Here is a 57671-nt window from a genome sequence, read left to right as displayed (position 1 = left end):
ACCGTCTTTCGGAGACCGGAAAACTTATCAAATGGATTATCATAATCTGCGGGAAGCCGTCCGGGAATCAGAACTTGATGTACTGGAAGGGGCGGACATTTTGATGGTCAAACCGGCTCTGGCTTACCTGGATGTGATTGCCAAGCTCAAAGAGACATTTGACCTTCCCCTGGCTGCTTACAGTGTCAGCGGAGAGTACAGCATGATCAAGGCTGCAGCCAAGGCCGGAATGATTGATGAAGCCGCGATGATCTGTGAAACGACCGTGGGTTTTTTCCGGGCAGGAACCGATATGCTGATCACATATTTTGCACCGGAGATTGCGGCGTATATCAGTGAAGGAAGAATCGGTTAAGATTTAACAGTTAAAAGGCAGGTACAAGCTATGAAATCGGAAATTTTATATGAAAAGGCTAAACAGCTGATGCCCGGCGGAGTCAACAGTCCTGTGCGTAATTTTCAGTCTGTCGGCGATACGCCGCGCTTTATCAGCCGTGCCAAAGGGGCAAGACTCTATGATGTAGACGGTAACGAGTATATCGACTATATCGGCTCTTGGGGGCCGATGATCCTCGGACATGCCAACCCGGAAGTGCTTAAGGCAGTGACGGCAGCGGCTGAAAATGGCTTGAGTTTTGGCGCTGCTACAGAAGCAGAGGTCATGATGGCCCAATTGATCTTTGACCTGGTTCCGTCGATTGAAATGATTCGGATGGTCAATTCCGGAACAGAAGCAACGATGAGCGCAGTACGTGCAGCCCGCGGCTTTACCGGTAGAAATAAAATCATAAAATTTGAAGGCTGTTACCATGGGCATAGCGACGCAATGTTGGTCAAGGCAGGATCGGGAGTTATGTCTTCCGGTGTACCGAGCAGCCTCGGTGTTCCTCCGGGATGCGCCGTTGATACCCTGACAGCGGTATTTAATGATATTGGCAGTGTGCAGGCCTTATTTGAAAACAATAAAGATCAGGTTGCAGCAGTGATTGTTGAGCTTGTACCTGCCAATATGGGTGTTGTCCTGCCGAAGCCGGGTTTCCTGCAGGAACTGCAAAAGCTTTGTACTGAAAACAGCACATTGCTTATTGCCGATGAGGTTATTACTGGATTCAGGCTTGGTCTTGGCGGAGCCCAGGAACTGTTTGGCATCAAGCCGGATTTAACGGCTTTTGGAAAAATTATTGGCGGCGGCATGCCGGTCGGGGCATACGGAGGAAGAAAAGAAATTATGCAGCAGGTCGCACCCTGCGGAGGAGTCTATCAGGCAGGGACCTTAAGCGGAAACCCTGTGGCCATGGCTGCAGGTATTGCGCAGCTTTCTATTCTTAAAAACAACCCACAGATCTATACGCATATCGATAGTCTCTCAGTAAGACTAAGCAACGGATTACGGGAACTGATCAAAGCTAGAGGCCTAAAGGCGACGGTAAACAGTATCGGCTCGCTTTCGACGCTGTTGTTTACCGAACGGGAAGTCTATAATTATACCGATGCCTTGACCAGTGATACGAAGATGTATGGACGATTCTTCAGTGCCATGCTGAATCAGGGAATTTATCTTGCCCCTGCGCAATTTGAAGCGGCATTTATCTCTAATTCCCATACGGAAGTGGATATTGACCGGACGCTGGAGTGTGCAGAGAAGGCCTTAAGATCTCTCTAAATTTGAATAACCGATTTCATTAGAACACCAGGTAATGAAGTTAGAATCTTCAATTAAGGAATTATTTTTGGAAAGGGAAGAGTGCGATGACGGGAATTTTAATCTTAGCTCACGGTAGCAGACAAAGTGAAACGGAAAATACGCTGCAGAAAATCATTGAGATGGTAAAGGAAGAACTGAAGTCCGATCTTAATACCAATTTAATTGAATATGCTTTCCTACAGTTCTCGGATAACAACTTGGAAACTGGCCTGAAAAAACTTGTTGACCGGGGAGTTACAGAGATCAAGGTCATTCCGTATTTCCTGTTTGACGGCGTTCATATCCTGGAGGATATCCCGGCTGAAATTGATGGATTCTTGAAAGAATACCCCAATGTAAAAATCAGCTTTGGACAAACTTTGGGGGCAGATAAGAGACTTGCACAAATTGTTGTCGATCGGATAAAGGAAATGAGCGGTGACGCAAAATGCTGCGGCTAAACATTATTGGCATGGGTCCGGGCAATCTCCTGCAGCAGACTCGTGAGACAGCGGAGGCGATAGAACGAAGCCAGTGTCTGATTGGTGACAAGCGTATCCTGGCAGGATTGATGGACTTGGCAAATGGAAAAGATTTATATTATGCAACCCATGACCGGCAGATCAGGGAACTTCTGCATACGCTGCAATCGGCCGGCACATGCACCTATGAAGTTTCTATTCTGGTGTCTGGGGATGTTGGTTTTTACAGCCTGGCAAAGTCGCTCCTCAGCACACTGGAATCTGAAAACCTTGTAGCTTTTCAAAATATCCGATTGATCTGTGGAATCGGATCACTTCAGTATTTTGCTTCGAAGCTCAGAACTGCCTGGGACGATGCCGTGATCTGCAGCCTGCACGGCAGAGCCAACAATATCGTCGGAAAAGTGATGAATAACAGGAAGGTATTTGTTCTGACAGGTGGAGACCAGAACCCGGCATCCATCTGCAGGAGACTTTGTGATTTCGGCTTAGCTCATGTCAAAGTCAGTATTGGTGAAAACCTATCCTATTCGGATGAGAGGATTTGCACCGGAATGGCCCAAGAATTTATTGAACAGCCCTTCGCCTCACTGAGTGTCATGATAATTGAAAATGTAACGCCGCTGGACCGGGCCTGCATCACGCACGGGCTTCCAGATGAATGGTTTGTGCGTGGTGATGTGCCTATGACCAAACAGGAGGTCCGGGCGGTTTCTCTCTCTAAGCTACGTCTCCGCCAGGGCGATACCACCTACGACATTGGAGCCGGAACCGGTTCTGTTGCACTTGAAATGGCACTGCAGCAGTCGGATGGATTTGTCTATGCGATCGAAAAAAAAGATCAGGCGGTAGAGCTCATCCAAAGGAATAAAGAGAAATTCGGTGTGAAGAATCTTATTGTTATCAAAAATACGGCACCGGACGGAATCGCAGAGCTTCCGCCACCGGATAGGGTTTTCATCGGCGGCAGCAGCGGCAATTTGAAGGAAATACTCGATACGGTTTATGCCAAAAACCCGGTTGCGGGAATTGTTATCAATGCGATTACGCTGGAAACCCTGAATGAAGCCATGGATTACTATAACGATCAGACTGTTTATGACGTGGAGATTGTTCAAGTAATGGTCTCCAAAGCCAGAAAGCTGGCGAATTATCATCTCTTTACGGGACAGAACCCGGTGTTTGTGTTATCGGTCTGGCCTGTTGGAGTAAGCGTAGCGCATAAAGAAAGCTAAAATAAGACATGAATCAAAATGAACCCCCCAATATTAACCCAGAAAAAGTAGGAAGGTAAATAATCATGGAGCATCGATTTGAAAATGTACTGCCAGAGGAGATTGAAAAAAGAAGCTTTGCGATCATCACAGAAGAGCTTGGGGATATCCAACTGGATATGGAGAAAGCCCCAATCATCAAGCGGGTGATCCATACTTCGGCGGATTTTGATTATGTTCATAGCTTGTGTTTTTCCGACAATGTCGTGCAGATTGCGCTTAGTGCCATTAAAAATGGGGCATCGATATTAACAGATACAAAAATGGCCAGCGTTGGAATTAATGCCGGCAAACTAGGCGCATATGGCGGAAAGGTTTACTGCTTTATATCCGATCAGGATGTAGCACAGGAAGCTAAAGAAAAGGGCAGCACACGCGCGGCTGTTTGCATGGAGAAGGCCAGTACCATTACGGAACCGTTGATCATCGCCGTCGGAAATGCACCTACAGCACTGATCAGACTGGACCAGCTTATTCGGTCAGGACAGATTAAGCCGGTACTGGTGATTGGAGTTCCTGTCGGCTTTGTCAACGTTGTGCAGTCTAAAGAGCTGATCATGCTTTCCGGCGTTCCCTACATCGTAGCCAGAGGCCGAAAAGGCGGAAGCAATGTTGCTGCAGCCATTTGCAATGCACTTCTTTATTCGCTTTAAATTTTGACCTATGGTCAAACGACACCTACACCTTGACAATTTGACATTGTAAGCCGTTAGGTGTGCCCGCGTATACGCCACGAAGCAAGAAACTTAAAGAAATCTCCGATATTGGAGATTAGATGACATCTGGATAAATAAAAGACTTGTTCCCAGAATTTTAATAATAGAGACTAAAAAACGTCCGGGCATTTAGCAATGTGCCGGATGTTTTAATTTATCTAGTTTTAATTTATTTTAACAACCCTTTTTTCGAAATTCTAGCGGGGTCATCCCAACTATGCCTTTAAAAATAGAATTAAAATGGTTTTGATAGTTATATCCCACCGCATCAGCAATCTCCTTAATGGGCTTATTGGAATTCAGCAAAAGATCCTTGCTTTGCTCAATCCGGATTTTATTAATATTGCCTGCAAGTGTTAAGTGTGTTTCTTTGTTTATTTGACTGGAAAGATATGAAGGGCTTAGGCCAAGATACCTAGCCAGCTGATTTAAAGTGATCTTTTCAGCATAATAACGTTTGATATACTGTAAAGCCCGGTTTATATGGATCGAATATTCCTTACAGGTTAAGACAGAAACGGCGTGTGTAAACACTTTAGAGATTTCTACCATTTGAATAATAATCTCTTCAGGTGAACTCTGTTTATTTATCTTGACAATAAAACGCTCCAGCAGAGACATCATCCGTTCATAGGGAGCATTTCCCTGAATGGCATAAAGACAGCAAATACTGCCTGTAATGATGCAATTTAATTTTAGGGAAGAAATATATTGCTTATCGTAGGCCCGTGTTTGCCATAGCAAGTCCCCGGATTTTCTGAGAAGCAGTTGTATTCCTCTTTCATCTCCGCGGATGATGTTATCTCTAGCACTCTTAAGAAAAAAATAAATCATGTCATAATGGCTTTTTCTATCCTCCTCCAGGCAGGGATTAAGCAAATTCTTATATCCTGCCTTGGGATCTCTTTCTTCCCAGCAGTGAAAACTTTGCTTCGAGCCGACTAATGTCTTGACATTGGGTTTACATAACACAAGGAGCAATCTTCCCAGGTAATCAATACGTTTTAAAGTGGTCAAAGGCACTGTTTTCAACGCGCTCTTGAACTCCTGCTTTTTCTGAAAGGATAATAATCGAGACCTAAGAATATTATCCAGAACTATTTCTGGAGGATCATGAACGATGAGCGGCCCAGAAACCACCGCTCCTATTTTTTTTGTTTTGTACCCGATCCTTACAATGTTATAGACAAAGAAGTTCTTGGTAATAACAGTATGATAAGTATTCAAGTCAAAAGAGTCTTGTTCAAACAAAGCTGTAAGAAAATTGATGATTTCACCAAACTCAAAATAGTCCATCAAGAATGTATAGTTGGATCCTCTTAGAATTGAAGGGTGATTAACCAGTGTTAACGGGACGTACAAGGTTGTAATTTCTGTAGCACCATAAAACGTTTCGACAATTTTTCTGACTATTTCTTTCTGCTGCATCACATTTTTCTCCTTTCCTTCGTTTATCTAGTACGTTTAGCCAAATATTGTTTCAATTATCTAAATATTTTATCAATATTAATTATTTATAAAGCTATAATAATATTTGTTGCTTTTTTCTTATTTTTGGGAAATATTTTAAATTCAAATTTATTAAAAAAGTTTCTGTTTGGGATTATTAGCTTTAGTCTATCGTTTTGATATAAATATAACCTATTTAAACGATAGCATAAAAAATACGATATAAATAACTATAAAAAGGGGGTGATATTTTGAAAAATATTCAAATGGTGGTGTTTGCTGTGGGCAAAGAAGATTACGGCATTGACATTTCTTGTGCCCAGGAAATAATACGAATTCCCAAAAACATTACCAGAGTGCCGAACATGCCTTCTTTCATAGAAGGTATGTTAAACCTCAGAGATCAAGTTATTCCCGTGGTAGACCTTAGAAAAAGATTTGGTCTTGAAAACACGGAAACAGAAAATGACAGCCGGTTGCTGATACTTAACCTGGAAGGAATGCTTTTAGGCAATATTGTGGATGACGTTTCGGAGGTTCTGAGTGTAGGTGAAGAGTCCATCGAAAGTTTATATGTCGAAATCGCTCATTTAGGCAATAATTGCATCAAAGGGATCTGTAAAGTTGAGGATCGCTTGATTATGCTTCTGGATGTCACGAAATTAAAAAACGAAATATTTGCATCTGTTAGTTAAAAATGGAGGAACAAATATGATTAAATTTTCGGCTTTAGATTCATGCAAATCCTTGGCAGAAACCCTAGGCCATCTGGTTCCGGGCGGAATTATGTTTTGCGTAACGGAAGGAGATACAATTGTTTGGAGATTTTCTTCAGATTCTTTCCACTTAGATTCGTTTGAGGTTGGGTATCATGTTGAGAGCAACAGCGTGATGATGAATGCAGTGCGTAATAAAAAAACAGTCTCACAGAATGTTCCCCGGATCGTCTATGGTCAACGACTCATCATTGTCGCTATGCCAATTATTGATGATACTGACAATGTTCTCGGTGCATTTTCTGTTTTTCTACCGAAATTACACCCTGTGGCTGCTGCCTTTAAGGATTTTGCCCCTGTTTTGGCTGAGATGTTCGAGGAAGGTTCGGTTATTTACATGACGGATTTAACTCAGGTTGTTTACCGGCAGGCTTCTCGAAAATTTGATATATCGTCTCTTCCTGTTGGCCATGTTATTCAGGAAGAAGATGTTGCTTCCCGGACCATCAAAACGAAAAAGCCTATTTCAGAAGAAGGTGGAGCAGAGATATACGGTTTCCCTGTTTTAGAAACAAATTACCCGCTCTTTGACGAAGACAATCCTGACGAAATAGTCGCTTCTCTGGGAGTCATTATCCCCAAAAAAACAGCAGCACACCTGCGCATTATTTCAGGAAATCTTGAAGATGGCTTGTCTGCAATTTCTGCAGCAATTGAAGAGCTCGCAGCGGAGGCTACGAGTATTCACTCCAACGAACAAAATCTGAACAACAATATTAAGGAAATTATCGGCCTTTCTGAAGAAATTAATAAGGTTTCTATCTTCATAAAAGAAATAGCGGACGAGACAAAAATGCTTGGTCTGAACGCAGCAATTGAGGCCGCCCGAGCCGGGGAATCAGGCAGAGGATTTGGTGTTGTGGCGGAAGAAATAAGAAAGCTTTCAGAACAATCTAAGAGCACTGTTCCCCGAATCCAGGAATTAACGGATACCATTAAAGCCAAAGTGAATGATGCTGGAGATATGAGTAAAAGTTCATTGCATGCCAGCCAGGAACAGGCTGCAGCAACAGAACAAGTCACAGCCAGTATTGAGGAAATTACCGCAATGTGCGGAGAATTAAATGAGATGGCAAAGACTTTATAAGCTCAATTTATGGATGTTCCACATAGAACAAACCCTAAGCAAGTAGAGGCTTAGGGTTTGTTGATATTAATTATTGTTCATTTTTCTTCGGTTTTTTTGGGGGGAGGATATTTGTCGTGCAGGGTATATGTCTGCCGTCTGACAAGGGCTTTCTATGTTTATACACGGATTGGCGTAGATTATTTTTTCTAATGGGATATTTTTAAGCGAAGATATTTTGTATAATAAGATTCAAAGAGGGTATGAGAATGTTGGATTTGTTTATCCTGGGGCTGATGATTTCAGTACTCATTCCGGTGGTAAATAGGATCCGGAAAACAATTTTACAGGGGATGCAATCCCGGGCCTATGCAGCCTGTTCGGTGTTACTCTGGCTGTATATTGCTGAGAGGGAGGCGCTTCGCAATGGTTTCCTGTGTCAAATGCTATGCGGAAGCCTGTTTCTTTCTGCTGCTCTTTTTGCGAGTGCTTCGAACCACTTTACCCTATCTTTGGATATTGTCTTTTTCTTCACGCTGATGCTGCTTATTATGTTCCATCTCCTGAAACTTGTCAGAAACCTTTCTTTGTAATAATCCGGAATGGCTGTCGGTATTAATTCCTGACAGCGGAATTTCTGTATATTTATAAGGAGAGGTATTTTTATGTTTAAATTTCTTACGGATAGACTCAATCCAGCCGGATTCAAAGCGAAGCTGGAACAAATCAGCTGGTTTATGAGGCAGCGGGAGTATGCGCTGACCTATAATTTGAAAGCCTATGATGCCATACTGAAACAAATCGAACAGTACCGACTTGCTCAGGCAGACGAGAAGCAAATAAAAGAAATCGGGAAGCGTTTAAGACTCCTGGCCACAAGCGGAAGTTCGCTTGATTTGCTGATGCCGGAAGCTTTTGCGCTGGCCAGGGAGGCATCACGCCGGGTCTTGGGCCTGTTTCCTTTTGCGGAACAACTGATTGCGGGGATTGTGTTGCATGAGGGGAAGATTGCTGAGATGCAGACTGGAGAAGGTAAGACCCTGTCAGCAGTCATGCCGGCTTATCTGAACGCTTTAGCCGGAAAAGGTGTACATATCCTCACATTCAGCGATTATCTGGCAGCCCGGGATGCCAGCTGGATGGGACCGGTCTATGAATTTCTTGGACTGTCGGTTGGATGTGTCAGCGAAGGTATGGCTTTAACGGAACGGCAAAAGGCTTATTCGGCGGATATAACCTATGCCTCGGCTAAAGAAGCGGGTTTTGATTATCTGCGGGATTGCCTTTGTTTGGAGCAGCAGGAGCTGGTTCAGCGCCCGTTTCATTATGCAATTATTGACGAGGCCGATTCAATTTTAATTGATGAAGCACGGATTCCGCTGGTGATTGCCGGAGAAATGAGCGGGGGCAGAGAGGATCTGTCCCACCTCGCCGGACTGGTGAAAGAATTGCGGCCTCTCCTGGATTTTGAATTAAACCAGAACGGCAATCATGTCTTTTTAACTGACAGCGGACTTCAGCATATAGAAAAAATGCTGAACAAAAGTAATCTTTACCAGGCCCAAGATCTTCAGCTGCTGGCTAGGGTAAACTGCGCGTTGCATGCAGAGGTCTTGCTCAAAAGGGATAAGGACTATATTCTTCGCAACGACAGGATCGAACTGATCGATCCATATACGGGACGTATTGCCGACAAACGCCACTGGCCCGAGGACATTCAGGCAGCCGTGGAGGCCAAAGAAGGTATAAATTCGGGGAAGAACGGGATGATTTTGGGATCAGTCACGCTGCAGCATTTTTTAAGCTTATATCCGAAGATTTCTGGAATGACAGGAACGGCCGTAACCTCAGCCGGTGAATTCAACGAATTTTACGGCATGGAGGTTGTTGTCATTCCTACCCATAGGCCGTGTATCCGTGCAGATCATCCTGACTGGATATTTACAAGCCGGGAAGCCAAGCAAAAAGCATTACTCGAAGAGATTAACAGGGTACATCTCCGGGGCAGGCCTATACTGGTCGGAACAGGAAGCGTCGCAGAGTCGGAGTCTTTGGCGGCTGACCTCCGTCAGGCGGGAATCGCGTGCAGGGTCTTAAATGCCAAGAACGATGAAATGGAAGCCGGAGTCATTGCGCAGGCCGGAGAACCGGGAGCGGTTACGGTTTCTACGAATATGGCCGGCAGAGGTATCGATATCAAGCTGGGCGGAGCCAGGGAAGAACAAAAAGAAAAAGTGATGACTGCCGAAGGCTTATATGTCATCGGAACAAGTCTTTTTGAAAGCCGCAGGGTGAACAATCAACTCAGGGGAAGAGCTGGAAGACACGGTGAACCGGGAGAAAGCAGATTCTTTATCAGTCTGGAAGATGAACTGATCAAGAATTATCAGCTTGCCCGCTTTATTCCGAAAGACCATTGTCCTCAGGATCAGGAAGGTCCCGTTTCAGATCCTGTTGTCAGACTCGAAATAACGAGAGGAATCAAAATGATTGAGGGATATCATGAAGATATCCGGAGACAGTTGTGGGAGTATTCCTCGATGATTGAGCACCAGCGGCGGATCGTTGTTGAGAAAAGATTCCGGATCCTGAGAGATGAAACGGTGTTGCATCATTTGCAGCTTCAAGCTACGGAAAGATATCTGTCTTTGTCTGAGAAATATGGAACGAAGCTTATGCAAAAAATTGAAAAACAGCTTACGCTTCATTATCTGGATAAATGTTGGGCGGAATATCTTGCCTATATCTCCGATGTCCGGGAGAGCATTTATTTGGTAGCGCTGGGCAAAAAAAATCCGCTAACGGAGTTTAACCGCATTGCTATGGAAGGCTTTCGAGAATTGTCCGATAGAATTGAGACGGAAATTGTCAGTGCGTTTCATACCGTTCAAATTGATCAGAACGGAATTGTGCACAAAAAAGAAGTCCTGCAAACTCCTTCAGTAACCTGGACTTATCTTCTGAATGAGAACGGGAACAACTTTTTATGGTTATGGCGGCACAATTCTGCGAAAAATCACAAGGATTATTCAAATGAATGTTGAATTGAGTATTTAGGATCTTACGCAACGCCCAGCTGGTTATGGACAGAGCAATGGTTATTGCCGGCGGGGGATTTTTTGGGAACGAATGTAGTGGCAACTGTAAAAAGAGGTGGCTGATGAAAGTTATCTATTATGACTGTTTCAGCGGCATAAGTGGAGATATGAATCTTGGAGCGATGCTCGATCTTGGCGTCCCAAAGGATCATCTGCTCGCTGAGCTGGCTAAACTTCAAATCAATGAGCAATATACAATAAACATCCGTTCTGAAAGCAAGCATGGAATTGAAGGCACACGCGTAGAGATAACGGTTGAAGATCCCGTGAACCACCATTCCAGCCAGCAGGCGAGAACGTTAGCCGATATCACTAAAATGATCAGGGAAATTGATTTGTCAGCAGCTGTGAAAGACAGAAGCATCCGGACATTTGCCATTCTGGCGGATGCGGAAGCAAGGGTTCATGGAATAAAGGCCGAGCAAGTCCATTTTCATGAGGTCGGGGCTGTGGATGCGATTCTCGATATTGTCGGGTCGGCTGTTTGCCTGGAATACTTGCAAGCTGACAGGATCGTCGCTTCCAGTGTGGAACTTGGTGGTGGATTTGTGCGCTGTGAGCACGGCCTGCTTCCAGTTCCTGCACCGGCCGTAACAGAGCTGCTCCAGGGTGTCCCGGTAAAGACCGGAATCGTGCCTTTTGAGACGACGACGCCCACAGGAGCGGCTATTCTGGCTGCGAATGTTCAAGAATATACGGACAATGTGGATATGATCATTCACCGGACCGGTTATGGGATTGGCCGGCGGGATTTGGAAATACCCAATATTCTACGGGTATATCTTGGGGAGAGAGCTGAAAAGACTGCTCCCGGATTCAGACAGCAGGAAAGACAGTGGATGCTGGAAACGAATATTGATGATATGAATCCGGAATTCTATGAATATATTGAAGAAAAGATGGTTGCTGCCGGAGCCCTGGACGTCTTTAAAACGCCGGTGATCATGAAGAAGGGGCGGCCGGGGTCAAAATTAAGCGCTTTAGTCAACAAGGAAGGGATCTCAGCTGTCGGGGAAGTTATTTTGCGGGAAACATCGGCGATTGGTTTGCGCAGTTATCCAGTTGAAAAAACGATACTCCGCCGGGAGAATATGCTGATGCAGACCCGGTACGGTCCGGTCAATGTAAAATATTCTTATTTAGATGCGGAAAGAATCAAATCGAAACCGGAATATGAAGACTGTAAAAGACTTGCCAGGGAGCATGACCTTCCCTTAAGCGAAATCTATGCTGAAGTTTACAGACTGCTGCCCAAAGGCAATCGATCCGGAGCTTTAAATCAAGAGAGGAAGAACTGAACGTGTTTTCATTATCTGCGGTCCTGCTGTTTATTACCTCGTCCATTGTACTGATCCTGGCACCCGGTCCGGACATTGTATTTTTGATAACCCAGGGTATAGCCAAGGGAAAGAAGGCAGGCATTTTTACTTCAATCGGGCTGACGTTGGGTAATTCGGTTCATACGTTGGCCGCGGCGCTGGGGCTATCTGTCATATTCAAGACGTCAGAAGTCGCCTTTGTTCTGTTTAAAACCTGCGGGGCGCTTTATCTTTTTTATTTGGCATATAAAGCGATCAAACATCGGAATGACCCGCTGACTGCCGGTGTTGACCAACAAGGGTTCGATCACCGCGGCCTGCTGCTGCGAGGTTTCTATATGAATGTTTTCAATCCGAAAGTCGCCCTTTTTTTCCTGGCATTCCTGCCTCAGTTTGTCAATTCTGAATTTGGCAGCGTTCCTTTGCAGATGATATTCTTAGGGCTTATCTTTATGGGGCTTGTTGCGCTGATTTTTGGATTTATCGGTTACTCGGCCGGCTCTTTAGGAAATTGGATTTTAGAGAAGCCCGGGTTTTCCAAGGTTATGAATATTGTCTCGGCGACCATCTTTGGAGCAATCGGCTTTAAGCTTCTGACCAGCACAAGATAAAAACGAACTTCGAATGAATGATGAGGAACCGAATAATCATAGACTGAGTCAAAGGAGCAATCATAATGGAAACAAAATCATCCCCTTCGGGGGCCAAGATGCAATCAAACCGCAGGGAGGTTTTATGGCGGTTGTTTCGTCCGCACACCCTTACGGCCTCATTCATACCGGTTCTGATTGGTTCGGCACTGGCTTGGCAGATTAGAGACGGCTTAAACTGGGGACTGGTAGCGGCAATGCTGATTGCTTCAATCTTAATCCAGGCAGCCACGAATATGTTTAATGAGTATTACGACTTTATCCGGGGACTGGATACAGCGGAATCCGTTGGCATCGCCGGTGCGATCACCAGGGACGGAATAAAAGCAGGGACAGTTCTGAGTCTGGCTTTGGTTTGTTTGCTGATTGCATCACTGCTGGGTATTTACATCTGCAGTAGCAGCAGTTGGTGGCTGGCCCTGATTGGCCTGGGCTGTATGGCTGTCGGTTATTTGTACACGGGTGGGCCTTACCCGATTGCCTATACGCCTTTTGGAGAATTGCTGGCCGGGCTCTTTATGGGATCAGGAATTATTTTGATTGCCTATTTTGTTCAGACCGGCAGCATTAACTGGGACGTCTTTTTAATTTCTGTTCCGAATCTGATTCTAATCGGAGCAATCATGATGTCCAACAACATACGTGACCGGGAAGGGGATCAGCTGAACGGGCGCCATACACTCGCCATTCTGTTGGGACACCGCAGGGCTGTACAATTCATGGCGGGAATGTTCCTGGTGGCCAATCTTTGGGTAGTTGTACTTACCCTGGCAGGTGTTCTGCCTGTCTGGGCACTATTGGTCCTGCTGAGCATTCCGAATGCTCTTCAGGCCTTGAACGGATTCCGCAACAAAAAATTCCCGGCTGAAATGATGCCGGGAATGAAAAGTGTGGCTCAGACCAATACACTTTTTGGGATTTTGCTTACCATTGGTTTGTTAATTGAACTAGCCGTAAGTCAACTGTAATAGAACGAAAAGCGGAAAGGCAGTGGAACTACCGGTTCAGAGGCATGAGCAGTGCTATCATGGAGCAGAGACTCTATATCTCTCCACAGTGCTCAGTAAGGAAGCGGCGAGTTCCGCTTCGACGTGGGTAACTTGTTCATCATAGACGACTTCAAGAACTTTCGTATTCGCATATAGCCAGGCCAATGCGGCTCCATCGGAAACAGGAATTTTCAGACTAACCTGAATGTGGTCACTGAACAGTTCTTTCTCGATGGCCTGCTTCAGTTCTTCCAACCCGCTCCTCTGCAAAGCAGAAATTTCTACAACAGGCCGCGTTTCGCGCCAAAGGCTGATCCGGTTGTCCGGATGCAAACGGTCAACTTTATTGAGGACAATCAGGGTCGGTTTACTGCCTGCACCAAGTTCTGCCAGGATTTCATCGACAATCCGGATGTGGTCTTCGACCTGAGGATCAGCAGCATCAGCCACAATCAAAATCTGGTCGGATAATACGACTTCCTCCAGGGTTGATTTAAAGGCATCGAGCAAATTAGGCGGAAGTCTTCGAATAAAGCCTACCGTATCGGAAAGCAGGACCGTACTGCCGTTATTTAAGGGAAGCTTGCGGGTTGTCGGATCAAGCGTAGCAAACAGTTTGTCCTCGGCCAAGACATCCGAGCCGCACAACGCATTTAAAAGGGTAGATTTCCCGGCGTTGGTATAACCGACAATGGACAGAACCGGGATATTGTTTTTTTGGCGGTTTCCGCGGAGAACACCGCGTTGTCTACGGATATCGTCAAGGCGTTCTCTCAGATGAGCAATCCGGGAGCGGATATGACGACGGTCAGTTTCCAGTTTTGTTTCACCTGGTCCCCTTGTTCCGATGCCGCCTCCCAGACGAGAAAGCACTACACCGGTTCCTGTCAGGCGGGGAAGTCTATATTCGAGCTGGGCTAGCTCTACTTGCAGGATTCCTTCCCTGGAACGGGCATGCTGGGCGAATATATCCAGAATCAGGCCTGTACGGGACAGAACTTTCAACCCCAGCTTTTCTTCGAGGATGCGCTGCTGGGTTCCGGTTAATTCTTCGTCGAAGATAACCAGATCAGCCTGGCGTGTCTGGATCATTTGCTGAAGCTCTTCGAGCTTGCCCGGGCCGATGATCGTTAAGGAATCGCGGGTTTCTTTTTTCTGCATCAAATGGCCGACAATCAAGGCGCCGGCTGTTTTGGCCAGTTCTTCGAGTTCAGCAAACGAGACTTCCGCTTCGCTGATTCCGTATAGGTCTCTGCTGTACCGTGTCTGCAGTCCAACCAGTATGGTACGTTCACCTGTTTTGGCTTTTTCTGCAGGCAATTTCCTGAGTACATTGTCGGCATCTTCGATATTTTGAAAGAGCAACGCAAAGTCATCTATATCAGCCGCAAGGGGTCCGAAAATATTGACCTCCTCAATGTTCGTAGGTGACAGAATGCCAACATAAAGGTCTTCAGCCCGGTTATTCCGGATCCCGATGGCGATCATTGCATCGAGATTCAACTGCTTCAGGGAACTGATGTCCATGGAAGACAATAAACCGCTGCTCTTGGGATGGGTATGAATACAGCGGGTGCCCGAAAGGCGCTGCAGGCTGTGTTTCTGCTCCACTTCAGCCAGCTTCACGGTACTGTGATTTCCTATGCTGACATCGGTGATCCGGCCTTTGCGGTCGGCATACACGGCAATTTCCTTGTTCACCTGCGAAGAGATTTCGGCAAGTTGTTCAATGAGTTCCTGTGTCCACAAATGGTCTCTAGGAATTTGGTAAGTATAGAAACCGTCTAACTTTTTAAGAATACTGTTTTTTATACCTTCTATTTCACCGTTAACCTGTAGCAAAGGCAATTCCTCCCTGTGGTAAGATTAGGAAAGAAGACGTTGATCATGTATAATAACAGTATTATATCACTGAATCCAGTCATTCCCTAAAAGATCAGAGGAACGGCCGGGGTGGAGGGAGGTTATCTTCTGCGTAGATATCATTTGACTCGCCGTCAGTTGATTGCAGGTGGAATCGGGATAATCGTAACCACCTTTTTTCTATATTACGAGCGGTATTCAGTTGCTGTAACTGAGTATCGCGCTTCGATTGCCAATTTGCCCAAAGAATTTGAGGGATTCACGATTCTGCATCTGACGGATTTGCATAGCAAAAGATATGGCCGGGAGCAAAAAACCCTGCTTGATTTGATCCATCAATTCAGCTTTGATATGGTCGCGCTTACCGGTGATTTCATTGATAAAGATAATGCTGATTTCACCGCCGGCCGGGAATTGATTCAAGGGCTTCGTCCCAAACCGATTTTCTTTGTGTCGGGCAATCACGAATGGCGTTATCAGTTTCATATCCGGGAGCCTCTGATTAATGAGGGAGTGCATGTTCTTCAAAACGAGGCGTATACGTACAGCATCGGAAATTCCCATATCTGGATCGTCGGGGTCAATGATCCGTATACGTACAGGGATGACTTGAGTAAGGCCACAGGCCGGATATCCGATCAGGCCCCGAAAATACTGCTGGCTCATGCCCCTGATATTTTAACGAAAGCAGCCGAGGATGAGATAGAATTGGTGCTTGTCGGGCATACGCATGGTGGACAAATCAGGCTGCCGCTGCTCGGGGCTATTTATGTTCCGGGACAAGCGTTGTTTCCAAAGTATGATTATGGAGAGTTTCAGTATAAAAGCACAAGTATGATCATCAATTGCGGCTTAGGGGAAAGTACCCATTTCCCGTTCAGGTTCTGCAGCAGACCAGAAATTGTGCTGGTGAAACTAGTGAGTTGACGTGGTACGAGGGAGTTAACAAGATGAGCAGTAAACAAATCAATGATTTTTGACAGATATAGAATCCAGGATCGAACGAATGGCGCTGCTCGTGCTATCGGGGAAAAAAGCCTGATCCGTAAAAAAGGAGATTCTGACAACTTCGTTGTTGTCATTCAATTCCAACCAGTATTCCTGCGAGCTGATAACATTTTCGCCAAAATCAGCTGACCAGCTTTCTTCAAATCCGTTCCAATGATTTAAGGACGTACGTTTTAGAACATAGCTTATAAAGTTATAAGTACTTCTGGCTTTGCTGTCTTGAAGGAAATGCTCCAGGTCGTCTGCCCTCCAGATCTGGAGATATCCCCTGAAGCTGAGTTTACTGTCCGTAAAATAGATGTTCAGACGCATTTCCTCTCCTTTGTCGGGAGTCAAATGCACTTCAGTTGTAGCTGGGAATTGTGCTTTGACTGCATAATTATCTACCTGATATTCATACGTCCGGTCGTTTTGGAAGGATGCAATTGCCGGTCCTTCCAGATACAGATATTGGATTAGCAAGGCAACAACCACAGCGCATGCGGTCTTTAATAATATCTTTATCTGCATAGCTACTCCTTTCCGACATAGTCTTACATATCTTTTTATTAGTGCCTTTTGAAACGGTTATTGAATTTTATGAAAGAAACGGACAATAAAGAATCGTTAACGGGTTTTGCTTTAAATAGATGAGGATGATGCATGAATATCATTATTTCACACATGAGCGGCGAACCGATCTATCAGCAAATCATCAATCAGATCAAAACATTGATCCTGGCGGGAGATCTGACCGAGGGGGAAATGCTTCCTTCGATCAGGCAGCTTGGGAAGGGTTTGCGTATTAGTGTCATTTACCTTATGACTATAAAAACAAAGACTTTTAACACTGCCGAGACGCAGTGGGTTTAAAGATCTAAAGAAAAAAAGGCATTAATTTTGCCTTTTTTGCGTATTATGGTTATTATTGACTTGACACCTTTTCCGATATATCGATGAATGCAAAAACTCTGTTTGGAATTTAAGTGCGAATTTAAGCAGGATAGAGTGAAGAATCGCAATGATTGATTGCGTGATGCTTGATAACGTCAAGAACCGTATTGATTTTAAACGGTTTCTGGATAATCCCCTTGAAATTTGTGGTTTTCGGCAGCTTCCTTTCTTCAATATCTGAACCGGAAATCATAATTACCGGGATATTTTTCAGATTTTTTTGAGCTGAAATCTTCTCAATAAATTCGCAGCCATTGAGTATAGGCATGGAATAGTCTGTGAGAATTAAATTTGGGTGAGGGCAGCTCTTCAGCATAGTAAGAGCTGAATATCCATTTGACGCGATAATTGGAGTATAGCCGTTGCCAATTAGCATTGTTGACAGAAGATTGGCTATACTTGTGTCGTCGTCGATGACCATTACAACAGGCCTCAACTGTCGTTCCTCCTTCTAAAATTTTCTTATTTTGCAACCTTTATCAGTATACACTACAATAAGGAAGAAAAATGTTGATGCCTGTCAAAGGCCGAAAAAAAATATTTTGACTGTTTTTTAGAAGAAAATCGTTTATTTCCAATGGTTTTAAAGCCTGTCCATTTATTTTGGTTACAGAAAGAAATGTCATTTATCGTAAAAAAGTTAGTAAATATTGTATTTTTTTGATGTGTAGGTTATGCGTAAAATTTAGCTTTACTGGAGTGTTTGAATGGCAAGGGTTGAACTGATCGCAGTAACGGCATTTGGGCTTGAAGCTGTCGTTGCGCGGGAACTTAAAAATCTGGGGTATGAAAATACAGAGGTTCAGAACGGTAAGATATCATGGACAACAAATGAAGAAGGGATTTGCCGGGCCAATCTGTGGCTGAGGTGTGCGGACCGTATCAGTTTGAAGATGGGTGAGTTTGAAGCCCGAAGCTTTGAGGAATTATTCCAGCAAACGAAAGCATTGCCTTGGGAGGAATGGCTGCCGGTGGACGCCTGTTTTCCGGTGACCGGAAAATCGGTTAAATCTCAGCTGCATAGTGTTCCAGACTGCCAGGCGATCGTTAAGAAAGCGATTGTGGAGAGACTGAAGGATACCTATGGCGTCAGCTGGTTTGAAGAGACAGGAGCCCTCTATGCCGTACAGGTCTCTATTCTGAAAGATACTGTTACGCTGACCATCGATACTTCCGGTAAGGGATTAAACAAACGCGGCTATAGGCAAATGGCCGGGGAGGCTCCATTAAAAGAAACACTTGCTGCTGCAATGGTCTATCTTAGCTACTGGAAACCCGACCGTGTTCTTCTGGATCCTTTTTGCGGAACAGGAACGATTCCGATTGAAGCGGCTTTTATCGGGCAGAACCGGGCACCTGGTCTGGCCAGGGCATTTTCGGCTGAACGATGGACGAACATTGCGGAAAAACATTGGCGAAAAGCAAGAGAAGAAGCAGAAGATCTCTGGCAAAGAAATGAGGAACTTGCAATCTATGGTTCGGATATTGATCCAGCTGCTTTACGCTTAGCCAGGGAACACACCAGAGAAGCAGGTCTGGAAGGAAAAATATTTTTTCAGAGGCTACCGGTCAAAGAAGTCCGCTCCAGATTTAAATATGGCTGTATCATTACGAATCCTCCATACGGGCAAAGGCTTGGAACAGCAGCAGAAGCTGAAACTGCTTATCAGGAACTTGGCGAGGTTCTGGAGAGACTCGAAGATTGGTCCCTGCAGATGCTCACTTCGCTGCCAAAACCAGAAAGGTTCATTAAAAAAAGGTGGGATAAAAGCCGGAAATTATATAATGGAAGAATTGAGTGCCATTATTATCAGTTTTTTGGGCTCAAACCTCCAAAAGACGCGAAAAATAACCTATAGATTATTTCTAAAAAAAGAATAAAATATGGATAGGGTAATTTTAAAGATGAGAAGGAAATATAAGGATTATGATGGATAAAAAGGATATAACTGAAAAGCTCGAGCCTCTCTACGACAAAAAGGTCGAATGCCTTTTATGCGGTCAGGAATTCGTGACCAAGAAAATCCGGTCGCGGTTCATTAAGCCGCGCAAGGTCGACAGTGATTTTGGTCAGATATTTGAGCAAGGTGACAATAGTCCGTTATTCTACTATGTCATGGTCTGCCCTCATTGCGGTTTTTCTTTCACAGAGGATTTTTCCAAAATCATGGCACAAAATGTTCGCAAAAAAACCCTCGAGGAGATCTCCGGCAAGATGGACCACAGTAAAGACTTTTGCGGAGAGCGGGATTATCAAATGGCAGTCAGAACGTTTAAGCTAGCGATCTACTTTGCCCAGCTGATTAAAGAAAAACATGTTGTGCTGGCAAGGATCTGTCACCGCCTGGCGTGGATTTACCGCGGAGCCGGAATTACTGAAGAAGAGATGAGATTTATGAACCTGGCCTGTACCGAATATGAACAATCTTTTCTTTATACGGATTTCAATCCGGAATTGACTCCGGAAATCCAGATTTTATATTTGATCGGTGAATTGAACCGCAGACTAGGAAAATACAATGAAGCTGTCAAATATTTTTCTACAGTCAGTGAACATCCTGACAAAAGCCGGTACATAAAATATGTCAATATGGCCAGAAATCAGTGGAGCGAAGCTGTCCAGGAATATCGGGAGAGCAAGATCAAACAGCAAATACAGCCAAACGTAAAATCAGAATAACTGAAGGGTGTATCAATTATAAACAGGAGTTAATGATGAACAGTATAGCTGTAAAGCAAATTTATGAGGCAACAGAGGCTAAGATTGGGGAGCGTCTGCAAATCTCAGGCTGGGTAAGGACGGTCAGAGCATCCAAAGAATTTGGTTTTATCGAATTCAATGACGGCAGTTGCTTCAGAAACCTACAAATCGTCTATGGTCAGGATTTGCTAAACTTTTCCGAAGTCAGCCGACTCGGAGCCGGTTCCGCCATAACTGCGGAAGGGATACTGGTTTCCTCTCCGGGGGCAAACCAGGCTTTTGAGCTAAAAGCCGAGAAGATCCAAATCGAAAATGCCTGTCCGGCTGATTATCCGCTGCAGAAGAAAAAGCATAGTCTGGAATTTCTTAGAACGATTGCGCACCTCCGTCCCCGGACCAATACATTCTCGGCTGTATTCAGACTCAGGTCTGTCATTTCAATGGCCGTGCATCAGTTTTTTCAGGATAAAGGCTTTGTCTATGTGCATACGCCAATCATCACGGGAAGTGATGCCGAGGGAGCGGGAGAAATGTTTCGGGTATCCACACTGAAGCTTGATCATCTGCCGCGTGATGACCGGGGAGCAGTGGATTACCGTCAGGATTTTTTTGGTAAGGAGACAAATCTTACGGTAAGCGGACAGCTGAATGCCGAAAGTTTTTGCCTTGCGTTTAAAGATGTCTACACATTTGGACCGACTTTCAGGGCAGAAAACTCCAATACGGCCAGGCATGCAGCCGAATTTTGGATGATTGAGCCGGAAATTGCCTTTGCAGAGTTAAACGATATCCAAAATCTCGCCGAGGAAATGATGAAGTATCTGATTGCTTATGCGCTGGAACACTGCCCGGACGAAATGGCGTTTTTTAGTAAGTTTATCGATAAAGAATTGCTGGCCCGGCTGAACAATGTTTTAGATTCGGAATTTGGCCGTCTGTCCTACAGCGACGCCATCGAGATTTTAAAGAAAGCCAATATGGATTTTGCTTATCCTGTGGAATGGGGATTAGACCTGCAAACTGAGCACGAACGTTATTTAACCGAAAAGGTATTTGGAAAACCACTTTTCATTACAGATTACCCCAAGGAGATTAAGGCTTTTTACATGAGGCAAAACGATGATCAGCAGACGGTGGCTGCGATGGACCTGCTTGTTCCGGGTGTCGGTGAAATCATCGGCGGCAGTCAGAGAGAAGAAAGAACAGATTTGCTGACAAAACGAATTGCTCAGCTTGGAATGAGTGAGGAGCATTATGGCTGGTACCTTGAACTTAGAAAATATGGCGGGGTAAAACATGCAGGCTTCGGCCTCGGCTTTGAGCGCCTGATCATGTATTTAAGCGGGATTTCCAATATCCGTGATGTCATCCCGTTCCCGAGAACCGTGAAATCCGCAGATGTCTAGCAAAAATTATTTTTAAATATTTGCCCAAATGAGACATACAGATTTACTAGTCCTAGAATAATAATTATTGCGGCATTAATGGAAAATATTCTGACAGAATTAGCCGTAGAGACTAAATTAATGATATAATCCCTAATTGGAGTACAATTTTTAAATGTTCTATTTTCAAGGAGGAAATTCCCAATGCCCAATAAAGAAATGCTCTTAATTCCCGGCCCGACACCTGTAGTCGACGAAATTTATGAGGCGCTTTCCCGGGAAACAATGTCCCATACGGATATGCGTTTTGCAGGTATTTTCAGCGAAGCTCTCGCTCAGACCAGAAAAATGTTCAATACGGATGGCGAAGTTTTTGTTATCGCCGGATCCGGAACACTAGCCATGGAAATGGCACTGGCCAATACGGTTGCCCGCGGTGAGAAGCTGCTCATCGTAAGCCATGGCTATTTTGGAGACCGCTTTATCGGAGTAGCGAAAGCTTTAGGGATTGAAGCTGAAGTACTGGCTGCTGAGTGGGGCAAACAAATTGAACCGGCTCAGATTGAAGAAAAGCTGCAGCAAGGCGGATTTAAAGCTGTTACGGTAACCCACGCGGATACATCAACGGGAGTAGCTGCTAATCTGGACAAAGTTGTTCCGACAGTCAAAAAGTATGGCGCGCTCTTTATTTTAGACGGCGTATGTGCTTCCGGCGGACTTGAAGAAGATATGGGCAAAGCCTATGGTACTGACGATTATAAGATTGACGTTGTTTTGACCGCATCTCAGAAAGCGATCGGGGTTCCTCCTGGACTTGCGATTGTGGCCTTTGGACAGAAAGCCCTAGAATCCAGAGCGAAAATGGATGGTATCAACAGTTACTATATGGATATCAACAACTGGAGCCCGGTCATGAAAGAGCCCCAGAAATATTTTGCGACCCACCCGATCAATATGATCTATGGCTATGCAGAAGCTATGAAAATCATTGCGGCCGAAGGAACGGCAGCGCGTTATCGTCGGCATACAGCGATTGGCAAAGCAATCCGTGCGGCGGTCAGATCCATGGGCATGAATATTTTTGCTGCGGAAGAAGTCGCTGCTCCGACTTTAAGCTGCATTCTTTATCCAGAAGGAATCAACGATGCCGAATTCAGAGCCGTACTCGCGAAGAAAGGGCTGATCGTAGCCGGATTACTCGCTTCTCTGGCCGGAAAAGGCTTCAGATTGGGACATATGGGGAACACCACGAATGATATTTTCTGCAAAGCGCTCGAAATCATTGGTGAAACACTCGGAGAAATGGGATTCCCGGTGGACAGCGCGAAAGCCGTCCAGGTATTCAAGGACGTTTTTGCTGAGAATAATAAATAAACCACTAAATTGCTCAAAAGTAAGAGATTTGAGGCTCTATGTAAAAGGTTGGGGTGAACCCCTAAACAAGAGTAACTCTAAACCGATATGATGCTGATAATAGTTTTTGACTGTTATCAGCATTTTTTTTGAGTTAAGCTAAGGTTGACGACATGGTGCCATCCGCTTTTCGGCTGTTTATTCTACTGAGACGTCCCTCAGAGACAAGTTACAAGGCAGTCCGCTTTTTCTTGGATTAAGGTTACCCAGGCTTTATTTCCTTCTCAAATAATCCGCCATTTTCGGCAGGAAATACGGGATGATCTCGTCTAGCATTTTAGGCATGAGTACCTCCATCGTTTTGGGCATCAGGTTTGGCATCTGTTCTTCGAGGTACCCCGGCATCGGGATGGCTTCGCTTACTTTCTCAAGCATTCGCGGCATGACTTTATCCATGATGCCCGGTAGCAATCCGGGGAATAAGGAAGGCATCACGCTTTTCATCATGGAGATCATCGGCTCTTTGAACACTTCCGGCGCGTTCATCACCATTTTCATCATGTTCCTGTATGTGTCCGGCATGGCTTCAATCATCTCCGGAATTAGACCGGCCATCATATCGGCCATTCCCCAGGGGGTCATCATTCGGATCATCCTGTCAAAGACAGCCCATTTCTCATCGATGACCGGATCTGAGCACGGAATGTCATAGCCAAGGCTTTCGGCGGCCAGCGTAGATAAATCGCGGATCTTAATTGGCAGATGATTATCCTCGGCCGAGATTTTTAACTGCACCCTGCAGCAGGGACAGGCGGTAATAATCGTATCCGCACCGCACTCTATCGCTTCCTCAATCCGGGAAGCACCAATCTCAGAGGCGACCTTCGGATCAGCCACTAGAGAGATCACGGCGCCGCAGCAGTGCGCATCATAATGGTGAAAACGCATTTCCCTGAAGTTTGAGCCGGGGATTGCGTTGATCAGCGTACGTGGACCTTTAAACCTGGCTCCGGCCCGTCCCATATGACAAGGATCATGGTAGGTTGCCTGAAGGTTAAGTTCTTTGGCAAGCTTAAACTCTCCCGCTTCAATCTTTTCGGCTAAAACATCCGCATAATGTTTGGCATGCAGATCATATTCAATATTGTTGTCTTTGGCCCAATGGCGGTAATAGATTTCCCAGACCAGCCAGCAGGCCGGACAGGTTGTAATAACGGTCTTGGCCCCGGTCTGCTTCATCGTGGCAATATTCTTAGCCGCCGTTTCATTGAAGACCTCCCAGCGTCCGGATACGAGCATCGGTATGCCGCAGCACTGTTCCTTGTTGCCGAGATAAGCATATTTGATCCTTGCTTCCTTTAACAGCAAAGCAGTAGACTGGGCAATATCCTGTTCGACGAAGGATGAGGTACAGCCAGGGAAAAAGGCGTATTCGGCTTTTTCCTGGATACTGTCCCGAACCTCGTCAATGATCCATTTATCCCTGTCCTTAGCGTATCCGCCCCAAATATTGCTCTGCTGGCGCATCGTATTGGCCATGATTTCAAAAGGAGGAAATGTCCTGTACCCGAGTCCGTCTACCAGCAGCCCCCGCAGTTTTAGCCAGGAAGATTCATTCGGCAAATCCAGCTGACAGGTCCTGTTGCATAATTCACACGTCGTGCAGGCCAAGAAAGTGTCAACAGCACGCTGGGTAAATTCGACTTCCCCTTCCAGAAGAAGTTTAAAAAACGTCCATTTGCCGCGCGGGGATTGGGACTCCCAACCCCGGCCGTAATATTGATCACATTGATCGACACAGTAGCCACATTGCGAACAGGCGTAGGCATACCAGACAATGTCACCCGGAATGCCTTTTCTCTCCTTGAATACTTCACCGGGATCTTTGGCTTTGGCCAAATTGCCGAATATTTTGAGGATCGGGTCAAGCGTACCTGCAAGTTCAATTCCCCTGGACAAAAAACTGTTGTCCAGGACTTTGCCCGGATTCATCATTTTATTCGGGTCAACCTGCTTTTTGAATGCGGTCAGTTTTTTGACCCTGTCCTTGCCAAAGATCTTTTCGACGAACCCAATAAAATATAAGCCGGACGCATACGGTCTGCCCTGGTATTTCTGAGCGGTGTTCAGAATAGACAGAGAAAGCGCATAAGCAAGATTGAAGTTAAACTGCCTTTCATCATGCAGGATGAAACCCAGCAGAACAAATTCCTGGGAATTTGTCGCAAAGCCCTCCAGAATAAATGGGTGCTTAACCTCGGCCGTAATCTCTTGAATGACTTTATCGAGGTTTTCCAGCGGGATAATAACCTCGCTTGGAATCAGGGAAGGGGCAATTCTCTTGGCCCTGACGGGTTCAAAACGGGCATCCCATTCATGTCGGGCGATTTCGGCGGAGAGAAATTCTCCGTTGTTTTTTTCGGCGATTTCCATCACATCGGCCTGAACAAGATCGCAACGGTCGTTGGTACAGACAGAATCGCTATATATTTTTCGGGCAGAATCGGTCTGTGCTCATCCGAGACTCGCTCCCCGTGATGATAATGCGGCGGTAGATTATTCTTTAACCTCGCAGCGTCCGGGTTAATAAACGATGCCGACCATAAAGGCACTTTGCGGGAAAACAGATCTTTCATGAATCCTGCAAGATGGTCCGGATTGCCAAAAGCGATGGCTTTGACATGCATTGGTTTCAGCATTTTAACCCGGATGCTGATCTCGCTAATTAAACCAGTGATTCCATTAACGTCCGAAACCAGATCCAGATCCGAACCCTGCATGAATTTGACAGAGCCATCTGGCAAGACAACTCTGGCAGACAGTACATTGTCTCGGAAGTAGCCGAATTCATAACTGCCGATTCCAGCACCGCCCTGCGCAAGCCATCCGCCGACCGTCGAAGAAGGAGCACTTGTCGGGTATAACGCCAGCGTCAGGTTCTTTTGGTTCAGGTGATACTCGAGTTCATTCCAGACAACGCCCGGCTGTATAGTTGCACTGCTTTCCTGTTCGGAGATATCGAGGATTTTTTTCATCCGGTTAAATTCGACGATTAGCCCACCGTCAACCGGCAGTACGCCGCCATACCCGGATGTTGCTTTCCCTCTTGGAATTAAGCTGATTTGATGCCGGTTCGCATAGGTCACGAGGTGAACAAGTTCATCTTCGGATGACGGTTGAACAATACCGTCCGGAATAGGATTACCGGCAAAGGGTTTGATCATGGAGGGCATTACTCCCATATCGTGGGCATAAATTTTTCTTTCCAGGGCGTTGAAGTTTATCCGGTCCCCCCAGATTGACTTCAAATCTTCAATGACTTCTTTCTGAATGGTCAAGGCCATACTCTCCTTTCGGATCATTGATTGACAATGCGAAATCAGAGATAAAAAAGTCAAATAATATCCCACTGTGTCAGAATATTCTTCATTTTAGAGATTTACCTCTCCAAACAAGCCAAATATAGAAATATTTATAAAAGTTTGAGAAAGTAATATCCTTATATTCTTTGTAATAATCATAGAAATTTATAAATAAGCTGGCTGTAAAAATTTGGACTGGCAGAACAGATGGTTTTTGGCGGATAAACCGCTGCTAACCAAGCCAGAATAAGAAGAAAGCTGAATCGGAGCTGGCATGAAAAACAGCAAAGAAATGCGGTGCAATAGAAATAACTTCGGGTGAGGTGAAAGCATGAATCAGAATTCCAATGAAAAAAAACAAAAAAAAATATTCAGTATTATAACGGTAAGTCTTATTCTGTGTCTGGTTCTTTCTGCTGCCAGTCAGGCTGCTCTTGGAGACCGGACACTGTCCAAGGGTTCCAGAGGTTCTGAAGTCAAAGCCTTGCAGAGCAAACTGGTCCAACTCGGGTATCAGGTCGGGAAAGTTGACGGTATTTATGGAAAGTCAACAATGGCTGCCGTCAAAAGATTTCAAAAAAGCAGAGGATTAAAAGCTGACGGCATAGCCGGAGACAAAACGATTCGGGAGTTAAAAAGACTGACAGGTGAAAGTACTACCTCTTCCGGAAAACAGGTAGGTTTTAAGAACGCCGATTTTCAGCTGCTGGCTCGGTGTGTTTATGCGGAAGGCCGCGGTGAACCGTATATTGGTCAGGTGGCGATCGGGGCCTGTATCATGAATAGGATTAAAAGTTCCTCCTTCCCGAAAACCATCGCCGGTGTCATTTACGAGCCAAAGGCCTTTTCGGCAGTAGATGACGGTCAGATCAACCTTCAACCTGATGAAACCGCCATTAAGGCAGCTAGGGAAGCGATGAACGGATCTGATCCGACCAATGGAGCGGTCTATTATTTTAATCCCGACAAGACCACCAATAAATTTGTCTGGTCAAGACCGCAGATCAAAAAAATTGGCAAACATATTTTTACACGTTAGGGGGGGTACCGATGAACGCTGAATCAAAAAAAAAGCTGCTTTCCTGGCTGTCCCTGACGTTAGGGATTGCGCTGATTTTCTCTCTGGGCTGGGGTTATTATGAGTTTAGGGAACTCAAAGAGTATAAGACGGAAACAGAGAACCAGTATTCGAGGGCTTTTACGGATCTTGTGACGTCATTAAACGAAGTGGAAACAAGTATAGCCAAAGCAAAGGTTGCGGGTAGCACGGCCCAAAGGGTGCTTTATCTCGGAGAAACTTGGAAGGGAAGCGAAAGTGCGGTCAGCCGCCTTGGCCAGCTGCCGGCAGACGAGGTCGGGATTAGCTATGTTGACACGTTTATCAACCAGGTCGGCGATTTCAGCAAGGCCATGACCCGCAAGACGGCTGCTGCCGCCGTGATGAGTGCTGAGGAGCAGGCCACATTGAACAAAATGCATGAAAGAGTGATAGAAATCAACCGCTCAGTTCAGCAAGTTTACAATCAGTTTAATTCCGAGAACCTCGCCTGGGTGGACAAACCCAAAGGATTGCTGAAAAAAATCGGTTTCGGAAAATCCATTCAGACCGCTGCTCAGGGTGATGAAAACAGCGGAAAGACCAATCAGCAAAATCAACAGGCAGCTGCCCAAACGCCAACTTCTGTCAGAGGCGGGTTGAAGCAGCTTGATGTCAGCCTTCAGAAATATCCTCCATTCACATATCAGGGAGAACTGGACAAGCATTATGTGGATAAGCCGCTTGGTTTACCGGAAGGAGAAATTAATGAAAACAAAGCCGTGGAGGTTGGCAAGCGTTTTCTTGAAGATTTGGGGCAGACAGGTGCGGCTCCACAGTTAAGCGGTTTAAGCGACAACCTCCTCGGAGGATTTAATCTTACGTATAAGGACAGCTATTTGGAGGTCAGCAAAAAAGGCGGTGTCGTCACGTTTTACCGGGACCAGCGTGAATTAAACGATCGCCAGCTCGATGTTAAAAAAACCTTGGATAGTGCCTATGCCTCTCTGGCCAGGATAGGATGGGATCTGGTCGTAACTTCTTCCGAGGATCTCGGGTCCTATGTTTTGGTTGATGCAGTTCCGCGGGAGAACGGGACACTGCTGTATCCTGACAAGATCAGGCTGACCATAGCGACAGATAACGGTCAGATCATTGGCTTCGACGCTAACCCCTACTATGCGTATCATCATCAACGAAATCTGAATCGCGTGCTTACACTGGAGCAGGCCAAGGCAAAACTCAAGAAAGAATTTAAGATCATCGAAACAAAAATGGCGGTGATCTCAAAATTAGGGACAAATGAAGCCTTTTGTTATGAATTCAGAGGGACGGCATTTGGGGAGGAGTATATGGTTTATATCAATGCGCTGAATGGAACGGAAGAAAAAATCAGCAGGGTTGTCAATACGCCTGCTGGAAAATTAATCCAGTAAGGATTAAGACAAGAATTAACAAAAAAAGTATTGAAAAAAAATGCATTTCCAATATAATTGGTAAATGTAAAATAATTAAGCAGAGAAAGACCTTCTTTTTCTGCTTAATTATTTGGGCGCTGGTATTTTTACTGAAAATGTATTAAAATTTATTTTAGTTATGTACATTTTCCAGCGGTCCTATGAAGGAGGAGCTTCAGGTTTGAGCGTTTATGAGAAAATCAGGGAAAATATCAGTAAAAAATTAGAACAGGCGATCCTCTGTGCACGCGAAAAAGGAGCGTTGGCTTTTCAGGAAATACCTTCTTACGTTTTAGAAGAACCAAGAGAACGTGAGCATGGTGATTTGGCGACCAACATTGCTATGCTTTTAACCAAACAGGCAAAAAGAGCTCCGCGGGAACTAGCAGCAATCATTATTGATAATCTGGATACGGCAGATACCTGGATTACCTCAAGTGAAATAGCCGGACCCGGATTTATTAATTTCCGCCTGGATCCTGCCTGGCTGACAGGCGTAATTCCTGAAATATCTGCCCAGGGTGAAAAATACGGGTTTGTCAACATCGGCCAGGGTGAAAAAATTCAGGTTGAGTTTGTCAGTGCGAATCCGACAGGCCTTTTGCATATGGGGAATGCCAGAGGAGCTGCTTTGGGGGACAGTTTGGCCTCACTGCTGGCGATGGCCGGGTACGAGGTCAGCAGGGAATTTTATATCAATGATGCAGGCAATCAGATTCATAATTTTGCTCTATCGCTGGAAGCCAGATATCTCCAGCTTATGGGGGTTGAAGTACCTTTCCCGGAGGCCGGGTATCATGGTGAAGATTTGATTTATACTGTCAAAAATATCATTGAAAAAGACGGAGATCAATATGTCCGAGTGAAAGAACAGACCCGCCGGGATATTCTTGTCAGTTATGCTCTTAAAGAAAAAATTAATGATATCAAAGAAACGCTGGCGGATTTTGGCGTTTTCTATGATGTATGGTTCAGTGAAAAGTCTTTGCATGAGTCCGGCTATATTCGTGAGACGATGAAGCGGTTGGAAGACAAAGAATATATTTATGAAAAGGAAGGTGCTCTCTGGCTGAAAGCAATCCTTCCGGGAGATGAAAAAGACGAAGTCATTGTGCGCGGCAATGGGGTTCCGACCTATTTTGCAGCGGATATTGCGTATCACCGCAATAAGTTCGAACGGGGTTTTAAAAAGGTTATCAATATCTGGGGAGCAGACCACCATGGACATGTCGCCCGCATGAAAGGCGCAATGCAGGCTCTGGGATACAGCCCTGATTCTCTTCAGGTCATCCTCATGCAGCTCGTAAGGCTGATTCAGGACGGTGATACCGTCAAGATGTCAAAGCGTTCCGGTCAGTATATCACGCTGAGGGAACTGATTAATGAAGTTGGCAAAGATGCAGCCAGGTTCTTCTTCCTGCTGCGTGACCCGGATTCTACGGTTGAGTTTGACCTTGACCTGGCCAAATCCCAGTCCGCCGATAACCCGGTTTACTATGTGCAGTATGCGCATGCTCGGTTGTGCAGTATCTTAAGACAGGCGGAAGAACAGGGTTTCGAATCGCAGCTGATTCCTGGTGAATATCAGCTGGCGCTTCTTGTTTCTGCGGAGGAAAGAGATCTATTGAAGAAATTGGCGGATCTGCCTGGGGAAATTGTGCTGGCAGCAAAACTAACCGAACCGCACAGGCTTGCAAGGTATGTGCTTGACTTGGCGGCGCTATTCCATACTTTTTACAATAGTCAGCGTGTTCTGATTGAGGATCCCGATTTGCGGACAGCCCGGCTGGGACTGATTCGCTCAACCAGACAGGTATTGGCGAATGTCTTGAAGATACTGGGTGTATCGGCCCCGGAAAGAATGTAAACTTATCTTTGGAAGTTAATTAATTTGACATACAACGTAGCACAGGACGCTAGACTTTAGAATTTTATGAGATAAGGAAAGGGTAGAAAAGGATGACGAAATTTATATTTGTTACCGGAGGCGTAGTAAGTTCCCTTGGTAAAGGAATAACAGCCGCTTCTTTGGGATGTTTATTGAAGAAAAGGGGACTCAAGGTCGCAATCCAAAAATTTGACCCCTATATTAATGTCGATCCTGGAACAATGAGCCCTTACCAGCATGGAGAAGTGTTTGTTACCGATGACGGAGCGGAAACCGATCTTGACCTCGGGCACTACGAAAGATTTATTGATGTTCCGTTATCCAAAAACAGCAATGTGACTGCAGGAAAGATTTACTGGTCGGTCATCACCAAGGAACGCAAAGGCGACTATCTTGGCGGCACGGTTCAAGTGATTCCTCATATTACGAATGAGATTAAAGAACGTATTTACCGGGTTGCCAGAGAGAGTAATCCCGATGTTGTAATTACTGAAATTGGCGGGACTGTCGGCGATATGGAGTCACTGCCGTTTTTGGAAGCTATTCGTCAGGTCCGTGGAGATATGGGCAAAGAGAATGTCTGTTATATCCACGTCACCCTTCTTCCTTATCTGTCGGCTTCCGGTGAGGTTAAGACCAAACCGACGCAGCATTCGGTCAAGGAACTTAGAGGTATCGGAATTCAGCCCAATATTTTGGTTTGCCGGGCTGACAAAGCAATTGACGATGATCTCAAAGAAAAACTAGCTTTATTATGTGATATTGACAAAGAAGCTATCATAACGAATACCACAGCTCCGACGATTTATGAGGTTCCGCTTCGTCTTCAGGAAGAAGGTATGGATGATATCGTTCTGTGCTGTTTGGGTATTAAAGCCCCCAAAGCGGATATGTCAACGTGGGAAAAAATGGTCTTGAAGATTAAGTCTCCATGTAGGTATACAGAAATTGCGATTGTCGGCAAATATGTCACTTTACCCGACGCCTACCTGAGCGTAGCAGAAGCCTTGCGCCATGCCGGCATCGATCAGGGGGCCGGTGTAAAAATTCGCTGGATTAATTCTGAGGAGCTTGAGGTTTCAGGGGCAGATTTGGGGCAGATATTTACCGGAATTAAAGGCATCCTGGTACCGGGAGGATTCGGAAACAGAGGGATTGAAGGGAAGCTCAAGGCGATCCAGTATGCCAGAGAGAACAAAGTACCGTATTTAGGCATTTGTCTCGGGATGCAGTGTGCCATCATTGAATTTGCCAGAAACGTCTGCGGGCTAAAAGGCGCGAATAGTACAGAATTTAACCCTGATACGGAGTATCCCGTGATCGATTTGCTGCCGGAACAAAAAGATATTGAAGATATGGGCGGGACGATGCGTCTGGGGATTTCTCCGGTCAGGGTCAAACCGAATACCCTTGCCAACTCGGCGTATTCCAGTGAAGTGATTTATGAGCGGCATCGTCACCGCTATGAAGTGAACAATTATTACCGGGAAATCCTTGAGAAGAACGGCATGGTATTCTCGGGCACATCCCCGGACGACAGACTCGTTGAAATATCGGAATATTCGGATCATCCCTGGTTTGTGGCTTCTCAGTTTCACCCTGAATTTAAGTCCAGACCGAACCGGCCGCATCCACTCTTCAAAAACTTTGTCACTGCAACACTGAAGGAAATATAAGACAGCAAACAACAGATGTTTAAGATCATATGATTACGTTTAAAATTAATAGGATAACAGGATGAAGAAAAACGTTTTTTGCCAGTCAACCGGTTCACGTCGAACAGGGTGATTGGTATTTCTATGAATTGTATTTCCGAAGATGATAGAATGAAATGTCTTTGGGAGGAGTGAAAAAAATGGAATTTACGGCAAGGTGGCTCACAATTGAAGATAAAGCAAAGTTTAATTCCTTTATTTGTAAGCATCCCAAAGGGCATGCGATGCAATTATGGGAATGGGGAGACATTAAAGGAAGAACGGGCTGGAAACCCTGGAGGCTTGCAGTGGAAAAAGATGGTGAGATTTTTGCTGCTGCAACAATTCTCGAAAGGAAACTGCCGTTGCTGGGGACCCCCATTTTCTACTGTCCGCGCGGTCCGGTCGTTGCTATGCACGACAGCGAAAAAATGGCAGCCGTCCTGGAAGCAATCAGGAAGCTGGCGCAAAAGCGCAAGGCGATTCTCTTAAAGATTGATCCTGATGTATCTTCAACCGATCAGGTTCTGGCAGGTATTTTGAAAGCTCAGGGCTTTAAAAAAATGGATACAGGAAAGAATTTTGAAGGTGTTCAGCCGAAGTTTGTATTCCGTCTGGACATTTCGCCGGATGAAGAGACCTTGCTCACGAATATGCATCAAAAAACCCGCTATAATATCCGCCTTTCCTCTAAAAAAGGTGTCGTGATCCGGAAAGGATCAAGAGAGGATCTACCGGAATTTTTCCGTGTACTCAAGGAAACGACCGAGCGGGATAATTTCCTGGTGAGGTCTTATACCTATTTTGAAGATCTGTATGATACGCTGGTGCCGGCAGGTTTTGCCGAACTTTTTGTTGCCGAATATGAAGGAAAGATTGTTGCAGGAACGCTGGCTTTCATCACAGGGGACAAAGCCTGGTACATCTATGGGGCATCATCAAATTCTTATCGCAATGTCATGCCCAACTATTTGATTCAGTGGGAAATGATTTGCTGGGCCAAAGCCAATGGTTGTACGCTCTACGATTTCAGAGGAGTATCCGGGGATTTGGCCGAGAGTAACCCGCTGTATGGACTGTATAAATTTAAAAAAGGTTTTAATGGCGAGTTTACAGAATTCATCGGGGAGTGGGACTATGTTTACAGGCCTGTCCTGTATGTGATCTGGCAGATTGCTGAAAAAGCTTACTCCGGGAAACTGAAAGGACTGCTTGCCCGGATGCGCAGGCCGCGGCATAAATAATTCATTCCTTGTAATTTCTTAAATGATCTCTTAAATAATTTTTAATATCATTTGTTAAAGAGGGGCTTGTCATGTCAGATCTATGGATCGAAGTAGATATGGATGCCATTATCTATAATTACCGACAAATCATGGCCGGGCTTTCTGCCGGATGCCGGCTCATGGCAGTCGTTAAGGCAGATGCCTACGGCCTCGGGGCTGCGGAAGTAGCAGGAGCCTTGCAGGGAGAAGGATGTACGGCCTTTGCTGTCACCACCATCTCTGAAGCGTTGCTGCTGCGAAACCAGGGTGTTGACGGTACAATCCTGGTGCTCGGCCCGTCGAGCCCGGAATACTGGCAGGCGGCAATCCAGGCCCATATTGAACTAACGGTATCACAGCTGGACTGGATACCGACACTGAACAAACTCGCCGAAACGTTGGGAACGAAAGCCGGGATTCAGCTGAAGCTGGAAACGGGTATGGGACGTACCGGTTTTACGGGCGATCAGCTGCAGGAATTAGCTGCAGCGTTGCGAGAAGCTCCTCAGCTGGAAGTAACAGGGGCGTACACGCACTTTGCCCGGGGAGCTCAGCGTGATCGTGCCTATACCAGAGCGCAGAATGGAAAATATCTGGCTTATGTTCAAACGTTGGAACAAGCAGGCATTCGGATCCCGCTAAAGCACGTCTGCAACAGCGCCGCCTATTTGGATTTTCCGGAGTATCATTACAATATGGTCAGAGTCGGAACACTCCTGATTGGTCATTGTCCTGCGCCGGCATTTGAAGGCAGGCTGCGGTTAAAAGACCCTTGGCTGGCCAAAGCAAGAATTGTTCACCTGCAAAAGGCGGCAAAAGGTACCTTTGTCGGCTACCAGAGTGTTTACAAGGCTAAAAAAGACACGACTCTGGCAGTGGTGCCGGTAGGTTATGCCGATGGGTTTGGGATTGAGCCCCGGCTTGTGCCTCAAAACATTGTGGATCTCGCGAAAATAATTGTCAAAAATATGGCAGCCCTGATGGGCATTCAGCTGGGCCGGGAAAAACTGCTTTGCAACGGGCAAACCGTCAGGATTGCAGGGAAAATTGGGATGCAGCTTACGGTACTCGATGTCGGCAGCGCGTCTTGCTCAGCCGGTGACGAGATTGTGATTCCCTTACGAAGGACTCAGGCCAATCCCAGGATTCTGCGGATGTATAAAAAAAATGGAGAAATAATGAGAATAAGGATAATTAATGAAGGATTTTTGTCTCCCAGCGAAGAACAATTGTCAAATAAAAGGTAGTATGGCGATCTTTGTCAAATCATATTGCTTTTAGCGCAATGGATGTTTTTAAAATCTATTGACAACTACAAATCTAGCTATAAAAAAGGGGGGCTTTGATGCTGAAGATGTTGATTGTGGATGACCAAAATGGGATCAGAAGACTTCTAACCGAAGTTTTTTTAGAATATGGTTATGAGATTGAATCGTGCGGCAGCGGAATAAAAGCGCTCGAGATTATTCCGGAATTTCAACCGGATCTGATAATCATGGATGTTAAGATGCCTGGAATGAGTGGAATTGAGGTTCTAACCAAACTCAGGGAGACAAATTGTAAAAGCCGGGTCATCATGATGACAGCATATGGCGATCAGATTTTTTATAAGCAGGCTGAGGAATTGGGAGTATCCGGTTTCGTTGTTAAACCTTTTGATTTAAATGAACTAAAAAAACAGGTTGGAGAAATTATCAGTACGGATCATGTTTCTGAGAATTGAAACGGTGGCTTAAAATAATGGCTTGAATGATCAACGGATTAACCGGCCAGACTTTAACGAAAGTCTGGCTTTTTGGCGGCCATGTAAGGTCTAATGCCACGGTACAATGAATGGTAAGAAGCGGTAATTCTAATATTCTAAAAAATCTAAGGCAGGAATAATATTTTACTTGGAGAACTATAAGCTATACGGCATACGTAAGCCGATGCCGATCCGCTGATTTGAGACGGCCACGGGGCAAAGAGCGGCAAGGCCACGGAGCCTAATACCGTGATTTCATGGAGCGGAAAGAACCAACAGGCTGACAGTGTGGGAGGTGAGCCTAAAGAATGATTATTCAGGCAGTCTCAACCATTGGGATGCTTTGTTCCCACTGCGGGAAACTTCAGTTTAAAACATTATCAGTATTTTCTTTTGCTCACTTGGGAAAGAACAGTTTCATTTGTACGTGTGGTACTCCATTGTTGACGCTCATCAGTTTTGAGAGCAAGAAAATCGGCATAGAATATTCTTGTATTTACTGCGGGATGCCGCATCACTTGGTTACCAGAAGGGAGTTGATCTGGGGAGAACAACCTTTGCGTCTGGGATGCAGCGACAAGGAACTACCAGTAGGCTATATCGGGCCTGAATCACGTGTCATGGAATTGTGCACGGAAATTAAAAAGAACTTTGTCCGACTGGCTTCGGAGTTAACAAGCGATCAGGAAGATCTTGATGTAATGACAGATGATTTTTTTGTTGTCTATGGCGTTATAGAGATACTTGGCAGGCTGGTTGAACGGAAAAAGCTTGGCTGCAAATGCGGAAATCATAACCTAACTGTAGAAATATTACCTGAAAGTGTAGAATTGATTTGCGATTTATGCAAGGCAATGGGTATTATTTATACGGATAATAAAGACATTTTGCGCATACTAGAACAAATGGGAGCAATTACTTTAGAGGAAAACGAGATGCGGATCATCAACGATTCTCTGAAGGGGAATCATAGAAAGAATATCATTACGGAGGTCGAGTAGGTTTTTTACTATGGCCGGATATTATTGAAGGAGGAATTTGACCTATGCGTTTTTTTCTTGATTCAGCCAATACAGAAGAGATTTCCCGGGCATGGGACATGGGAGTCATCGCCGGTGTTACGACGAATCCTTCTTTGGTAGCCAGAGAAAAAGAGGACTTTCACACCCTGATCCATAAAATTGCCGGGATCGTCGATGGCCCGATCAGTGCGGAAGTCATAGCGCTCGATTATGAGGGTATGCTCCAGGAAGCCCGGCAGCTCGCAGATATTCATCCAAATATTGTCGTCAAAATTCCAATGACGCTTGACGGTTTGAAAGCCGTCAAGACGCTGCGGGAAGAAGATATCCAGACGAACGTTACATTGGTGTTCAGCCCTGTTCAGGCACTGATGGCAGCAAGGGCGGGAGCCGCTTATGTCAGCCCTTTTTTAGGAAGACTTGACGATATCGGGGAGGTTGGCATGAATGTCCTGGCCGATATCTGCGAAATTTTTGAGGTCCATGATCTGGACTGCGGGGTGATTGCCGCCAGTATCCGTCATCCTGTTCACGTCCTTGAAGCGGCTAAGATCGGCGCGGATTTTGCGACAATACCTTTTGGCGTTTTGAGCAAATTATCCGAGCATCCCTTGACAAGTGCAGGAATTAATAAATTTTTGGATGACTGGAAGAAGTTAAGTTAAGAAGGGTGAAAAAGAGATGGAAAGAGAATTAACCATGGAATTTGCCCGGGTGACGGAAGCAGCAGCACTCGCTTCAGCGCGCTGGGTAGGAATGGGACAGAAGAATGAAGCCGATGATGCGGCAGTGGAAGCTATGAGATCTTTGTTTGATACCGTACACATGGATGGGACGGTCGTGATCGGCGAAGGAGAAATGGACGAAGCCCCGATGCTTTACATTGGGGAGAAACTTGGCACGGGCGAAAAGCCCGAGGTTGATGTTGCCGTCGATCCCCTCGAGGGAACAAATCTTGTTGCCAAAGGAATGCCGGGAGCCATAGCGGTTTTAGCTGTGACCAAAAGATATGGACTTCTGCATGCCCCGGATATGTATATGGATAAAATTGCTGTTGGTCCCAAGGCTGCAGGACGTATCCATCTGGATGCTCCGGTTGCCGAAAATCTCGAGAACATAGCCAAGGGACTCAATAAGAAAATTCAGGAACTTACGGTGGTTATTCTCGACAGGCCCCGCCACAGTGAGATCATCCGTCAGGTAAGAGAATGCGGCTCCAGAATACGCCTGATTACCGACGGTGATGTCGCTCCGGCTGTCGCCTGCGGGCTGGAAGGCAGCGGAGTTGATGTGATGATGGGGGTCGGCGGAGCTCCTGAGGGAGTGCTTGCCGCTGCTGCCCTGCGCTGTATGGGCGGGGAAATGCAGGGGAGACTTTGGCCGGAGAATGAAGAAGATGTTGAAAGAGCCCGGAAACTGGGTATTATGGATATCAATAAACTGCTGACACTCGATGATCTGGTCAATACGGATGACATCTTTTTTGCGGCAACCGGAATTACCGAAGGACCGCTGCTTAAAGGCGTGATATACAGCAGTGAGGGTGCCACGACGCACACTGTGGTGATGAGGGGCAAGACCGGTACGGTCCGTTTTATTGAAGCCAAACATTGTTTTGCCAAAAAGCCCAAATATGCAATTAAAGGTGCCTGCTAAAACGCTGCGAAAAGAAGCCTTCTGAATTGTTTTTTTCTTGACCGAAAGGCAAAGAATGTGCTAGAATATTTAGAGTTGACTGTATTTGATTGAGACGGATCTGATTGGGAAGGAAGGTGACGGGTCATGAAAGAGAAAATTCATCCGAAATATGAACAAACTACCATTAGCTGCGCTTGCGGCAATATTATAGAGACAGGTAGTACGAAGAAGGATATCAAGGTCGAAATTTGTTCCAAGTGTCATCCTTTTTACACTGGAGTTCAGCGATTTGTTGACGCTGGTGGACGAGTCGATCGTTTCAAAAAGAAATACGGTTTGCAATAACAACGGTCTGAAGCCGTTGCCTGTAAAAAACAAGGAGCAGAGCGTAAGCTCTGCTTTTCGGTTATTAGGCCTGGAGGTTTAAATTTATGGAAAAACCTGTTCAATATGGAGGGCAAGCGCTGATTGAAGGCGTAATGATGCGCGGGCCACGGGCGATTGCGATGGCTGTTCGTCTACCCAACGGAGAGATTGAAGTAACGACCCAAGATATTCATCCCTGGTCTCAGAAGCCAGTTCTTAAATTGCCGATCATTCGGGGTTTTGTTGCACTGCTTGAATCTTTGGTAATTGGAACCAAAGCTTTGATGTTTTCCGCCGACCGCGCTGTCGGCGAAGAAGAAGGAGAGGAGCTTGGCTTTTGGGCGATGGTGTTAACGATCGTTATTGCCTTTGCTGCCGGACTCCTGTTATTTGTCGGAATACCGACAGCTTCCGCTCATTTATTGACAGATATTTTTCCGGGTACCGTACTGCAAAATATTGTCGAAGGCCTCATTCGTCTTATTGTGTTATTTCTATATATCCTTCTGATATCCAGATTAAAGGATATTCAGAGGGTATTTCAATACCATGGGGCAGAACATAAAGCAATATTTGCGCATGAAGCTGGCGTGGAACTGAATCCGGAAAACATCCGAAAATACTCCAGACTGCATCCCCGGTGCGGGACGAGCTTCTTGCTTATTGTTGTTGTCGTCAGTATCTTTGTTTTTGCCTTTTTGGGCGTGGATCCTCTGTGGTGGCGTATCGTTTCCCGAATCATCCTGATGCCGCTAGTAGCTGGAATTTCGTACGAGCTTTTGAAGCTGTCAGGGAGATTTTCCAAATCGATGTTTTTAAAGTGGATCATAGTTCCCGGCCTTCTGCTGCAGAAGCTTACGACCAGGGAACCGGACGACTCCCAACTTGAGGTTGCGATTGCTGCGCTTAACGGGGTACTCGCGACCGGACAGGAACTTTCATAGATAAAATTCATTTGGGAGAGGTTAAAACATGCTAAACAGGCTCGAAGAGATAGAAAAAAAATATGACGACCTGACAGAACTCCTGGCCAAGCCGGAGATCATCGCCAATCAGGCTGATTTTCAGAAATATGCCAGAAGCCAGTCGGCGCTTACAGATATAGTCGCAGTATTTCGAGAATATAAAGAAATAAACCGGCAGATTGAAGATCTGAAAGGCATGCTTGACGAGGAACGCGATCCTGAAATGAGAGAAATGGCCGAGGCCGAACAGGATGAATTAACAAAGAGCAAAAAAAAGCTGGAAGAGGATTTGAAAATCCTGCTCCTGCCGAAGGATCCGAATGATGAGAAAAACGTCATTATGGAGATTAGAGCCGGTGCTGGCGGAGATGAAGCGGCTTTGTTTGCAGGTGATTTATACAAGATGTATACAAAATATGCCGAAAGTCAGAACTGGAAGACCGAACCCTTAAGTGCCAGTTTCACGGATATTGGCGGCTTTAAAGAGATTATTTTTATGATCGAAGGACAGGGTGCTTATAGCAGACTGAAATATGAAAGCGGTGTTCACCGTGTTCAGCGGATTCCCGCGACCGAATCCGGCGGCAGGATTCATACGTCTACCGTGACGGTTGCCGTACTACCTGAAGCCGAGGAAGTCGATGTTGCGATTAACCCGAACGATATCAGGATCGATATTTTTTGTTCCAGCGGCCCTGGTGGTCAGTCTGTAAATACGACACAGTCGGCAGTCCGCATTACCCACTTGCCGACGGGGATCGTGGTCTCTTGCCAGGATGAAAAATCCCAGCACAAGAATAAGGATAAAGCCTTAAAAGTACTCAGAGCCAGGCTGTTGGAAAAAGCTCAAGAAGAGGCAGCCGGCGAGATTGCCCAGGAACGTAAAAGCCAGGTAGGGACAGGTGACCGCAGTGAGCGCATTCGAACCTACAACTATCCGCAGGGCAGAGTTTCCGATCATCGTATCGGCCTTACACTGCATAAACTGGACAGCATTTTGATGGGTGACATCGAAGAAATCATTACGGCATTGATTTCGGCCGATCATGCCGAAAGGCTCAAAGCTTCGGTCTAATGGACAAAGATGAAAGCAGGAGTTTACCGGGTATGACAGACAGACCTGATGCTCATCGGCCAATGGAGCTGCTTCGGCAAGGCACACAGTATTTAGCGCAGTGCGGGGTAGCTGACGCCCGGGTAGAGGCGGATCTTATTCTGGCCTTTGTGCTTAAAACGACGAGAGACAAACTATATGCCGAGCGTGACAGGGTAATCGCTTCCCCGGAAAAAGAGATCTATAATGATTTCCTGAAACGACGTGGTCAGAGGGAACCACTTGCTTATCTGCTTAAGACCCGTGAATTTATGGGTCTTGATTTCTTTGTGGACCCAAGCGTTCTGATCCCGAGGCCAGAAACGGAACTTCTAGTTGAGAAAGTCCTGAAATTGGGCAAGAATATAGGTAGAGAACGAGAAAATGAGGAAGTTTCTACAAAGGTTCTTGATCTTTGCACAGGCAGCGGGGCAATTGCCGTTGCTGTGGCCTATTATTGGAATCAGGCGTCCGTTGTCGCTGTTGATATGTCTTCTGAAGCGTTGACTGTCGCTAAAATCAATGCGGCCAAGATGAACGTGAATATTGACTTTCGTCTGGGAGATCTTTTTGCACCGGTACAGGGAGAAAAATTCAGCCTGATTGTTTCCAATCCTCCGTACATCTCAGAACAGGAAATTCTGGAGTGTTCGCCCGAAGTCAGGAAAGAGCCTGTCTTAGCCCTGCTGGCTGGAAAAGATGGTCTGGATTTTTACCGGAGGATTGCTATGAATGCAACAGAATTCTTGAGCCATGGGGGAATAATTTTGGTGGAAATCGGGTATTCCCAGGGAACCCAGGTTCGGGAATTATTTAAGGCCGCCGGATATCAAACCGAATTATTTTCTGATTACGCTGGTCTGGATAGAATAGTGCTGGCCCGCAAGGAATAGTATTTCGTTAATAACCGGTTGAAACCGCCGTTTGGATAGGGCCACGAAGGAGCTGTCATGGAGACAAAAAGAATTCGGCTGAGGCCGGACAGCATCATACAGGATAAAGAATTGCAGGAAGCAGCAGCTTTGCTCCGACAGGGCGAAGTCGTGGCATTTCCTACCGAGACCGTTTATGGGCTTGGCGCCAATGCGCTGGACAGCGAAGCCTGTGCCAAAATATATGCGGTAAAAGGACGACCTTCGGATAATCCGCTGATTGTTCATGTTGCTTCCTTGGACGAAGCACAGCAGCTTGTCCGTGTTTGGCCGCCGCAGGCTGAAGTCTGCGCGCGGAATTTCTGGCCAGGACCTTTAACGCTGGTACTGCCCAAGAGAGCACATATTCCGGAAATCGTCAGCGGAGGACTGGACACGGTGGCGGTCAGAATGCCGAGTCACCCTGTTGCCCTGGCCCTGATTGAAGCAGCGGGTTGTCCGTTGGCCGCGCCGAGTGCGAATATATCGGGGAAGCCCAGTCCGACCAATGCGGAGCATGTTTGGCGGGATCTGAAAGGGAAGATTCCGTTGCTGATTGATGCCGGATCTTGTACAGTGGGTCTTGAATCGACGGTGCTCGATTTGACCGGGGAACTACCAACAATTTTGCGCCCGGGAGGAATTACGCTTGAACAGCTTCAGGCAGTGCTGGGGAAGGTCGAACTGGACCGCAGTGCTGATCACGGACAGCCGACCGTAGAGCCCAGATCGCCTGGTATGAAATATAGACATTACGCACCGGAAGGTAAAATCATTTTATTCAGTGGTAGCACCTCTGAAAAAGCTGAAAAGATGACGAAATATCTGAGGAACAAAAACAACGCGGCAAGGACTGCAGTACTGTGTTTGGACGAAACGGTCGCCAGACTGACCGGAGATACGACCGGCAAGGCCGATATGATATTTGCACTTGGTTCCAGGAATAATCTTGATTCAGCTGCCAGCCGTCTGTTTGAAGGACTGAGACTGTGTGACGAGCAAAACATCGACACCATTCTGGCGGAGGAGATTGCAGAAGAAGGAATAGGGCTTGCTTTTATGAACCGTTTGAAGAAAGCAGCTGGCAAAAAAAATTTTGGTCCAGGGAGCAGGTATCTCAATCTGACCGATACTAAGGAGGAAAACACTTGGAATTAATATGGATCATAGCGGTATCAATAGCACTAGGGATGGATGCCTTTTCCTTCTCGCTTGCTTTGGGAATGATTGGGATCGACAATAAAACAGCGCTGCGGTTGAGTACTGTCGTGGCAGTGTTTCATGTTTTCATGCCGCTTTTGGGTTTGTGGATTGGACAGAAACTTGGACTGCTGTTTGGCAATGTTGCAGTTGGGATCGGAGCTGTCATTTTGCTCTGGCTTGGCAGTAAAATGATTCTGGGTGCCATTCGGGGATCGGGAGAAAAAAACATCCCGAGTTTAAAAGGATTCGGAATTTTCGTTCTGGCAGGAAGCGTCAGCCTTGACGCACTGAGTGTCGGATTTTCTCTGGGTACGTTTGTCAGCATGATCCTGCCGGCAACCCTGATCATGGGTTTTACAGCAGGTATCATGACAGGAGGCGGTATTCTTCTTGGTCGAAGAATCGGCACCTGGGCCGGCAGCAAAGCGGAAGCCGTCGGTGGCGGCATCTTGTTTTTGATTGGCCTGAGAATGGCCTTCGGTCTTGTTTTCTAAGTCAATCGAATTTTAATTTACTAGTCCGGAAAAGAGGGTATAATGATATCTATGAAAATCTTGTTTGTTTGTACAGGAAATACATGCCGCAGTCCGATGGCAGAAGGTCTTGCCCGCTTATATTTTCCGGAAGGGTATGAGCTTTTCTCGGCCGGGATTCAGGCTTTGGATGGCGATCCCATCAGCCCGTATGCAGGGGAAATTCTCCAGGAAAAGGGAATTGATTCCCAGCGGCATCGGGCGGTCAGGCTGCAAAAAGATACGCTCGCTGCTGCTGATCTGATCCTGACAATGACCAAAGCTCAGAAAAAAGTACTGTCCGGTATTTATCCGGAATATCAGGATAAAATCATGCAACTCGGAGAATGGTCCGGTTTGGATAAAGAAATTTCCGACCCATGGCTGGGATCTCTGAAAACATACAGGTTCTGTGCGGAAGAAATTGAAGAAATGATCAAAGCCGGAGTACGGCGGTATCGAGGGAACAGTTAGCGCCTGTAAATGCTAGATAAAAAATGATGATAAAAACTACGGAGTTCAGGAGGCAGAAATGAAAATTGCATTGGGTGCAGATCATGCAGGATATCAGCTTAAGGAGTGCATCAAAGAATTTCTTGCGGAAAAAGGCCACGAGATTCTAGATTGCGGTACAGACAGCGACAGTTCCGTTGATTATCCGGGGTATGGCTTCAATGTCGGGAAAGCAGTGATTGAAAGTAAAGCGGATTCTGGAATCGTGGTCTGCGGCACCGGAATAGGGATTTCCATCGCAGCCAATAAAGTCAAGGGAATTCGGGCTGCCCTTTGTACCGACAGTTATATGGCCAAGATGGCGAGGCAGCATAATAATGCCAATATCTTAGCACTCGGAGCAAGGGTAATTGGTCAGGGCGTTGCGCTGGATATTGTCGAGACTTTTTTGACGACATCCTTCAGCGGGTGGAAACATGCCAGAAGAGTAGATATGATCAGCGATTTTGAGCAGCGATCTTAATTTTTTAGGCTGAGGATACTGGCCCAAAAAATAAGAAAGGCGTGAGGGTACTATGACGGATAAGAAGGAAATGCTTCGGCAAATCAAAGATGAGTGGGAGCATATTCTTCAGGCATTTGAGGATACAGCTGGACTAAAGCCTGGGCAGCTGCTGGTTGTCGGCTGCAGCACGAGTGAAATTATCGGGGAAAAGATTGGCAAAGCAGGCAGCAAAGAAGTGGCTGATGTTCTGTTCGAACCACTTCGGAGATGGGCGGACAAGCTTGGGATTTTTCTGGCGGTTCAATGCTGTGAGCATTTAAACCGGGCGCTCATCGTGGAAAGAAGTACGGCTGACAGGCTGAATTTTGAACCCGTCGTGGTGATACCGTCGCTTTCAGCAGGCGGGGCAATGTCCCTGGCTGCCTGGGGAAATTTTTTCGATCCTGTTGCTGTCGAACAGATTAGGGCTGATGCAGGGATCGATATCGGAGACACGTTGATTGGCATGCATCTCCGCCCGGTCGCTGTTCCACTAAGGATTGACGTCCGAAATCTCGGCGCGGCTCACCTTAACCTTGCCAAAGCGCGGCCGAAATATGTCGGCGGCCCGAGAGCTGCTTATCCCTGCGACTGAGGCGGCCAGGACAGAAGCTTATACGGAAGCATATGCTAAACAGAATGATTTTAAGGTTGATAAGATGCCAGAAAAGGAAACAATATTCTAATTATTTTTATGATAGAGGTGGATATTCAGATGGATTATATTCAGAAATATTTAGCGTCCCAGGACCCTGAGGCAGCAAAAGCCATAGAGCTGGAAGAAAATAGACAGGAAAATAAAATTGAACTCATTGCTTCGGAAAACTTTGTCAGCAGGGCAGTTATGGCTGCTCAGGGTTCGGTCCTGACAAACAAATACGCTGAGGGATATCCGGGAAAACGTTATTACGGCGGATGCGAGTATGTTGATATTGTTGAAAATCTGGCCAGGGAAAGAGTTAAAAAACTGTTTAATGCGGAACACGCTAATGTTCAGCCCCATTCAGGAGCACAGGCCAATACAGCAGTTTATTTTGCCATGCTGAATCCTGGGGATACGGTTCTGGGCATGAACTTGTCGCATGGGGGGCATCTTACGCACGGGAGTCAGGTCAACATCTCGGGAAAGTATTTCAATTTTATTGAATATGGCGTTGATAAGGAAACAGAACGGATCGACTACGACAATCTGCATAGACTGGCGCTTGCTCATAAACCAAAGATGATTGTCGGCGGAGCGAGTGCTTACCCTCGTCAGATCGATTTTAAACGGATCAGAGAAATCGCCGATGAAGCTGGCGCTTATGTGATGATTGATATGGCGCATATTGCAGGTCTGGTGGCGGTCGGTCTTCATCCGAGCCCCGTTTCCTATGCGCATTTTGTAACCAGCACAACCCATAAAACCTTAAGGGGGCCAAGAGGCGGGCTTATTCTCTGTAAAGAGGAATTCGGGCCGAAGATTGATAAAGCGATATTCCCCGGAATTCAGGGCGGCCCGCTGATGCATGTGATTGCAGCCAAGGCCGTTGCTTTCGGTGAAGCTCTTCAGCCGGGATTTGTTGAATACCAGCAGCAGATTTTGCAAAATGCCCAGGCATTAGCCAAAGGATTTCTAGCAAGAGGATTCCGTTTAGTTTCAGGCGGTACGGACAACCATTTGCTGCTGCTGGATGTCAGACGCAAGGGGCTGACCGGCAAAGAAGCTGAAACACGGCTGGACAGTGTCGGCATTACCGTGAATAAAAATACGATCCCGTTTGATCCTCAGGGGGCCAATGTAACGAGCGGTATACGGATCGGTTCGCCTGCGGTCACGGCCAGAGGGTTGAAGGAAGCCGAGATGGATCTGATCACTGAGGCGATTGACCTGACGCTGACTGCCGGCAGTGATGCTTCAAGAATTGCCCGGGCCGAAGCGATTGTCAAAGATATTTGCGGAAGATTTCCTTTGTATAAGTAACTTAAACTAAACTAACCTAACCTACGTTGCGGCCATCGATCAATGCTTAAATGAATCCACCTATATCGTTCCGGGACTCGGAGATGCCGGGGACAGATTGTTCGGATCAAAAGAATAAACAACAGAGAAGAAGCAGAAAAATGAACAGAAAAAGATCCTAGCAGATATAATGACAGCAGCGTCTGGCACGAGTATACTAAAAATAGAGAATTATCTTAGCAGACAAAAATTCAGTGAACTTTTTGGCGAAGGAAAGCGGAATGCGGGGAGTAGTGTGATGAAAAATCAAACCAGGCCAGCGTGGGACGAATATTTCCTTGATCTTGCCCAGCTGGTGGCCAGGCGGTCGACCTGCTTAAGGCGCAATTATGGCGCAGTGATTGTCAAAGACAATATTATTGTTAGCACAGGTTACAACGGCGCTGCCAGAGGGGAACCCAATTGCATTGACATCGGGGAATGTGTCAGGGAACGGTATAATGTTCCCAAAGGGGAAAGATATGAGCTTTGTATGGCGGTTCACGCTGAACAAAATGCGATTATTGCCGGTGATCCCGTAAAAATGCAAGGAGCCACAATCTACATATCCGGCTATGAATTTGATGGAGAACAAGCATCGGGGGAACCCTGTCTGCTGTGCCGGAGAATGATTAAAAATGCGATGATCAAACGGGTTGCTTATCTTGATGAAAACGGTAAAAAGAAAAACATCCGATTTGAGACGAGCGAGTAATATGTCCATCGATGAGGGTGCTGCCCTGAAGACTTTAATCCTTTAAACTTCAAAAAGAGTATAACCAATAAGCCTGCCCGAAAGGGTGGGCTTAATCTTTTCGGGAAACAGGGAAAATCAGACTGTCTGTTTAAGCGGAGATAGGATGACTTCATACCCTAAATTTTGAAGTAAATGGACGTTTCATTTTAAAATACGATCCCAGCAATTTATTGAACCGGTGCAGATCCTTTATAGGTTTGTCGGCTGCCCTGCGTGCTCAGTCTGCATGAGTAAATAATAAGACTATAAAACAATAGCATAAAGTGACAAGGATATTGAGGATTTGGCCAACCTCAAGGGAAAAGAAGAATGTTTGCACACTGGATTAGGGGTACTGCCAGAAGCAGGATAATGGGAGCCGGATGAGCTGAGAGGTTCACGTCCGGATCTGGTGTACCACGAAAGGCAAAATGGTGATGGAGGAAGGCCCTCCGGTGGGGACTAGATAGGTAGACCTGCCAAACAGCCCTATGCTGCTGTGGTCAAAAACCATGGTAGTTCCTGACATAACGGTTTTGCTCATATTCAGTTAGCCATGTTTCAATTGTATTCCTGTAAGGATCCATTTTGGATGTTCTGAGGTTGAGGATATGATGATATCTAAGACGGGTTATGCACTATTTCTTGAAATTTTTATAGTTCAAACTTAGCTAAGGGTTCATATAATAATATGAACAGTGATCAGGCAAAAGATGAGCGGGGGCGAGGTCGCCGGCAAATCCTAATTGCCGTCGGCCCGCCCCCGCTCTTAATCTCTAATGCCGGTGCTGCCCGCTTACACTTGCGGAGGATCGTAAAGGTCATTGCTCGTTGTTTCGATGACCTTTATATCCTTTACCCCTGTAAGGGCACCGTTTGTCGTGAGGAATATCCCGCCTGCTATAAGCGCGTTCATAACGCTCATGGCTTCAGTGAGCTGAATATCCTGCCTCGGTTGGGGAACCGTTAGGGAAAACGTGTTCCCTCCGGCAGTTACAAAAGTTAATCTTGCTGTTCGGTTGGTGGTCACAGCCAATTGAATCACCCCCTTCATGCCTGAAATTACCCTCTGGTTTACTCCTCATTTGTCAATTCATCCGTTCTTCTGAAGTAAACGTCAAGCAGGGTATATTCCGACAGGCTGAAGATGGCATAAGCCGCCTCATAGACAGCTTGATTCGAAGCATTGTAAACAATATTGTTAAGGGTTCGCTGTTTGGTTATCGGAGCGCCGGCGGGGTCGACTCCGGTCTGATAAACCAATACCAGAGCCGCGCCGGATGGTGCTGACACAACGGCCATTCCAATCATCTCCTTTCCCTTTGATTGGACAGCTTACGGCTGTCTTGTACATACTATGCTTGGCTTGTCCAAAGGTTCCAAAAAAAAATCAGGAATTAACTCTAAGCGGTTTCCTGGGGGGCGGCCACTCTTTAATCGTCTCCGCCATGTATTCAATCAGCCGGTTGGCTTCTTTTCTTTTTTCTTCTTTCAGGTTGGGATCGATATGGGCCAGATTGGTGAGCGCTGTCGTCAGATCGAAGAAGGTATCGGCGATCGTTTTGCTGCAAGTATCGCATTTCTCTACATACTTGATGTAGGCGTCTGGGTCACGTTCGGTTTTAAGGTTGTGGGTAAAAGGGGCAGTTTGACCTGCAGAAGAAGCTATACTAGCAGAGAGAGCTTCTGCTTTGATATTTTCCGGATTCGTCGGCCTTGACGGGGTCTTAGCCTCCTCCTTTTTTAATTCGGAGATTGTGCTGTCGATCGTCTCCAGCCCTTTTTTAAGTGCTTGATTCTCCTGAAGAGCCTGTTCCTTTTCCTGATTGGCCTGGTCTCTGTCCTGAAGCGCCTGCTGCAGCTTCTTGGTGGTCATACCGCCGACATCATTCTGCTCGATGAATTCCTCCCGCTCCTCTGCCGGTAAACCCAGAAGGAGGAGGGCCTGGGTGTAAGTCATATTCGACATTGAGGGTCTGTTGACAAACGGTGTAGAATAACTCAATTTTAATATTTGACAATTTTGAAATTTACTATACTAGTGTACTCAAATTCTAAACGACGAAATTTAAAACTTCCCCCAAGGTCTTGTAAAATCAAACGATATCACCCTCTGGAATGGTATAATGAAATAGGGTGATGACGATGATGACAGAGCAAAAAAGCAGACAAAATCGGATGCTGTGCGTATTAATGGAAGACCTTGTACCTAAAGGACACTTCCTTCGGAAGCTGGATGCGGCAATAGATTTCAGCTTCATATATGAAATCATGAGGCCGGTGTACAGTGACATAGGACGACCATCAGTCGACCCGGTCATTTTAGTAAAAATGCTACTTATCGGCTATTTGTACGGGATAGATTCGGAGCGAAAGCTCGAGGAAGAGATTACGGTCAACATCGCCTATCGCTGGTTTCTTGGCCTTGATCTGGAAGACAAAGTCCCGGATCACTCCGTCTTTTCCCAAAACCGCAAGCGCAGGTTTAAGGATACAGAAGTGTTTCAGGAGATATTTAACACAGTGGTTAAAAAATGTGCTGAAGCTGGACTTATTGGCGGTGAATGCGTGGTTATGGATTCCACGCATATCAAAGCTAACGCTGCTAATGGCAATGCAGAGGAAGTGCTTCTCATGGAAGGGCCGAATGAGTACTGGCAAAAACTAAATGACGAATATGGCCAGGACATCCGGCAAAAAAGCGAAGATGCCGACATGACTGTGACCATAAAAAAAAAGGCCGTCTCCGATCCTGAAGCTGGATGGATGCACAGACATCCCAAGCCGGCAGGATTCCACTACCTTTGCCATCAAAGCGCAGATATCCAATACGGTATCATAACAGACGTGCATGTTACGCCGGGAGATGTGACAGATGCTCCCTATTGTGTTAAACGTATAGCATACCAGAAACAGAAACTAAAAATACCGTTCCGCTTCGCCGGATTGGACAGCGGCTATGATACAGTCGCAGTACATCATGGTCTCCACAAGCTTGGAATTAGAGGATATATCCATCTGAATACCGGTCATAATGCCAGTTGGCGCAAAGAAAGAGGCCTGTTTTCAATTGATGATTTCAGATATGACGGTAAGAATGACTGCTATATCTGTCCAAATGGTTGCACATTACATTACATAGGCGTAAGAAAAGTGCGTTATCGAGTTGGTAAAAACTATGTGTCAAGATCACAAGATTGTAAAAGCTGTCCTTTGAAAAACCGTTGCATTACCGGAAAGGCTAGTTATAAGGAGGTCCGACGGGATTTCTATCAAGAGGATCAGGAACGCAATCACGCTTTAATTGGTACTGCTATCTACCGACATGTAATGCGAAAACGTCAAGTGATCAGTGAAGGGAACTTTGCTTTGCAAAAACGATGTCACAACTTAAGGTTTACCCGAAAACGAGGCGTCTGGAAGGTTCAAGAACAATGCTTCCTTTCAGCAATGGCATTAAATCTTAAAAGACTAGTGAAATATGGGACAGCACCGCTCTTGCCGGCTGTCCCATATCTTCTTTATATTCTAGATGTTGTTTTAAAGAGAAATATCCGATTAAGGCCCGTTTACTAAGTATATATATTTCATTTTAAGCCAGGTTTGTCAACAGACCCTTGATGTCGATTTTGACGTGTCCAATCCGTCAGAGAAGTTTGGCCCGTACTCTTGGTAGAGTTTGATCAGTCTTTCGGCAGTTTTCTGGGAATAGCTCACAGACTCTGCCAGCCACTTACCCCATTCCCCGTGTTTGACCAGATCCTTGGCTTCCAGCAAACGACGGCCGATTTCAATGGCACTGGTGAGCAGAATTTTTTTGGTTTGGCAGGTTATCATATTTATTTCAGCCGCAATGACAAGCGGCGTACGTTCGCTGGCCGGATTATCCATACCGCCCGCCCTTTCATTATGAGTCTAATTACAGCATATGCGGATAAGCTTCGGATGGTGAGGGCTTGGCTTTTTATAAGCCGGCGGATCATAGAGGAAATATAACAGATGCCAAGGATATTATTTCCAAGTAATTTTGAAAAGGGAACATATGCTTGGTAAAATGTATATATGATTCCACTGCTGAAAACAGTTAACTTCTTCTCAACACTTCAATAAATGGTAAATAAAGTAATGTATTTCTTCTAAAACTTCATCCAGCAGTATAACTGGTTTGTTTTTTAGATCCTTAGCATGTGTTTGTTCACTCTTTTTAGCCCTTTCTTTTGTTAAACAGTGACAGGTATACCTTGGTTAGGCTTAAGCAAGTTTTTCACTTTCCTTCGGATATCCCCTTGGAAAAATCGGGTTAGCTGACGAAAATTATGGGCAATAAGCTTTGTTCCCATAACCAGATTACATTTTGGGATACCTCTTACACTTAATTTGTCCGCATCTTGAGCCCGCTTTAACGCTGAATTTGTTCCTTCAATAGCAGCTCGTTTACTTGTGGCTTCCTGGCGATTTCCTTGATCTTCAATTTTTAGGCGATTTTCTTCGGAATCTAAGCTCTTCTGGCTTACCCGCACTACGGTATCATTTTTCTGAAATTTGACCCGGCAATTTTCTCTAAGGGGACATTTGTCACATGTTTGACGGTTGAAATGAGCACTTAAGGTTCTACTCTTTTCATCGAAATCTGCCCGAATTGGTTCTTGCTCTGCCGGGCAAAGCAGGATCTTTTGTTTATCTTTAATCTCAAAAGCAGTATACGGAAGTTTTTCGCTGGATTGTTTACGACCTGTCATATCCGTGTAATGTACTTCAATTCCTTGGCTTTGGGCCTCCCTTGTAACTTCCGGACTATAATAAGCACCATCCGTATATAAATCTTTAACTCCTTTTTCCGCAAGGTTGGGAAGATCTCTTTTAAGCAATTCAATGTCACTGGTTGTATTGGGGGCAAGGTCATAATGGGTTACGATTTGAACTGGATTTTCATCAGCACAGGTTTCGGCTAGGTTTAGAACATAGCCCACATGTTTTTTGCCGTTTTTGTTGTGATAAGTTGCATCTGGATCATAAGCGGATTGTAGAGATTTTGCAGATATTTCTTTATTATCTTTGGCGATCCAGCGATTTTGTTCTTCACTAAATGTCGCTTGTTCTTTTAGGAAACGTTCTACAAGCTGGGTGGCAGGATTTGCTTTAAGGTCAGGTTGCCCTTGAGCCAATTGAAGGACTTCCGAACAGGATTCGATTAAACTCTGAATGCGGGATTGAGTGTCTTTTCCTTTAAGTTTATAAAGAAATTGCGTCTTGTAATCTGGTTTAAGAAAGATTTTTAAGGAGTCATTCAGGATGTTTTCAGGAAGTGCTTTTACTCCATTGACTAAAACATCATAGGCCAGCGAGAGACGCCCTGCTAGTTTAATATTGGACATAATCTGCGTTGAATCCATGCGTACTTCATCCGTATTAAGTTTTGCAGCTTTAATGAAATGATCTGTAAGCTTCTGAAATTGAACAAAGATGAGGTCTGCTTCTTCCGGATACTCCAGCGAATAATTATATAGTCTGGCTCTAAACTCATACAGCGTTCGTGGTGCAAAATAGCGTTCGCCTAAAGTACGAAGGCCTAAAGCATAAGAAATTTGAAAGTTATAGGCATATTCATCAAGTAGTACTTCATCGGTATAATCTCGGATCTCTTTGATTAAATCAAGACTCATGAGGATGTTTACCGGAAAGTTGGGACGCCCGTTATCGCTAGAGTATAAAGGTGCAAATACGCTTTCATCAATTTGGCAAAAAACGTGCTGATAGAAAAGTGCCGCCCAGGATTTCTGAAGTTTCTGAGCGAGTCTTAAGTCCATACTATCGAGACTGCTAAATAAGTTTTCTTGTAAATGTTCATTATTTTTACGAAACATCTGCAACACCCCATAAAATCAATTTATCTCTTTCATCCAACTAATTCTTAGCTTATACTTGATAATTCGATATCGAGAGATAAATTTCCTTCTGAAAAACAAGGACTTCTAAGGGGTTTTTGCAGTAGAATCATATATGATTTGTTGAAAATGATGAGTATATTTGTGGTTATGGCCGAACATTCATCAGATCCATACACCAATAGAAATAAGAAACTGATTATCCAAAATCACATTTTATAACATGAACAGGAGGCGCATCGAAACCATCAGTTAAATACATATATATGTATATATATGTATATATTTGCGGAAAATGCTTATGGCGTGTATAATATATAAGGTTACATAGTCATAGTCTTTACGGTCGATGCCTGCAGGCAACCGGTCATTAATGAGGGAAATATTATGGATTTGGAACAAAGAAAATATAAGGTCATGACTGTATTTGGAACCAGACCTGAGGCTATTAAGATGGCACCTGTCGTAAAAGCATTAGAAAAGCAGGACGACGTTGACAGCCTGGTTGTTGTTACTGCCCAGCATCGTGAGATGCTGGATCAAGTTGTTAAACTCTTTGATATTGTACCTGATTATGATCTTGATTTAATGAAGCATGGACAGACCCTGGCCACCCTTACCACTGGAGTGCTGACAGGAATGGATGAGATATTGCTCAAGGAAAAACCGAATTTGATCTTGGTACAAGGGGATACTACAACTACTTTTGCATCAGCCCTAACAGCTTTTTATCATAAGATCCCGATCGGCCATATCGAGGCTGGTTTGCGAACTGGCCAGAAATATTCTCCCTGGCCGGAGGAAATCAATCGGAAACTTACCAGTGGTTTAGCAGACTTGCATTTTGCACCTACCGAAGTATCGAGAAGTAATCTGCTGCGCGAAGGGGTCGACCCGGAGAATATATTTGTTACAGGCAACACAGTAATCGATGCCTTATTAAGTACCGTTAAGCCGGAATATCGGTTTGCGGATATAGACTTAAACAGGATTTTAGAAGTAAATAAAGATAAACGAATGATCCTAATGACAACGCACCGCCGGGAGAATTGGGGAGAACCCATGCGGCAGATCTATCAGGCGCTGGAAACAGTCCTGCGGGAATTTCCGGATACCTATGTTATATTCCCGATGCATAAGAACCCTACGGTCAGGAAAGTAGTCACGGAGGTCTTAGGAGGCAATGAAAAGGTCCATTTAATTGAACCTTTGGATTACGAACCCTTTGTAAATCTAATGGCAAAGGCCTATTTGATCCTGTCAGACTCCGGGGGGATCCAAGAAGAGGCCCCTTCACTGGGCAAGCCCGTTCTGGTGGTCAGGGATACGACTGAACGGCCTGAAGCTGTCGATTCAGGAACCGTATTACTGGTTGGGACACAATACAATAAGGTTGTTGAAAGCATTCAGCAGCTATTAACCGACCAGGATACTTATGGAAAAATGTCTCAAGCGACAAATCCATACGGAGACGGCAGATCAAGCGCAAGAATCACCCAAATTATTGTTGAAAAATTTTTTGATCATAAGATTTTCAGCATCTGATCACAAGAATTTCTTAAATAAAACAAAAATAACCTCAAAAAGTTGCAAAATGAAAACTGATGATTATGTGAATGAACGATCAATCCTGATTCTACGCGGCTTTTGACGGCAAGTGCAGTTGGTATAAATCTTGCATTATATATTATGTTGTCAACGAAAAACCATGAGATTTGAGGGAGCCAGATGGCTGACAAATTTACGAGTGACGTTGTCAAGTATATGCTTTGGGGATCATCAAGTGCTTCTGCTCTTGTTGGCTTGGAAGTAGGAGGATATTTTTTAGGAAATTATTTGGATACTCGTTTTGGTACTGACCCTTTATTTAAGGCAGCTTTGATGATTTCAGGCATTTTGTTCAGTATACTATCTCTAATATTAATTTATTTAAAGTTAGGTAAAACAGATGGAAAATAGCAGATTTATTCAGATATTGACGGTTATTCTCTGCATCACTGTTTTAATCGTGATATGGCGAGCAGATTTTTATCCCCTTGTCGGTTTATTGATCGGCTATTATACGGGCATAATTAATGTTAAGTGGCTACTTAGGGACGCTCGAAAAGCAATGGACAAAGATAAGAAAGCAGCCCTAAAAACATACTACAAAAGCTTAGTATTCAGGTTGGTAATCATTACGTTGGTATTTGCTGTTGTCGCAAAGTTCCAACCGGATTGGCTTAATTATGTGGCTATAGGAATGATGACTGGTATTGTTATCCCTATAATTGTAGCAAGACATCAACTAACAAAAACGAAAGGTGGTGAAAATTAAATGCATGATACCGTACTATGGGTATTGGGAAATGGCACTGTGCATGCGAAGACACTGATTATGACTTGGGTCACAATGATACTTCTTTTGGGTTTTGTCTTTCTTTGTAAGCGCAATCTGACAAGTGGAACGCCCGGAAAACTTCAAAATCTTTTGGAATGGATCATTGATTTTGTCAGGGGCCTTATCTCTGATAATATGGACTATAAAAAAGGATCGTCATTGCTCGGGTATCTTCTTTCCCTTATTTTGTTTGTATTTTTTGCGAACATGATTGGCTTGATTCCCAATATATTTGCACCCTTACTCGATCACGTACACTTTGCTAGAATCAATGAGATGTTTGGCGGAGCAATTTTCAGTGCGCGAACAACAACGTTTTCGTCGCCGACAGCAGATGTTAATACGACCTTTGCCTTATCGACAATAACGATTGTTTTAGTATTGGTCTATGGACTCAAATATAAAGGTGCGCACTATTTCAAACACTTTCTTGAACCCTATCCGCCTTTTGCGATCCTTCATATTATTGATTTTGTCGCCAAGCCTTTGACCTTAGCTTTCCGGCTATTCGGCAATATTTATGCCGGAGAAATCCTGATTGCAGTCATTCTCATGATCCCGGGTATATTTGCCTTCGCTGGAGTTATTCCGATGCCATTTTGGCTTGTGTTCTGCGTATTTATCGCAGTAATCCAATCCTATGTTTTTACAATATTAACGGTGGCCTATGTCGGCCAAGCTATCGAAGAGTCTCACTAACAACGGTATTATTTCAGAGCTAAAAAGAAGCAATCTGAAATCAATAAATACAAAATGAAATTTATTTATTTAAGGAGGAAATTTAATATGGATATCACTGCTGCTGCGTTGATAGGTACTGGTATTGCTGCCGCGGGTGCGGCCATTGGAGCTGCTATGGGTAATGGAAACGTTGTTGCCAGCACAATTGATGGGATTGCACGTCAACCTGAAGCCAGAGGAACTTTAATGAGCACCATGTTTATTGGTATTGCGCTGGTTGAGATTCTTCCCCTCTTGTCCATCATCATGGCTCTGTTAATGTTCTTTACGAAGTCCTGAGGTGTACTTCGGTAAAATGCAACAATTGAATGACGTTACTGTATTAATCTACTGCTCAAAATAGAGAGGAGGGGGAATATCGCTTGAATCCCTTCGTAATAGGTTTTACCAATTCGATTGCCTCAGCGGCTGCTGCTGGGCCTACGACAAATAGCCCGTTACATTTTGACTACACATATTTTATTCAGCTCCTTTCATTTTTGCTTTTAGTTCTGATCCTGAAAAAGTTTGCTTGGACACCCATCATGAATATGATGGAAAAACGCCGTCAGGGTATTGAAAATAACCTGGCCCAAGCTGAACAGGAAAGAAAAGAAGCTGAAAGAATCCGGCTGGAATACCAACAAGAAATGCGTCAAGCCCGTCAGCAAGCTCAGGAAATTATTGAGAAGGCTACCAAGAGCAGCGAACTGCGTGCGGAAGAAATTATCCTGGAAGCCCGTAAGGAAACCGAAAAAATCAAACAGTCGGCCCTGGCCGACATTGGACGGGAACGCGACAGGGCAATTGCCGATGTTAAAGCCCAGGTAGCCGATATGTCCATAGCTGTTGCTGAAAAAATTATTCGGCACAAACTGGATGTCACGGGTCAGGAAGCTCTCATTGAACAATTTATTCAAGAGGTAGGGGATCGGCCATGTTAAACGGCGCTCTCGCACATCGCTATGCGCACGCTCTTTTTGAATTAGCGGTTGAGATGTCTGTCCTCGATCAAATCGATAAAGAACTGCATGATTTGGCGGAAACCGTAGCCCAAAATAATGAGCTGAAAGTTTTGCTGAACCATCCCAATATTGAAGCAGAAACCAAAAAGAAGGTCCTGGCGAAGATACTTGATGACACTGTTTCTGACATGACCAGTCATTTTGTTTATCTGTTGATTGATCGCAGGAGACAGAATCTCCTCAGCCTGGTTCAGCGTGAATTTGCACGTCTGGCCAATGAAGCACGCAACTTAATCGAAGCAAAAGTTACCAGTGCCACAGCACTGACTCCGGCGCAAGAGGAAAAACTCAAAGAAATGATTGCCAGATCGACTGGCAAGAATGTTCGTTTACTTTCCGAAGTAAATCCGACATTGATCGGTGGAGCCAAACTTCAAGTGGGAGATCGTGTGATGGATGGCTCAATTACAACCGCATTGTCTAAAATACGTGATGAATTGAAAAAAACATCGTTAAAACCTCAGCAGGAAGTAGGGGTGAACTAAAAGAATGAATTTACGTCCCGAAGAAATTAGTTCTATTATTAAACAGCAAATCGAGCGTTATGAATCAGCCCTCGAAGTCGTTGATGTTGGTACCGTTATCCAGGTAGGTGATGGTATTGCGCGTGTTTATGGCTTGGAGAAGGCGATGTCCGGTGAGCTTCTGGAGTTCCCCGGCGGTATATATGGGATGGCCATGAACCTGGAAGAGGACAACATCGGCTGCGTTATCCTAGGACCTTATGCTGCGATTAAAGAAGGCGACCAGGTCAAGCGTACCGGCAGGATTGTGGAAGTACCGGTAGGAGAAAGCTTAATTGGCCGTGTTGTCAACGTTCTTGGACAACCTGTCGATGGCAAAGGGGAGATCGTTCCAGCCGGATACCGTCCGATCGAATCGGTTGCTCCCGGTGTTGTTGACAGAAAATCCGTGCATGAGCCGCTGCAAACCGGTCTGAAATCCATCGACTCCATGGTGCCGATCGGCCGCGGACAACGTGAGCTGATCATTGGTGACCGCCAGACAGGTAAAACCGCGCTGGCCGTGGACACCATCATCAATC

58 protein-coding genes and 3 pseudogenes (2 of these 61 running past the window's edge) are annotated in these 57671 nt (G+C 45.3%); 49 read left to right on the top strand and 12 right to left on the bottom strand.

Annotated elements, in window-relative coordinates:
* The 5 genes from hemB to AAH944_RS14265 form a co-directional block, all read left to right on the top strand.
* On the top strand, positions 1 to 355 hold the 3' end of the coding sequence (gene hemB / locus AAH944_RS14285) for a porphobilinogen synthase (RefSeq protein ID WP_415535442.1). 632 nt of this gene lie to the left of the window's left edge; only the last 355 of its 987 coding nucleotides appear in the window; its start codon lies beyond the left edge, outside the window; its stop codon occupies positions 353 to 355.
* A gap of 30 nt (positions 356 to 385) precedes the next feature.
* Positions 386 to 1663 (top strand): glutamate-1-semialdehyde 2,1-aminomutase, encoded by a 1278-nt coding sequence (gene hemL, locus AAH944_RS14280; protein ID WP_415535441.1) that lies wholly within the window; start codon positions 386 to 388, stop codon positions 1661 to 1663.
* An 86-nt stretch (positions 1664 to 1749) separates the two neighbouring features.
* Entirely contained in the window at positions 1750 to 2145 is a 396-nt protein-coding gene (locus AAH944_RS14275; RefSeq protein WP_415535440.1) for a sirohydrochlorin chelatase, read from the top strand.
* Positions 2133 to 3401, top strand: coding sequence for a precorrin-6y C5,15-methyltransferase (decarboxylating) subunit CbiE (gene cbiE, locus AAH944_RS14270; RefSeq protein WP_415535439.1), 1269 nt, complete (start codon positions 2133 to 2135; stop codon positions 3399 to 3401). Before AAH944_RS14275 ends, cbiE begins: the two co-directional genes overlap by 13 nt.
* 65 nt (positions 3402 to 3466) lie before the next feature.
* Complete coding sequence (locus tag AAH944_RS14265) at positions 3467 to 4093, top strand: precorrin-8X methylmutase (RefSeq protein ID WP_415535438.1); 627 nt, start codon at positions 3467 to 3469, stop codon at positions 4091 to 4093.
* Between the two features lie 237 nt (positions 4094 to 4330).
* Here the strand turns inward: AAH944_RS14265 and AAH944_RS14260 are convergent, their stop codons facing one another.
* Complete coding sequence (locus AAH944_RS14260) at positions 4331 to 5584, bottom strand: helix-turn-helix domain-containing protein (RefSeq protein WP_415535437.1); 1254 nt, start codon at positions 5582 to 5584, stop codon at positions 4331 to 4333.
* 272 nt (positions 5585 to 5856) lie between these two features.
* On the opposite strand from AAH944_RS14260, the gene AAH944_RS14255 reads away from it, so the two are divergent.
* The 7 genes from AAH944_RS14255 (at position 5857) to AAH944_RS14225 (ending at position 13482) form a co-directional block, all read left to right on the top strand.
* Positions 5857 to 6300 (top strand): chemotaxis protein CheW, encoded by a 444-nt coding sequence (locus tag AAH944_RS14255; RefSeq protein ID WP_415535436.1) that lies wholly within the window; start codon positions 5857 to 5859, stop codon positions 6298 to 6300.
* A 16-nt stretch (positions 6301 to 6316) separates the two neighbouring features.
* Complete coding sequence (locus AAH944_RS14250) at positions 6317 to 7468, top strand: methyl-accepting chemotaxis protein (protein WP_415535435.1); 1152 nt, start codon at positions 6317 to 6319, stop codon at positions 7466 to 7468.
* Positions 7469 to 7716: 248 nt separating this feature from the next.
* Complete coding sequence (locus AAH944_RS14245) at positions 7717 to 8040, top strand: hypothetical protein (protein ID WP_415535434.1); 324 nt, start codon at positions 7717 to 7719, stop codon at positions 8038 to 8040.
* A 72-nt stretch (positions 8041 to 8112) separates the two neighbouring features.
* Positions 8113 to 10491, top strand: coding sequence for an accessory Sec system translocase SecA2 (secA2, locus tag AAH944_RS14240; RefSeq protein ID WP_415535433.1), 2379 nt, complete (start codon positions 8113 to 8115; stop codon positions 10489 to 10491).
* 116 nt (positions 10492 to 10607) lie between these two features.
* The gene (larC, locus tag AAH944_RS14235; RefSeq protein ID WP_415535432.1) at positions 10608 to 11843 is read left to right on the top strand and encodes a nickel pincer cofactor biosynthesis protein LarC; all 1236 of its coding nucleotides are present in this window, start codon (positions 10608 to 10610) and stop codon (positions 11841 to 11843) included.
* Positions 11844 to 11845: 2 nt separating this feature from the next.
* Positions 11846 to 12475, top strand: coding sequence for a LysE family translocator (locus AAH944_RS14230; protein ID WP_415535431.1), 630 nt, complete (start codon positions 11846 to 11848; stop codon positions 12473 to 12475).
* A 65-nt stretch (positions 12476 to 12540) separates the two neighbouring features.
* The gene (locus AAH944_RS14225) at positions 12541 to 13482 is read left to right on the top strand and encodes a 1,4-dihydroxy-2-naphthoate polyprenyltransferase (protein WP_415535430.1); all 942 of its coding nucleotides are present in this window, start codon (positions 12541 to 12543) and stop codon (positions 13480 to 13482) included.
* A 57-nt stretch (positions 13483 to 13539) separates the two neighbouring features.
* Here AAH944_RS14225 and hflX read toward each other — a convergent pair whose 3' ends face one another.
* On the bottom strand, positions 13540 to 15345 hold the full coding sequence (hflX, locus tag AAH944_RS14220) for a GTPase HflX (protein ID WP_415535429.1): 1806 nt from the start codon (positions 15343 to 15345) through the stop codon (positions 13540 to 13542).
* A gap of 111 nt (positions 15346 to 15456) precedes the next feature.
* Here hflX and AAH944_RS14215 point away from each other — a divergent pair, with 111 nt between their 5' ends.
* The gene (locus AAH944_RS14215) at positions 15457 to 16293 is read left to right on the top strand and encodes a metallophosphoesterase (RefSeq protein WP_415535428.1); all 837 of its coding nucleotides are present in this window, start codon (positions 15457 to 15459) and stop codon (positions 16291 to 16293) included.
* A gap of 39 nt (positions 16294 to 16332) precedes the next feature.
* Here AAH944_RS14215 and AAH944_RS14210 read toward each other — a convergent pair whose 3' ends face one another.
* Complete coding sequence (locus tag AAH944_RS14210; protein ID WP_415535427.1) at positions 16333 to 16884, bottom strand: hypothetical protein; 552 nt, start codon at positions 16882 to 16884, stop codon at positions 16333 to 16335.
* A gap of 132 nt (positions 16885 to 17016) precedes the next feature.
* Here AAH944_RS14210 and AAH944_RS14205 point away from each other — a divergent pair.
* Positions 17017 to 17169 (top strand): annotated as a pseudogene (locus AAH944_RS14205) (GntR family transcriptional regulator); the annotation flags it as partial.
* Between the two features lie 178 nt (positions 17170 to 17347).
* Here AAH944_RS14205 and AAH944_RS14200 read toward each other — a convergent pair.
* Complete coding sequence (locus AAH944_RS14200; RefSeq protein WP_415535426.1) at positions 17348 to 17743, bottom strand: response regulator; 396 nt, start codon at positions 17741 to 17743, stop codon at positions 17348 to 17350.
* A gap of 271 nt (positions 17744 to 18014) precedes the next feature.
* Here AAH944_RS14200 and AAH944_RS14195 point away from each other — a divergent pair, with 271 nt between their 5' ends.
* The 4 genes from AAH944_RS14195 (at position 18015) to AAH944_RS14180 (ending at position 22767) form a co-directional block, all read left to right on the top strand.
* Positions 18015 to 19166, top strand: coding sequence for a THUMP domain-containing class I SAM-dependent RNA methyltransferase (locus AAH944_RS14195; protein WP_415535425.1), 1152 nt, complete (start codon positions 18015 to 18017; stop codon positions 19164 to 19166).
* A gap of 68 nt (positions 19167 to 19234) precedes the next feature.
* Complete coding sequence (locus AAH944_RS14190; protein WP_415535424.1) at positions 19235 to 19987, top strand: DUF2225 domain-containing protein; 753 nt, start codon at positions 19235 to 19237, stop codon at positions 19985 to 19987.
* A gap of 35 nt (positions 19988 to 20022) precedes the next feature.
* Positions 20023 to 21414 (top strand): asparagine--tRNA ligase, encoded by a 1392-nt coding sequence (asnS, locus tag AAH944_RS14185; RefSeq protein ID WP_415535423.1) that lies wholly within the window; start codon positions 20023 to 20025, stop codon positions 21412 to 21414.
* Positions 21415 to 21597: 183 nt separating this feature from the next.
* Positions 21598 to 22767 carry a pyridoxal-phosphate-dependent aminotransferase family protein gene (locus AAH944_RS14180; RefSeq protein WP_415535422.1) on the top strand — a complete coding sequence of 390 codons (1170 nt, stop codon included), beginning with the start codon at positions 21598 to 21600 and terminating at the stop codon, positions 22765 to 22767.
* Between the two features lie 252 nt (positions 22768 to 23019).
* Here AAH944_RS14180 and AAH944_RS14175 read toward each other — a convergent pair whose 3' ends face one another.
* On the bottom strand, positions 23020 to 25179 hold the full coding sequence (locus tag AAH944_RS14175) for a (Fe-S)-binding protein (protein WP_415537894.1): 2160 nt from the start codon (positions 25177 to 25179) through the stop codon (positions 23020 to 23022).
* Positions 25179 to 26084 carry an FAD-binding oxidoreductase gene (locus tag AAH944_RS14170; protein WP_415535421.1) on the bottom strand — a complete coding sequence of 302 codons (906 nt, stop codon included), beginning with the start codon at positions 26082 to 26084 and terminating at the stop codon, positions 25179 to 25181. Before AAH944_RS14170 ends, AAH944_RS14175 begins: the two co-directional genes overlap by 1 nt.
* A gap of 355 nt (positions 26085 to 26439) precedes the next feature.
* On the opposite strand from AAH944_RS14170, the gene sleB reads away from it, so the two are divergent.
* The 22 genes and pseudogenes from sleB to AAH944_RS14060 all read left to right on the top strand — a co-directional run bounded on the left by sleB (position 26440) and on the right by AAH944_RS14060 (position 46595).
* Complete coding sequence (gene sleB / locus AAH944_RS14165) at positions 26440 to 27147, top strand: spore cortex-lytic enzyme (RefSeq protein ID WP_415535420.1); 708 nt, start codon at positions 26440 to 26442, stop codon at positions 27145 to 27147.
* A gap of 11 nt (positions 27148 to 27158) precedes the next feature.
* Complete coding sequence (locus AAH944_RS14160) at positions 27159 to 28580, top strand: PepSY1/2 domain-containing protein (protein WP_415535419.1); 1422 nt, start codon at positions 27159 to 27161, stop codon at positions 28578 to 28580.
* Between the two features lie 202 nt (positions 28581 to 28782).
* Positions 28783 to 30468 (top strand): arginine--tRNA ligase, encoded by a 1686-nt coding sequence (argS, locus tag AAH944_RS14155; RefSeq protein WP_415535418.1) that lies wholly within the window; start codon positions 28783 to 28785, stop codon positions 30466 to 30468.
* Between the two features lie 92 nt (positions 30469 to 30560).
* A complete protein-coding gene (locus AAH944_RS14150) occupies positions 30561 to 32165 on the top strand; it encodes a CTP synthase (RefSeq protein ID WP_415535417.1) in 1605 nt (534 codons plus the stop codon).
* 179 nt (positions 32166 to 32344) lie between these two features.
* A complete protein-coding gene (locus AAH944_RS14145) occupies positions 32345 to 33427 on the top strand; it encodes a lipid II:glycine glycyltransferase FemX (protein ID WP_415535416.1) in 1083 nt (360 codons plus the stop codon).
* 71 nt (positions 33428 to 33498) lie between these two features.
* Complete coding sequence (alr, locus tag AAH944_RS14140; protein ID WP_415535415.1) at positions 33499 to 34695, top strand: alanine racemase; 1197 nt, start codon at positions 33499 to 33501, stop codon at positions 34693 to 34695.
* A gap of 98 nt (positions 34696 to 34793) precedes the next feature.
* A complete protein-coding gene (locus AAH944_RS14135; protein ID WP_415535414.1) occupies positions 34794 to 35171 on the top strand; it encodes a response regulator in 378 nt (125 codons plus the stop codon).
* 329 nt (positions 35172 to 35500) lie between these two features.
* Positions 35501 to 36193 carry a hypothetical protein gene (locus AAH944_RS14130; RefSeq protein ID WP_415535413.1) on the top strand — a complete coding sequence of 231 codons (693 nt, stop codon included), beginning with the start codon at positions 35501 to 35503 and terminating at the stop codon, positions 36191 to 36193.
* 44 nt (positions 36194 to 36237) lie between these two features.
* Positions 36238 to 36879 (top strand): fructose-6-phosphate aldolase, encoded by a 642-nt coding sequence (fsa, locus tag AAH944_RS14125; RefSeq protein ID WP_415535412.1) that lies wholly within the window; start codon positions 36238 to 36240, stop codon positions 36877 to 36879.
* A gap of 16 nt (positions 36880 to 36895) precedes the next feature.
* A complete protein-coding gene (gene glpX, locus AAH944_RS14120; protein ID WP_019225005.1) occupies positions 36896 to 37870 on the top strand; it encodes a class II fructose-bisphosphatase in 975 nt (324 codons plus the stop codon).
* A 126-nt stretch (positions 37871 to 37996) separates the two neighbouring features.
* Positions 37997 to 38197 (top strand): 50S ribosomal protein L31, encoded by a 201-nt coding sequence (gene rpmE / locus AAH944_RS14115; RefSeq protein WP_019225004.1) that lies wholly within the window; start codon positions 37997 to 37999, stop codon positions 38195 to 38197.
* A gap of 86 nt (positions 38198 to 38283) precedes the next feature.
* The gene (locus AAH944_RS14110) at positions 38284 to 39162 is read left to right on the top strand and encodes a DUF1385 domain-containing protein (RefSeq protein ID WP_015044929.1); all 879 of its coding nucleotides are present in this window, start codon (positions 38284 to 38286) and stop codon (positions 39160 to 39162) included.
* 28 nt (positions 39163 to 39190) lie between these two features.
* The gene (prfA, locus tag AAH944_RS14105; RefSeq protein WP_415535411.1) at positions 39191 to 40258 is read left to right on the top strand and encodes a peptide chain release factor 1; all 1068 of its coding nucleotides are present in this window, start codon (positions 39191 to 39193) and stop codon (positions 40256 to 40258) included.
* 32 nt (positions 40259 to 40290) lie between these two features.
* The gene (gene prmC / locus AAH944_RS14100) at positions 40291 to 41169 is read left to right on the top strand and encodes a peptide chain release factor N(5)-glutamine methyltransferase (RefSeq protein WP_415535410.1); all 879 of its coding nucleotides are present in this window, start codon (positions 40291 to 40293) and stop codon (positions 41167 to 41169) included.
* Between the two features lie 57 nt (positions 41170 to 41226).
* Entirely contained in the window at positions 41227 to 42345 is a 1119-nt protein-coding gene (locus tag AAH944_RS14095) for an L-threonylcarbamoyladenylate synthase (RefSeq protein ID WP_415535409.1), read from the top strand.
* On the top strand, positions 42336 to 42884 hold the full coding sequence (locus tag AAH944_RS14090) for a manganese efflux pump MntP family protein (protein ID WP_415535408.1): 549 nt from the start codon (positions 42336 to 42338) through the stop codon (positions 42882 to 42884). Before AAH944_RS14095 ends, AAH944_RS14090 begins: the two co-directional genes overlap by 10 nt.
* A 51-nt stretch (positions 42885 to 42935) precedes the next feature.
* Positions 42936 to 43376, top strand: coding sequence for a low molecular weight protein arginine phosphatase (locus AAH944_RS14085; protein WP_415535407.1), 441 nt, complete (start codon positions 42936 to 42938; stop codon positions 43374 to 43376).
* Positions 43377 to 43434: 58 nt separating this feature from the next.
* The gene (gene rpiB / locus AAH944_RS14080; protein WP_415535406.1) at positions 43435 to 43878 is read left to right on the top strand and encodes a ribose 5-phosphate isomerase B; all 444 of its coding nucleotides are present in this window, start codon (positions 43435 to 43437) and stop codon (positions 43876 to 43878) included.
* 52 nt (positions 43879 to 43930) lie between these two features.
* A complete protein-coding gene (locus AAH944_RS14075) occupies positions 43931 to 44494 on the top strand; it encodes a TIGR01440 family protein (protein WP_415535405.1) in 564 nt (187 codons plus the stop codon).
* A gap of 120 nt (positions 44495 to 44614) precedes the next feature.
* Positions 44615 to 45862, top strand: a complete 1248-nt coding sequence (gene glyA / locus AAH944_RS14070) for a serine hydroxymethyltransferase (RefSeq protein WP_415535404.1) — start codon at positions 44615 to 44617, stop codon at positions 45860 to 45862.
* Positions 45863 to 45884: 22 nt separating this feature from the next.
* Positions 45885 to 45980: pseudogene (locus AAH944_RS14065) on the top strand (uracil phosphoribosyltransferase); the annotation flags it as partial.
* Between the two features lie 159 nt (positions 45981 to 46139).
* Complete coding sequence (locus AAH944_RS14060; RefSeq protein ID WP_019224995.1) at positions 46140 to 46595, top strand: deoxycytidylate deaminase; 456 nt, start codon at positions 46140 to 46142, stop codon at positions 46593 to 46595.
* A gap of 418 nt (positions 46596 to 47013) precedes the next feature.
* On the opposite strand, the gene AAH944_RS14055 is transcribed toward AAH944_RS14060, so the two are convergent.
* The 4 genes and pseudogenes from AAH944_RS14055 to AAH944_RS14040 all read right to left on the bottom strand — a co-directional run.
* Positions 47014 to 47145, bottom strand: coding sequence for a hypothetical protein (locus AAH944_RS14055; protein WP_415535403.1), 132 nt, complete (start codon positions 47143 to 47145; stop codon positions 47014 to 47016).
* 267 nt (positions 47146 to 47412) lie between these two features.
* Entirely contained in the window at positions 47413 to 47652 is a 240-nt protein-coding gene (locus AAH944_RS14050) for a DUF2922 domain-containing protein (protein ID WP_415535402.1), read from the bottom strand.
* A 38-nt stretch (positions 47653 to 47690) separates the two neighbouring features.
* Positions 47691 to 47918 (bottom strand): DUF1659 domain-containing protein, encoded by a 228-nt coding sequence (locus AAH944_RS14045; protein WP_415535401.1) that lies wholly within the window; start codon positions 47916 to 47918, stop codon positions 47691 to 47693.
* An 88-nt stretch (positions 47919 to 48006) separates the two neighbouring features.
* A pseudogene (locus AAH944_RS14040) lies at positions 48007 to 48582 on the bottom strand (DUF3102 domain-containing protein); the annotation flags it as partial.
* A 179-nt stretch (positions 48583 to 48761) separates the two neighbouring features.
* On the opposite strand from AAH944_RS14040, the gene AAH944_RS14035 reads away from it, so the two are divergent.
* Positions 48762 to 50192, top strand: a complete 1431-nt coding sequence (locus tag AAH944_RS14035) for an IS1182 family transposase (protein ID WP_415535400.1) — start codon at positions 48762 to 48764, stop codon at positions 50190 to 50192.
* A 30-nt stretch (positions 50193 to 50222) separates the two neighbouring features.
* On the opposite strand, the gene AAH944_RS14030 is transcribed toward AAH944_RS14035, so the two are convergent.
* Together AAH944_RS14030 and AAH944_RS14025 are read right to left on the bottom strand one after the other, a co-directional pair.
* Entirely contained in the window at positions 50223 to 50507 is a 285-nt protein-coding gene (locus tag AAH944_RS14030; protein WP_415535399.1) for a DUF3102 domain-containing protein, read from the bottom strand.
* A gap of 329 nt (positions 50508 to 50836) precedes the next feature.
* A complete protein-coding gene (locus AAH944_RS14025) occupies positions 50837 to 52480 on the bottom strand; it encodes a transposase (RefSeq protein ID WP_415535398.1) in 1644 nt (547 codons plus the stop codon).
* A 408-nt stretch (positions 52481 to 52888) separates the two neighbouring features.
* Between AAH944_RS14025 and wecB the strand changes: the two genes are divergently transcribed.
* From wecB to atpA, 8 genes are all read left to right on the top strand, one after another.
* The gene (gene wecB, locus AAH944_RS14020) at positions 52889 to 54046 is read left to right on the top strand and encodes a non-hydrolyzing UDP-N-acetylglucosamine 2-epimerase (protein WP_415535397.1); all 1158 of its coding nucleotides are present in this window, start codon (positions 52889 to 52891) and stop codon (positions 54044 to 54046) included.
* Positions 54047 to 54229: 183 nt separating this feature from the next.
* Entirely contained in the window at positions 54230 to 54460 is a 231-nt protein-coding gene (locus AAH944_RS14015) for an AtpZ/AtpI family protein (RefSeq protein ID WP_415535396.1), read from the top strand.
* Positions 54450 to 54818 (top strand): ATP synthase subunit I, encoded by a 369-nt coding sequence (locus AAH944_RS14010; protein WP_415535395.1) that lies wholly within the window; start codon positions 54450 to 54452, stop codon positions 54816 to 54818. Before AAH944_RS14015 ends, AAH944_RS14010 begins: the two co-directional genes overlap by 11 nt.
* Positions 54819 to 55580 (top strand): F0F1 ATP synthase subunit A, encoded by a 762-nt coding sequence (gene atpB, locus AAH944_RS14005; protein ID WP_415535394.1) that lies wholly within the window; start codon positions 54819 to 54821, stop codon positions 55578 to 55580.
* Between the two features lie 87 nt (positions 55581 to 55667).
* On the top strand, positions 55668 to 55901 hold the full coding sequence (gene atpE / locus AAH944_RS14000; protein ID WP_015044915.1) for a F0F1 ATP synthase subunit C: 234 nt from the start codon (positions 55668 to 55670) through the stop codon (positions 55899 to 55901).
* Positions 55902 to 55984: 83 nt separating this feature from the next.
* The gene (atpF, locus tag AAH944_RS13995) at positions 55985 to 56545 is read left to right on the top strand and encodes a F0F1 ATP synthase subunit B (protein ID WP_415535393.1); all 561 of its coding nucleotides are present in this window, start codon (positions 55985 to 55987) and stop codon (positions 56543 to 56545) included.
* Positions 56539 to 57111: a F0F1 ATP synthase subunit delta gene (locus tag AAH944_RS13990; protein ID WP_415535392.1), complete on the top strand. Its 573-nt coding sequence runs from the start codon at positions 56539 to 56541 to the stop codon at positions 57109 to 57111. The genes atpF and AAH944_RS13990 overlap by 7 nt, the downstream gene beginning before the upstream one ends.
* A 4-nt stretch (positions 57112 to 57115) precedes the next feature.
* Positions 57116 to 57671, top strand: the 5' end (the start) of a protein-coding gene (atpA, locus tag AAH944_RS13985; protein ID WP_415535391.1) for a F0F1 ATP synthase subunit alpha. It continues 947 nt past the right edge of the window; 556 of the gene's 1503 nt are visible here — the first part of the coding sequence; the start codon lies at positions 57116 to 57118; its stop codon lies beyond the right edge, outside the window.

It is taken from the genome of Dehalobacter sp. CP, from assembly GCF_047652685.1.
GTDB lineage: Bacteria > Bacillota > Desulfitobacteriia > Desulfitobacteriales > Syntrophobotulaceae > Dehalobacter.
The sequence above is the reverse complement of the archived record's forward strand: the minus strand, read 5'-3'. Positions and strand labels throughout refer to the sequence as shown.

Bases quoted from the DNA above. Each gene is read 5' to 3' on its own strand.
- hemL (WP_415535441.1), top strand. From the start codon at position 386: ATGAAATCGGAAATTTTATATGAAAAGGCTAAACAGCTGATGCCCGGC.
- AAH944_RS14275 (WP_415535440.1), top strand. From the start codon at position 1,750: ATGACGGGAATTTTAATCTTAGCTCACGGTAGCAGACAAAGTGAAACG.
- cbiE (WP_415535439.1), top strand. From the start codon at position 2,133: ATGCTGCGGCTAAACATTATTGGCATGGGTCCGGGCAATCTCCTGCAG.
- AAH944_RS14265 (WP_415535438.1), top strand. From the start codon at position 3,467: ATGGAGCATCGATTTGAAAATGTACTGCCAGAGGAGATTGAAAAAAGA.
- AAH944_RS14260 (WP_415535437.1), bottom strand. From the start codon at position 5,584: ATGCAGCAGAAAGAAATAGTCAGAAAAATTGTCGAAACGTTTTATGGT.
- AAH944_RS14250 (WP_415535435.1), top strand. From the start codon at position 6,317: ATGATTAAATTTTCGGCTTTAGATTCATGCAAATCCTTGGCAGAAACC.
- AAH944_RS14245 (WP_415535434.1), top strand. From the start codon at position 7,717: ATGTTGGATTTGTTTATCCTGGGGCTGATGATTTCAGTACTCATTCCG.
- secA2 (WP_415535433.1), top strand. From the start codon at position 8,113: ATGTTTAAATTTCTTACGGATAGACTCAATCCAGCCGGATTCAAAGCG.
- larC (WP_415535432.1), top strand. From the start codon at position 10,608: ATGAAAGTTATCTATTATGACTGTTTCAGCGGCATAAGTGGAGATATG.
- AAH944_RS14225 (WP_415535430.1), top strand. From the start codon at position 12,541: ATGGAAACAAAATCATCCCCTTCGGGGGCCAAGATGCAATCAAACCGC.
- AAH944_RS14210 (WP_415535427.1), bottom strand. From the start codon at position 16,884: ATGCAGATAAAGATATTATTAAAGACCGCATGCGCTGTGGTTGTTGCC.
- AAH944_RS14195 (WP_415535425.1), top strand. From the start codon at position 18,015: ATGGCAAGGGTTGAACTGATCGCAGTAACGGCATTTGGGCTTGAAGCT.
- AAH944_RS14190 (WP_415535424.1), top strand. From the start codon at position 19,235: ATGATGGATAAAAAGGATATAACTGAAAAGCTCGAGCCTCTCTACGAC.
- asnS (WP_415535423.1), top strand. From the start codon at position 20,023: ATGAACAGTATAGCTGTAAAGCAAATTTATGAGGCAACAGAGGCTAAG.
- AAH944_RS14180 (WP_415535422.1), top strand. From the start codon at position 21,598: ATGCCCAATAAAGAAATGCTCTTAATTCCCGGCCCGACACCTGTAGTC.
- AAH944_RS14175 (WP_415537894.1), bottom strand. From the start codon at position 25,179: ATGGAAATCGCCGAAAAAAACAACGGAGAATTTCTCTCCGCCGAAATC.
- sleB (WP_415535420.1), top strand. From the start codon at position 26,440: ATGAATCAGAATTCCAATGAAAAAAAACAAAAAAAAATATTCAGTATT.
- AAH944_RS14160 (WP_415535419.1), top strand. From the start codon at position 27,159: ATGAACGCTGAATCAAAAAAAAAGCTGCTTTCCTGGCTGTCCCTGACG.
- AAH944_RS14150 (WP_415535417.1), top strand. From the start codon at position 30,561: ATGACGAAATTTATATTTGTTACCGGAGGCGTAGTAAGTTCCCTTGGT.
- AAH944_RS14145 (WP_415535416.1), top strand. From the start codon at position 32,345: ATGGAATTTACGGCAAGGTGGCTCACAATTGAAGATAAAGCAAAGTTT.
- alr (WP_415535415.1), top strand. From the start codon at position 33,499: ATGTCAGATCTATGGATCGAAGTAGATATGGATGCCATTATCTATAAT.
- AAH944_RS14135 (WP_415535414.1), top strand. From the start codon at position 34,794: ATGCTGAAGATGTTGATTGTGGATGACCAAAATGGGATCAGAAGACTT.
- AAH944_RS14130 (WP_415535413.1), top strand. From the start codon at position 35,501: ATGATTATTCAGGCAGTCTCAACCATTGGGATGCTTTGTTCCCACTGC.
- fsa (WP_415535412.1), top strand. From the start codon at position 36,238: ATGCGTTTTTTTCTTGATTCAGCCAATACAGAAGAGATTTCCCGGGCA.
- glpX (WP_019225005.1), top strand. From the start codon at position 36,896: ATGGAAAGAGAATTAACCATGGAATTTGCCCGGGTGACGGAAGCAGCA.
- rpmE (WP_019225004.1), top strand. From the start codon at position 37,997: ATGAAAGAGAAAATTCATCCGAAATATGAACAAACTACCATTAGCTGC.
- AAH944_RS14110 (WP_015044929.1), top strand. From the start codon at position 38,284: ATGGAAAAACCTGTTCAATATGGAGGGCAAGCGCTGATTGAAGGCGTA.
- prfA (WP_415535411.1), top strand. From the start codon at position 39,191: ATGCTAAACAGGCTCGAAGAGATAGAAAAAAAATATGACGACCTGACA.
- prmC (WP_415535410.1), top strand. From the start codon at position 40,291: ATGACAGACAGACCTGATGCTCATCGGCCAATGGAGCTGCTTCGGCAA.
- AAH944_RS14095 (WP_415535409.1), top strand. From the start codon at position 41,227: ATGGAGACAAAAAGAATTCGGCTGAGGCCGGACAGCATCATACAGGAT.
- AAH944_RS14085 (WP_415535407.1), top strand. From the start codon at position 42,936: ATGAAAATCTTGTTTGTTTGTACAGGAAATACATGCCGCAGTCCGATG.
- rpiB (WP_415535406.1), top strand. From the start codon at position 43,435: ATGAAAATTGCATTGGGTGCAGATCATGCAGGATATCAGCTTAAGGAG.
- AAH944_RS14075 (WP_415535405.1), top strand. From the start codon at position 43,931: ATGACGGATAAGAAGGAAATGCTTCGGCAAATCAAAGATGAGTGGGAG.
- glyA (WP_415535404.1), top strand. From the start codon at position 44,615: ATGGATTATATTCAGAAATATTTAGCGTCCCAGGACCCTGAGGCAGCA.
- AAH944_RS14060 (WP_019224995.1), top strand. From the start codon at position 46,140: ATGAAAAATCAAACCAGGCCAGCGTGGGACGAATATTTCCTTGATCTT.
- AAH944_RS14055 (WP_415535403.1), bottom strand. From the start codon at position 47,145: ATGTCAGGAACTACCATGGTTTTTGACCACAGCAGCATAGGGCTGTTT.
- AAH944_RS14045 (WP_415535401.1), bottom strand. From the start codon at position 47,918: ATGGCCGTTGTGTCAGCACCATCCGGCGCGGCTCTGGTATTGGTTTAT.
- AAH944_RS14035 (WP_415535400.1), top strand. From the start codon at position 48,762: ATGATGACAGAGCAAAAAAGCAGACAAAATCGGATGCTGTGCGTATTA.
- AAH944_RS14030 (WP_415535399.1), bottom strand. From the start codon at position 50,507: ATGGATAATCCGGCCAGCGAACGTACGCCGCTTGTCATTGCGGCTGAA.
- AAH944_RS14025 (WP_415535398.1), bottom strand. From the start codon at position 52,480: ATGTTTCGTAAAAATAATGAACATTTACAAGAAAACTTATTTAGCAGT.
- wecB (WP_415535397.1), top strand. From the start codon at position 52,889: ATGGATTTGGAACAAAGAAAATATAAGGTCATGACTGTATTTGGAACC.
- AAH944_RS14015 (WP_415535396.1), top strand. From the start codon at position 54,230: ATGGCTGACAAATTTACGAGTGACGTTGTCAAGTATATGCTTTGGGGA.
- AAH944_RS14010 (WP_415535395.1), top strand. From the start codon at position 54,450: ATGGAAAATAGCAGATTTATTCAGATATTGACGGTTATTCTCTGCATC.
- atpB (WP_415535394.1), top strand. From the start codon at position 54,819: ATGCATGATACCGTACTATGGGTATTGGGAAATGGCACTGTGCATGCG.
- atpE (WP_015044915.1), top strand. From the start codon at position 55,668: ATGGATATCACTGCTGCTGCGTTGATAGGTACTGGTATTGCTGCCGCG.
- AAH944_RS13990 (WP_415535392.1), top strand. From the start codon at position 56,539: ATGTTAAACGGCGCTCTCGCACATCGCTATGCGCACGCTCTTTTTGAA.